63 protein-coding genes (1 of these 63 only partly in view) are annotated in these 55,425 nt (G+C 50.5%); 13 read left to right on the top strand and 50 right to left on the bottom strand.

What is annotated here, in order from left to right:
- The 5 genes in view from KO499_RS00335 to mobH are tightly spaced (at most 46 nt apart) and all read right to left on the bottom strand, a layout consistent with a single transcriptional unit that may run on beyond the window.
- Window positions 1–126 carry the start of a hypothetical protein gene (locus KO499_RS00335; RefSeq protein WP_215981777.1) on the bottom strand. Its footprint begins 480 nt before the window's first position, so the window shows 126 of its 606 coding nt (coding positions 1–126); the start codon lies at window positions 124–126; its stop codon lies off the left edge, out of view.
- Between the two features lie 46 nt (window positions 127–172).
- Entirely contained in the window at window positions 173–793 is a 621-nt protein-coding gene (locus KO499_RS00330) for a DUF4400 domain-containing protein (RefSeq protein WP_215981776.1), read from the bottom strand.
- Window positions 750–1,286 (bottom strand): hypothetical protein, encoded by a 537-nt coding sequence (locus KO499_RS00325; RefSeq protein ID WP_215981775.1) that lies wholly within the window; start codon window positions 1,284–1,286, stop codon window positions 750–752. The genes KO499_RS00330 and KO499_RS00325 overlap by 44 nt, the downstream gene beginning before the upstream one ends.
- On the bottom strand, window positions 1,283–3,127 hold the full coding sequence (gene traD, locus KO499_RS00320; RefSeq protein ID WP_215981774.1) for a conjugative transfer system coupling protein TraD: 1,845 nt from the start codon (window positions 3,125–3,127) through the stop codon (window positions 1,283–1,285). The genes KO499_RS00325 and traD overlap by 4 nt, the downstream gene beginning before the upstream one ends.
- Window positions 3,124–6,216: a MobH family relaxase gene (gene mobH, locus KO499_RS00315; RefSeq protein WP_215981773.1), complete on the bottom strand. Its 3,093-nt coding sequence runs from the start codon at window positions 6,214–6,216 to the stop codon at window positions 3,124–3,126. Before mobH ends, traD begins: the two co-directional genes overlap by 4 nt.
- Before the next feature lie 123 nt (window positions 6,217–6,339).
- Between mobH and KO499_RS00310 the strand changes: the two genes are divergently transcribed.
- The gene (locus tag KO499_RS00310) at window positions 6,340–7,023 is read left to right on the top strand and encodes a hypothetical protein (RefSeq protein ID WP_215981772.1); all 684 of its coding nucleotides are present in this window, start codon (window positions 6,340–6,342) and stop codon (window positions 7,021–7,023) included.
- A 111-nt stretch (window positions 7,024–7,134) separates the two neighbouring features.
- On the opposite strand, the gene KO499_RS00305 is transcribed toward KO499_RS00310, so the two are convergent.
- The 4 genes from KO499_RS00305 to KO499_RS00290 all read right to left on the bottom strand — a co-directional run bounded on the left by KO499_RS00305 (window position 7,135) and on the right by KO499_RS00290 (window position 11,777).
- Window positions 7,135–8,091: a S49 family peptidase gene (locus tag KO499_RS00305; protein WP_215981771.1), complete on the bottom strand. Its 957-nt coding sequence runs from the start codon at window positions 8,089–8,091 to the stop codon at window positions 7,135–7,137.
- Between the two features lie 92 nt (window positions 8,092–8,183).
- Window positions 8,184–9,164, bottom strand: coding sequence for a replication initiation protein (locus KO499_RS00300; RefSeq protein ID WP_215981770.1), 981 nt, complete (start codon window positions 9,162–9,164; stop codon window positions 8,184–8,186).
- Between the two features lie 581 nt (window positions 9,165–9,745).
- A complete protein-coding gene (locus tag KO499_RS00295; protein ID WP_215981769.1) occupies window positions 9,746–10,894 on the bottom strand; it encodes a ParB/RepB/Spo0J family partition protein in 1,149 nt (382 codons plus the stop codon).
- 4 nt (window positions 10,895–10,898) lie between these two features.
- On the bottom strand, window positions 10,899–11,777 hold the full coding sequence (locus KO499_RS00290) for a ParA family protein (protein ID WP_215981768.1): 879 nt from the start codon (window positions 11,775–11,777) through the stop codon (window positions 10,899–10,901).
- A 369-nt stretch (window positions 11,778–12,146) separates the two neighbouring features.
- Here KO499_RS00290 and KO499_RS00285 point away from each other — a divergent pair, with 369 nt between their 5' ends.
- Both KO499_RS00285 and KO499_RS00280 read left to right on the top strand, forming a co-directional pair.
- Window positions 12,147–12,395, top strand: coding sequence for a hypothetical protein (locus tag KO499_RS00285; RefSeq protein WP_215981767.1), 249 nt, complete (start codon window positions 12,147–12,149; stop codon window positions 12,393–12,395).
- A gap of 168 nt (window positions 12,396–12,563) precedes the next feature.
- Window positions 12,564–13,034, top strand: a complete 471-nt coding sequence (locus KO499_RS00280; RefSeq protein WP_215981766.1) for a hypothetical protein — start codon at window positions 12,564–12,566, stop codon at window positions 13,032–13,034.
- 50 nt (window positions 13,035–13,084) lie between these two features.
- Here KO499_RS00280 and KO499_RS00275 read toward each other — a convergent pair whose 3' ends face one another.
- From KO499_RS00275 to KO499_RS00225, 11 genes are all read right to left on the bottom strand, one after another.
- Window positions 13,085–15,175 (bottom strand): DNA topoisomerase III, encoded by a 2,091-nt coding sequence (locus tag KO499_RS00275; protein WP_215981765.1) that lies wholly within the window; start codon window positions 15,173–15,175, stop codon window positions 13,085–13,087.
- A 10-nt stretch (window positions 15,176–15,185) separates the two neighbouring features.
- Entirely contained in the window at window positions 15,186–15,683 is a 498-nt protein-coding gene (locus KO499_RS00270; protein ID WP_215981764.1) for a PilZ domain-containing protein, read from the bottom strand.
- A 378-nt stretch (window positions 15,684–16,061) separates the two neighbouring features.
- A complete protein-coding gene (locus tag KO499_RS00265) occupies window positions 16,062–16,436 on the bottom strand; it encodes a hypothetical protein (RefSeq protein WP_215981763.1) in 375 nt (124 codons plus the stop codon).
- Between the two features lie 5 nt (window positions 16,437–16,441).
- The gene (locus KO499_RS00260) at window positions 16,442–17,008 is read right to left on the bottom strand and encodes a hypothetical protein (protein WP_215981762.1); all 567 of its coding nucleotides are present in this window, start codon (window positions 17,006–17,008) and stop codon (window positions 16,442–16,444) included.
- A 3-nt stretch (window positions 17,009–17,011) separates the two neighbouring features.
- Entirely contained in the window at window positions 17,012–17,293 is a 282-nt protein-coding gene (locus KO499_RS00255) for a hypothetical protein (RefSeq protein WP_215981761.1), read from the bottom strand.
- Window positions 17,294–17,433: 140 nt separating this feature from the next.
- Window positions 17,434–17,739 (bottom strand): hypothetical protein, encoded by a 306-nt coding sequence (locus KO499_RS00250; RefSeq protein WP_215981760.1) that lies wholly within the window; start codon window positions 17,737–17,739, stop codon window positions 17,434–17,436.
- A 49-nt stretch (window positions 17,740–17,788) separates the two neighbouring features.
- The gene (locus KO499_RS00245; protein WP_215981759.1) at window positions 17,789–18,688 is read right to left on the bottom strand and encodes a hypothetical protein; all 900 of its coding nucleotides are present in this window, start codon (window positions 18,686–18,688) and stop codon (window positions 17,789–17,791) included.
- An 88-nt stretch (window positions 18,689–18,776) separates the two neighbouring features.
- Window positions 18,777–19,289, bottom strand: a complete 513-nt coding sequence (locus KO499_RS00240; protein WP_215981758.1) for a hypothetical protein — start codon at window positions 19,287–19,289, stop codon at window positions 18,777–18,779.
- A gap of 13 nt (window positions 19,290–19,302) precedes the next feature.
- Window positions 19,303–19,692 carry a hypothetical protein gene (locus KO499_RS00235; RefSeq protein WP_215981757.1) on the bottom strand — a complete coding sequence of 130 codons (390 nt, stop codon included), beginning with the start codon at window positions 19,690–19,692 and terminating at the stop codon, window positions 19,303–19,305.
- Window positions 19,693–19,885: 193 nt separating this feature from the next.
- Window positions 19,886–20,461: a uracil-DNA glycosylase gene (locus KO499_RS00230; protein WP_215981756.1), complete on the bottom strand. Its 576-nt coding sequence runs from the start codon at window positions 20,459–20,461 to the stop codon at window positions 19,886–19,888.
- 172 nt (window positions 20,462–20,633) lie between these two features.
- Window positions 20,634–21,440: a hypothetical protein gene (locus KO499_RS00225; RefSeq protein WP_215981755.1), complete on the bottom strand. Its 807-nt coding sequence runs from the start codon at window positions 21,438–21,440 to the stop codon at window positions 20,634–20,636.
- 192 nt (window positions 21,441–21,632) lie between these two features.
- On the opposite strand from KO499_RS00225, the gene KO499_RS00220 reads away from it, so the two are divergent.
- Window positions 21,633–22,109 (top strand): hypothetical protein, encoded by a 477-nt coding sequence (locus KO499_RS00220; RefSeq protein WP_215981754.1) that lies wholly within the window; start codon window positions 21,633–21,635, stop codon window positions 22,107–22,109.
- Between the two features lie 48 nt (window positions 22,110–22,157).
- On the opposite strand, the gene KO499_RS00215 is transcribed toward KO499_RS00220, so the two are convergent.
- The 8 genes from KO499_RS00215 to KO499_RS00180 form a co-directional block, all read right to left on the bottom strand.
- The gene (locus tag KO499_RS00215; protein WP_215981753.1) at window positions 22,158–23,003 is read right to left on the bottom strand and encodes a hypothetical protein; all 846 of its coding nucleotides are present in this window, start codon (window positions 23,001–23,003) and stop codon (window positions 22,158–22,160) included.
- Window positions 23,000–24,583: a hypothetical protein gene (locus KO499_RS00210; protein WP_215981752.1), complete on the bottom strand. Its 1,584-nt coding sequence runs from the start codon at window positions 24,581–24,583 to the stop codon at window positions 23,000–23,002. Before KO499_RS00210 ends, KO499_RS00215 begins: the two co-directional genes overlap by 4 nt.
- Window positions 24,584–24,620: 37 nt before the next feature.
- Window positions 24,621–26,057 carry an OmpA family protein gene (locus tag KO499_RS00205; protein WP_215981751.1) on the bottom strand — a complete coding sequence of 479 codons (1,437 nt, stop codon included), beginning with the start codon at window positions 26,055–26,057 and terminating at the stop codon, window positions 24,621–24,623.
- A 132-nt stretch (window positions 26,058–26,189) separates the two neighbouring features.
- Window positions 26,190–26,624 carry a DUF2384 domain-containing protein gene (locus KO499_RS00200; RefSeq protein ID WP_215981750.1) on the bottom strand — a complete coding sequence of 145 codons (435 nt, stop codon included), beginning with the start codon at window positions 26,622–26,624 and terminating at the stop codon, window positions 26,190–26,192.
- 67 nt (window positions 26,625–26,691) lie between these two features.
- Window positions 26,692–27,102 (bottom strand): hypothetical protein, encoded by a 411-nt coding sequence (locus KO499_RS00195; RefSeq protein WP_215981749.1) that lies wholly within the window; start codon window positions 27,100–27,102, stop codon window positions 26,692–26,694.
- A gap of 130 nt (window positions 27,103–27,232) precedes the next feature.
- Window positions 27,233–27,703, bottom strand: a complete 471-nt coding sequence (locus KO499_RS19935; RefSeq protein ID WP_215981748.1) for a metal-dependent hydrolase — start codon at window positions 27,701–27,703, stop codon at window positions 27,233–27,235.
- A gap of 99 nt (window positions 27,704–27,802) precedes the next feature.
- Complete coding sequence (locus KO499_RS00185; protein ID WP_215981747.1) at window positions 27,803–28,063, bottom strand: hypothetical protein; 261 nt, start codon at window positions 28,061–28,063, stop codon at window positions 27,803–27,805.
- Between the two features lie 614 nt (window positions 28,064–28,677).
- Window positions 28,678–30,138 carry a PH domain-containing protein gene (locus KO499_RS00180; RefSeq protein ID WP_215981746.1) on the bottom strand — a complete coding sequence of 487 codons (1,461 nt, stop codon included), beginning with the start codon at window positions 30,136–30,138 and terminating at the stop codon, window positions 28,678–28,680.
- 850 nt (window positions 30,139–30,988) lie between these two features.
- On the opposite strand from KO499_RS00180, the gene KO499_RS00175 reads away from it, so the two are divergent.
- The 3 genes from KO499_RS00175 (at window position 30,989) to KO499_RS00165 (ending at window position 33,872) form a co-directional block, all read left to right on the top strand.
- Window positions 30,989–31,249 carry a MazF family transcriptional regulator gene (locus KO499_RS00175; RefSeq protein ID WP_215981745.1) on the top strand — a complete coding sequence of 87 codons (261 nt, stop codon included), beginning with the start codon at window positions 30,989–30,991 and terminating at the stop codon, window positions 31,247–31,249.
- Window positions 31,249–31,611 (top strand): type II toxin-antitoxin system PemK/MazF family toxin, encoded by a 363-nt coding sequence (locus tag KO499_RS00170; RefSeq protein ID WP_215981744.1) that lies wholly within the window; start codon window positions 31,249–31,251, stop codon window positions 31,609–31,611. Before KO499_RS00175 ends, KO499_RS00170 begins: the two co-directional genes overlap by 1 nt.
- Before the next feature lie 1,061 nt (window positions 31,612–32,672).
- Window positions 32,673–33,872, top strand: a complete 1,200-nt coding sequence (locus KO499_RS00165) for a replication initiation protein (protein ID WP_228339702.1) — start codon at window positions 32,673–32,675, stop codon at window positions 33,870–33,872.
- A gap of 7 nt (window positions 33,873–33,879) precedes the next feature.
- Here KO499_RS00165 and KO499_RS00160 read toward each other — a convergent pair whose 3' ends face one another.
- The 8 genes from KO499_RS00160 to KO499_RS00125 form a co-directional block, all read right to left on the bottom strand.
- On the bottom strand, window positions 33,880–34,371 hold the full coding sequence (locus KO499_RS00160; RefSeq protein ID WP_215981742.1) for a PH domain-containing protein: 492 nt from the start codon (window positions 34,369–34,371) through the stop codon (window positions 33,880–33,882).
- A gap of 117 nt (window positions 34,372–34,488) precedes the next feature.
- Complete coding sequence (locus KO499_RS00155) at window positions 34,489–34,812, bottom strand: peptide chain release factor family protein (protein ID WP_215981741.1); 324 nt, start codon at window positions 34,810–34,812, stop codon at window positions 34,489–34,491.
- Window positions 34,809–36,524, bottom strand: coding sequence for a class I SAM-dependent methyltransferase (locus KO499_RS00150; protein ID WP_215981740.1), 1,716 nt, complete (start codon window positions 36,522–36,524; stop codon window positions 34,809–34,811). The genes KO499_RS00155 and KO499_RS00150 overlap by 4 nt, the downstream gene beginning before the upstream one ends.
- A 495-nt stretch (window positions 36,525–37,019) precedes the next feature.
- On the bottom strand, window positions 37,020–37,220 hold the full coding sequence (locus KO499_RS00145; protein ID WP_215981739.1) for a hypothetical protein: 201 nt from the start codon (window positions 37,218–37,220) through the stop codon (window positions 37,020–37,022).
- Between the two features lie 583 nt (window positions 37,221–37,803).
- Entirely contained in the window at window positions 37,804–37,980 is a 177-nt protein-coding gene (locus KO499_RS00140; protein ID WP_215981738.1) for a hypothetical protein, read from the bottom strand.
- Window positions 37,981–37,990: 10 nt separating this feature from the next.
- Window positions 37,991–38,659 (bottom strand): hypothetical protein, encoded by a 669-nt coding sequence (locus tag KO499_RS00135; protein ID WP_215981737.1) that lies wholly within the window; start codon window positions 38,657–38,659, stop codon window positions 37,991–37,993.
- Between the two features lie 181 nt (window positions 38,660–38,840).
- Entirely contained in the window at window positions 38,841–39,164 is a 324-nt protein-coding gene (locus KO499_RS00130) for a MarR family transcriptional regulator (RefSeq protein WP_215981736.1), read from the bottom strand.
- A gap of 123 nt (window positions 39,165–39,287) precedes the next feature.
- Window positions 39,288–40,721 (bottom strand): DNA cytosine methyltransferase, encoded by a 1,434-nt coding sequence (locus tag KO499_RS00125; protein ID WP_215981735.1) that lies wholly within the window; start codon window positions 40,719–40,721, stop codon window positions 39,288–39,290.
- On the opposite strand from KO499_RS00125, the gene KO499_RS00120 reads away from it, so the two are divergent.
- Complete coding sequence (locus KO499_RS00120) at window positions 40,705–41,103, top strand: hypothetical protein (protein WP_215981734.1); 399 nt, start codon at window positions 40,705–40,707, stop codon at window positions 41,101–41,103. The two genes, KO499_RS00125 and KO499_RS00120, sit on opposite strands and share 17 nt — an antisense overlap.
- A 189-nt stretch (window positions 41,104–41,292) precedes the next feature.
- Here KO499_RS00120 and KO499_RS00115 read toward each other — a convergent pair whose 3' ends face one another.
- The 9 genes from KO499_RS00115 to KO499_RS00075 form a co-directional block, all read right to left on the bottom strand.
- The gene (locus tag KO499_RS00115) at window positions 41,293–41,619 is read right to left on the bottom strand and encodes a hypothetical protein (protein ID WP_215981733.1); all 327 of its coding nucleotides are present in this window, start codon (window positions 41,617–41,619) and stop codon (window positions 41,293–41,295) included.
- 310 nt (window positions 41,620–41,929) lie between these two features.
- Entirely contained in the window at window positions 41,930–42,646 is a 717-nt protein-coding gene (locus KO499_RS00110) for a hypothetical protein (protein WP_215981732.1), read from the bottom strand.
- A gap of 79 nt (window positions 42,647–42,725) precedes the next feature.
- Window positions 42,726–43,025, bottom strand: a complete 300-nt coding sequence (locus tag KO499_RS00105) for a hypothetical protein (protein ID WP_215981731.1) — start codon at window positions 43,023–43,025, stop codon at window positions 42,726–42,728.
- 100 nt (window positions 43,026–43,125) lie between these two features.
- On the bottom strand, window positions 43,126–43,527 hold the full coding sequence (locus KO499_RS00100) for a hypothetical protein (RefSeq protein WP_215981730.1): 402 nt from the start codon (window positions 43,525–43,527) through the stop codon (window positions 43,126–43,128).
- Window positions 43,528–43,637: 110 nt separating this feature from the next.
- Window positions 43,638–44,393: a GmrSD restriction endonuclease domain-containing protein gene (locus tag KO499_RS00095; protein WP_215981729.1), complete on the bottom strand. Its 756-nt coding sequence runs from the start codon at window positions 44,391–44,393 to the stop codon at window positions 43,638–43,640.
- 200 nt (window positions 44,394–44,593) lie between these two features.
- A complete protein-coding gene (locus KO499_RS00090; RefSeq protein WP_215981728.1) occupies window positions 44,594–44,896 on the bottom strand; it encodes a hypothetical protein in 303 nt (100 codons plus the stop codon).
- Window positions 44,897–44,906: 10 nt separating this feature from the next.
- The gene (locus KO499_RS00085; protein ID WP_215981727.1) at window positions 44,907–45,530 is read right to left on the bottom strand and encodes a hypothetical protein; all 624 of its coding nucleotides are present in this window, start codon (window positions 45,528–45,530) and stop codon (window positions 44,907–44,909) included.
- Between the two features lie 144 nt (window positions 45,531–45,674).
- Window positions 45,675–46,784 carry an ATP-binding protein gene (locus tag KO499_RS00080; protein WP_215981726.1) on the bottom strand — a complete coding sequence of 370 codons (1,110 nt, stop codon included), beginning with the start codon at window positions 46,782–46,784 and terminating at the stop codon, window positions 45,675–45,677.
- 284 nt (window positions 46,785–47,068) lie between these two features.
- Window positions 47,069–47,542, bottom strand: coding sequence for a hypothetical protein (locus tag KO499_RS00075; protein ID WP_215981725.1), 474 nt, complete (start codon window positions 47,540–47,542; stop codon window positions 47,069–47,071).
- A gap of 209 nt (window positions 47,543–47,751) precedes the next feature.
- On the opposite strand from KO499_RS00075, the gene KO499_RS00070 reads away from it, so the two are divergent.
- Complete coding sequence (locus tag KO499_RS00070; RefSeq protein ID WP_215981724.1) at window positions 47,752–48,597, top strand: DNA-binding protein; 846 nt, start codon at window positions 47,752–47,754, stop codon at window positions 48,595–48,597.
- Window positions 48,598–48,660: 63 nt separating this feature from the next.
- Here KO499_RS00070 and KO499_RS00065 read toward each other — a convergent pair whose 3' ends face one another.
- Window positions 48,661–48,984, bottom strand: a complete 324-nt coding sequence (locus KO499_RS00065) for a hypothetical protein (RefSeq protein ID WP_215981723.1) — start codon at window positions 48,982–48,984, stop codon at window positions 48,661–48,663.
- Window positions 48,985–49,220: 236 nt separating this feature from the next.
- Here KO499_RS00065 and KO499_RS00060 point away from each other — a divergent pair, with 236 nt between their 5' ends.
- Window positions 49,221–49,709 (top strand): hypothetical protein, encoded by a 489-nt coding sequence (locus KO499_RS00060; protein ID WP_215981722.1) that lies wholly within the window; start codon window positions 49,221–49,223, stop codon window positions 49,707–49,709.
- Between the two features lie 15 nt (window positions 49,710–49,724).
- Here the strand turns inward: KO499_RS00060 and KO499_RS00055 are convergent, their stop codons facing one another.
- From KO499_RS00055 to mobI, 4 genes are all read right to left on the bottom strand, one after another.
- The gene (locus KO499_RS00055) at window positions 49,725–50,426 is read right to left on the bottom strand and encodes a hypothetical protein (protein WP_215981721.1); all 702 of its coding nucleotides are present in this window, start codon (window positions 50,424–50,426) and stop codon (window positions 49,725–49,727) included.
- A gap of 112 nt (window positions 50,427–50,538) precedes the next feature.
- Window positions 50,539–50,850 (bottom strand): hypothetical protein, encoded by a 312-nt coding sequence (locus KO499_RS00050; RefSeq protein WP_215981720.1) that lies wholly within the window; start codon window positions 50,848–50,850, stop codon window positions 50,539–50,541.
- Between the two features lie 87 nt (window positions 50,851–50,937).
- Window positions 50,938–51,405, bottom strand: a complete 468-nt coding sequence (locus tag KO499_RS00045; protein ID WP_215981719.1) for a metal-dependent hydrolase — start codon at window positions 51,403–51,405, stop codon at window positions 50,938–50,940.
- A gap of 424 nt (window positions 51,406–51,829) precedes the next feature.
- Window positions 51,830–52,318: a conjugative transfer protein MobI(A/C) gene (gene mobI, locus KO499_RS00040; RefSeq protein ID WP_215981718.1), complete on the bottom strand. Its 489-nt coding sequence runs from the start codon at window positions 52,316–52,318 to the stop codon at window positions 51,830–51,832.
- A 742-nt stretch (window positions 52,319–53,060) separates the two neighbouring features.
- On the opposite strand from mobI, the gene KO499_RS00035 reads away from it, so the two are divergent.
- The 3 genes from KO499_RS00035 to KO499_RS00025 are packed head-to-tail and all read left to right on the top strand — an operon-like array spanning window position 53,061 to window position 55,252.
- The gene (locus tag KO499_RS00035) at window positions 53,061–54,098 is read left to right on the top strand and encodes a ParM/StbA family protein (protein ID WP_215981717.1); all 1,038 of its coding nucleotides are present in this window, start codon (window positions 53,061–53,063) and stop codon (window positions 54,096–54,098) included.
- 12 nt (window positions 54,099–54,110) lie between these two features.
- Entirely contained in the window at window positions 54,111–54,575 is a 465-nt protein-coding gene (locus tag KO499_RS00030; RefSeq protein WP_215981716.1) for a hypothetical protein, read from the top strand.
- A 17-nt stretch (window positions 54,576–54,592) separates the two neighbouring features.
- A complete protein-coding gene (locus KO499_RS00025) occupies window positions 54,593–55,252 on the top strand; it encodes a hypothetical protein (RefSeq protein ID WP_215981715.1) in 660 nt (219 codons plus the stop codon).
- Window positions 55,253–55,425 lie beyond the last annotated feature (173 nt).

Genomic DNA, 55,425 nt, shown 5'->3' with positions numbered 1-55,425 from the left:
GTCAGACCAATCGTATTGCTGTGTAATTACATCTCTCGCCAGCACTTTGAGATCCTCTGAGCTCTCAGAGCAACCACAAAGCACCAATGCCAGAATGAACAATCGCAGTATTCGAATATTGTTCATGTTGCCCACCCTATCCCTAGCACCTCCCTGTGCTTCAAAGCATGGCTTAAATTCGTTTCTGGAGGTTCCCTGCGGCAATACCGACTGCAACGACTGTGAACATCAGTGCAATGGGAATATATATGGGGGCCACCGGCAACGGCATCATGAACATCACCATTGTGACAACAGCGATAGCAGCCGCCCCTCGAATTGCATACCGGTGCAATATTGGCGATGAATAGTCGAAGTTCGTCTTTTTAATATTCCACGTCATCAACCCGTCCCAGAGAGCCGGCAAAAGAAGTAGAGGCACATAGGGAAGCCATGTGAATAACAGAGATACCCGAACAAATATCAAATACACCGACTGTTGAACTGCAGTCAGGCGATCATCCACAACATTGAACCAACCGTCAGCCTTGATGACTGACTTCTCACGTAGTTTGTCTTCGGGAATCAACATGTTGAACATGGCTTGCCAAACGCCGGTATCTACCAGTGATTTCGTGTACCAGCTGGTTGCATTGCTCAATACCTGGTCACGATGCTCTCGCCCCGAAATCGACTCAATCATCTGGGCTTCTTTCTGCATAGCGGTCTCTGACCACTTGCCGGGCAGCAATGCCGCTATAAAGAGCACCTCAAGCGCAATCAGCAGCAGCGTCAGCAATAATGGTTTGTTCATTTCCAGTCTCTCTCATGTAGTCCTGCAGGCTTTCCGAGCAAATCAGCATGTAAATTTCGCTGCGCACCGCAGCAATCTTTGCGATCTCAGGCTTTGCTTTTTTCCGGGCTCTCAATTCAATTGAATCTGCTGTGGTGACACACTCGAACCGTGTTGCAATTTCATCGACAAGACCACTTAAATACATTGCGTAACGTGTAGCGTCGGGAATCTCATACGGCATCACTCCACTGCGCTCACAGATCTTTTCAGCTCTCGTGCGATATTCGTTGAGGGCCGACGCCAGCATGTTCGTAAGATCTTTCGTATGTTCCTCCAGCTCAGCTCTATTTCTCAGCCCCAGGGCTTCGATGACTCTCGATACTGGAAGCAAATAGGTTGGCCATTGGGATTCCATAATCTTCGTAATCCAGCTGGACCGTCTGTTGAGCTTTTTAGTCTCTCTGGATATGTGCTGTGTGAGTTGCTCTGCAACACTTGCTTCCTGTCTCATGCTCCTTGGCTCTCTCTTCGTTCAACAAGGATCGGCAGTCGGCCTTTTACAACACGACCACCGCTTATTTTTGCAATGTATTCTAGGTTTGGGAGGTACCCGAGAAGTTGCGGTTGCAGAAGCGGTGCTTCTTCCTCCATGAGGCGCTCACCATGGTTACCGCCAAACATAGCTGGGTCACTGGAATCTGAGCTCATGCCCTGCGTCCGCATCACGTACTTGATGCGGGTTAACGGCAAATTGTCAGTGATGTAGGTTTGCGTGTCGGGATCGATCACCCGAAGGCTGATATTGTTGTTGATGTTGCCAAGTACCTGTGTGGCTTTGGCCTTATCTCCCAACCGAGCCTCGAAATCTGCAATCGTCTGAGTTGCCACAAATAGTCGAAGCTTTGCGCCTCTCCCTTTGTTAAGGAGCTGTATGAGGGGATCGTTGATTACTTCAGCGCACTCATCAACAAAGATGTTGATTGGCCTAAGGTTTTCGCCGTAGTTATAGCGGTCGCCGGCAACTGCAGCCAGATCTGAAAGCACCATACTCCCGATCGCTGACCCGACCATTCCATCAGTCAAACTATCCAGACCTATGTACGCGACTTTGTTGCGTTCAGTTATTTTGCGCGTGTCGTAGATCGGGCGTTCATCATCCTGGTCCGTTCGTTCTGGAGAGAGCATTGCTCCGAGATCACCAGATGTCAGCATGTTCATGATAGGCAGGAGTGACGCTATCATCTTGCTGAAATGTGCCTTGTCGTGACTAAATTGCGTCAACAATCCTTCAAGATCGCTATTCGGCTGCTCCGCCTGTACAAACTCTCTGTAGAATTGAACGGCAGCCGTGGCCTTCTTATGTAAAGGCGCTTTCTCAAACTTAGTAAGAGCCGCGTGAAAATCCTGCGCGAAGTCAGGCGCTTGTCTTTCGATGTAGTTAGTCACTGCCTGCAAAACGAGCGACTCCACACCACCCTCCAGATAGCGACGCAAACGAGTGAGAGATGGTCGAGCGTCAATCAGCAACAAGCCCTGAATAACGTTATTCATCGCCATCTGTCCGAAGTCTTTAAAGACCTCACCACCGGACGAGGTAGCGATCAACGCGGCAATCCGAGATGCAAGCTCTGTTGGCCTGGAAAAGTTAGCCAGAGGATCAAGTCGTACTGAATCTTGCGGAAACCCTGGATGAAACGAAATGAACTTGCCCGGATCGCCCATGTGATTGCAGGCACGGCGCATATTTTCACGGGTCTCGGCGTCTCCTTTGGGGTCCAAGACTATACAGCTTTCTCCCGCTAGAATTCTCTGAGTGATGAGCAAGTCAAATAGGCGCGTTTTACCGCTACCAGTGGTGCCAGTGATTAGGGTGTGACCTTCAACATGCTTCATAGGCTGGAAGATCGGGCCCTCTTCCAGTTCGATACCATGCAGCCACCGTACTCCCATGTCCGGATTCTTCTCATCAGCACGCAGCTCTGACCAATCTCGCTTACTTAGCTCGAAAGCTCGTTGCGCGTGTTGTGGCCCCCAGTCAAACCCATATCCCAGCCAAAGCTCATCTGAATGGCCTTCAATCTGTTCAACAACTTCGTCAAGTTCGACGATCTTTAGTGATTTGCCTTTGAGATTCTTATGGACCTTGTAAAGCCTGGCAGCATCACCAGAGCGGGACAGTGCCATGAGCAGACAGATTCCAATCATGATATACAGAGGTTCTGCAGGCATGCCCGCAGCGAACTTCACAGCAATTGCCGCAATAATTGCTACCAGCCAACCTATGACAGCCCGGAACTCATAGTTCGGACGCCAAGCCATTTCATAGCCATGGGCGTCATAATTCATGCTCATGATTGTTTCGCTCTCAATGTATAAGTGCCTTTGTTGATATCCCAACCGAATCCGTGTTTTTGAGCTGCTTTCCAAAAGTTCTGACGGGCCAGGGATTGGCTCAGGCTTGGGTATCGGATTTTTAAGGTGTTCACAACGGCATGAGGCACGCTTGTGTCATTGCCATCTATAGAGATCTCATCTATCAGATCACCTTCACCTGCTATCATTTGTTCCACCAGTTCGCTCATCGCTTCAATCGCCATCTGGTGTCGCCCACTAACGCCCTCTTCTTTCGGCAGAGAGGTATTCGGGCGGCTTTCCTTTGCGGCATTGTGCTTTACCGTAGTGTTACCTTTTCCTCGTTTTTTTCGTGCGGAGTTGCTGCTGTTTTCTGACTGTCTCTCTGTCTTTACTGCAGTCTTATTCTTGGAACGCCCCTGTTTGGCAGCCTTTTGGTCTGGCCCAGCGACAATGGCCCTTTTCACAACTTTCAGATCAGGATGAGGAGGCACGTACAGAGGGTCTATCGTCTTCTCCAGTGCCTTCAGGTAGGCTCCAACAATTGACGAGGTGCGATCATCCAGGACCAAGGCCATAACATCGTGAACTTCCATCACCTTGGACATGGGTTGTTTGGGGTTGGCTTTAAGGATCTTGGCTTTGTCCAATCGACTCAACGCATCGGCTGAGCTGTCGGTGATTCCCTCGAATGCGGAAGGATAAGCAATGGCGACACTTCCGTTTTCAATGAACCAACGTCGTCCAAGTTGTTCACCTTGAGTAACGACTGTTTCGACGAGAGTCTCGATAATCTGTCCAGTACCCGTCGCAGAGTTGTCCATCACGAACTGCTTAAAGGTCTCTACAGGGTCACCATCCACTGCTTTATAGATTGGCGCTGTTTCCGAGGATTTTTTCCGGATGTTCTTGTATTTGCCCATCTTCTTTACTGGGATAGGCTTACTGCTCGGCTCTTTTTTCGATGGGCCCTGCTTCTTGCTAAGCAGAGGATTCAGTGCAGCTTGTGAAGCACTGGTCTTTTTCGGTACCCGCTTGCTTTGCCGCTTGTTCGTGGATACGACATCACGGTCACCCTGTTGCTCATTATCTGTGTTAGTTGCCGATATGTCTGAGGGCTTAGATTCCTCAACTTCAGCCGATTCCACTGCTTTTCCTGGTTCTTTAACCTCGGGAATCGTTTCATTGTCCGGAACATTGGCTTTCGTTTGACTGTTAGCGCCTGGTACATCTGATTCATTCTCTGCACCCGCCTTCTCGCCTTGTTCAGCTGACAAGCCAAAAGGTAAATCCAGGTCTTCATCAATACTGGAAAGCACAGAACTCACGTCATTGGGAGTGGACTCTGCCTTTTCATTCTTCTGTTCCGGCACCTTATCCGCGATTTGCTTCTTGGGTTGCGGCTTTTGGCCTCCGAAACCGGTTTTTGCCCGATGCAGAAGTGACTGTTTTGGATTGTTCTCTGGAGCTTTCTCTGGATCTTCAGTTGTTGCCGAGGACAGGGCCTGCTCAGGATCACTAAAGGGCATGTCGACCGCATCAATCGGAGCCGCTTTGTTTTGCTGATCCACGTCTGGCGAAGCATCGGACAGACTTGCAGGTTGCTCAGATTCAATAGCTCCAGATGCTTCTGGTTGCCCTGCTGCAACTACCTCCCCAGTCTCGGTATTTACATCATCTCCGCGAACTGTTTCGATGCTGCGGCTTGAGCCAAACTCCGGCTGAAATCCCCCACCAAGCTCGACCGTCGACCAAACCCTAATATCTGCAGTCGCCGGAGGCTCACTGCGAAAGAGCCGGTCAGCACTATCAATTTTTATCGCTGTCAATTTAATGGGGTCGCCACCACCAGCCGACTCAAGAATCTTCGGTGTGATTACCCAGTAAAGGTAATACTCACCCAACTCATCTTCACTCTGCGGTTCACCACCAGGAACATATCGAGGACAAACCAGCCCTCGTTGAATAAATTCATCGACCAAACCGTCAGAATCGTTGCGGATAGTGACGCCGACTTCCTTCTTGATATCGCTGATTATCTCGGTCAGACCATGCTTAAAGACGACGAATGTTCCCTCATCTCCGTGCCAAACTTTCGCGCCCGGCTGATTTACTGTCCATTTACCGTTCTGGAGAAGCCGACGCATTGAATTGAACACATGCCTGTGGATTGGAAGACCATAATCAAAGTCCCCACCAGTACGGCGCTCAACATCTTCCATCGCGTCCCTACGGACGGATTCCTGGTCTGCCCAGTTAACGATCTTGGAGATGTGATTAGAATCATCGAGCGTGTAGAACGCGTCATTGATGGCAAACATGATGTTGGGGTCATGGGCCATCAGGTGCGAAACAAAAGACGATGGGACAATCTTGTCGAAGGCTCTCTGGGTGAACGCTTCATGGCGTTTATAGCGACCGCCGCGCCACGAAATATAATATCCACTGCGCCGTTTGGACCTTAGATATTCATAGAGCGGCTGCTGAAGTGGGTGCCAAATTTCACCACTTTCATCAGCGACCGTCACATCAGCGATCGGCTTCCCAGCATCGTGAAGCAAACCAGCCACACATGTCGCTACTCGCCATAGTGGCTCAATTTTCCGGCGCTCGACTGGATCTGAGTTTCGACAAAATAGGATGTCTTCAGCCGCACGAGCGGACCAGAATGCCACTTCCAATGAATGACGCAACGCTCCGCCAGCACCTCGGTGGTGATGGCTCTCCGAACTGGGTAACAAATGCACGAAACTGGCGAAGTTTCTGATAATCGGCATGAGCAAGGTATCGAAGTCACTGTCACTCAGGCCTAGCGCCTCATTGATATCAAGAATCCGCTGTCGGTTCCGGTACAGTATTCCGTCCAACGGCTCAGCAGGTATCGCCTTGGCAACGGGGGGATAGACATCGATATTTTTCCAGGTCTTGGGAACCTGTTCATCAGAACGCTTTAACAACTCAAGCGAACAGGTCTCGACTGGAGGAAGATCCAGAGTGCCGTCTTCCTTGGTGGCGTGGACACCATCTTTCAACTTACTCAGAATTTTCGTCAGCATCGCTTCCAAATCACTATTTGTTGAACTGAACATAGTTTTTCAAAGAAGCGACTACTTTCGGTGCAAGTAAGCGTCGTTTTTTAGCCTCCTTTCACGACTTTTCCCCAAAACAACTCCTTAGACTGGTCCTATCATTTGATCAACGGAGTTACACCCATGAATAAGAAGCTTCTGAGTGCCCTCGTTGGAGCTGTGGTTCTGACCGGCTGTTCCAGCAACGACAAGGTACCAACGCTTGTTACTGAGCGAACTCTCGTTTTTGAGCAGGACAACCGAAGATACATCCATAGCATTGCCACTACGGAATATGGGAACGAAGGCCTGGGGGGAGCTGCCGTCCTTCAGCCGGCCACGATTCATGTAATGTCTGATGAGCGCAGAACGGCAGAATTTGAAGAATTGAAAGGCTATGTAAAAGCGTTAGCCAATTCGAATAGTGTTAGTAAAGCAGACCAAAAGAAGCTATACGACGCTCTGAAACAGCTAGAGCGGACTACGAGTGAAAGTGATCAAGGGGTGATTGCCAACAACGTCAATCGAGCAATGCTGGTTCTAGCTAGCATCCAGTCAACTGACACCAAAACCCACTTGAGCCACTATGACCTGGATCTTTGGGACAAATTTTGCTCTGACGGCGATGCCATGACTGAGGATGATTGGGGCCAGATGCTCTCCTCTTCAATCGCGCAGATTCCTGATCCAGTGCAGGCTGATTGCAACATACCTGATCTATCGCTGACCGAGGACATTACGGATCGGCATTGTGAAGGGGTAGAACTGTCCAATCGTGAACAGTTCATCATTCAAGAGCATGGGAATCCGATTGCTTGCCCCCACTAAGTTGATTGCAGCACGTTCCATTTAAACAAAAAGCCTGCTAAGCAGGCTTTTTTATCGCAGTGTAGGATCGTAATGATCAATTTGGTTGCTATATCCTGATTTACCATTGTCTTAGAACTCCAGTTGCGGCTGCTTGGCATCGGACGCTAAGGTTGAAACAACCTCGACAGCGCGGCCAGTGATCCAGTCCAGCAGTCGTACCGGTCGATTCGTATAATTCACCGCCTCCAAGTCATCACCCAAGTCCCGGATGACTGTTTGAACACTACCAAGACTGTCCGCCAGCCCCTTTTCAATAGCCTTCTCTCCAAGCCAGACGAGCCCCGTAAACACGTTTTCATCTGCAACCAATCGATCCCCCCTCCCCTTCTTCACGGCCTCAATGAAGACTTTATGAGTTTCGGCAAGGACGTTTTGTTCCAGATGAGCTTTGACCTCTGGGTCCATGTCCAGGAAGGGATCTGTCAGCACTTTGTTTTTACCAGCTGATAAAATCCTGCGTTGAACGCCAACTTTTTCCATTAGCCCGGTGAAGTCAAAGCCATCCATCCTGACACCAATTGACCCTATCATTGATGTCCGATTTACAACGATTTCATCCGCCGCACTTGCGATGTAATAGCAACCACTTGCGCACACGTCTCCTACAACCGCGTATACGGGCTTTTCCGGGTGATCTTGGCGTAACCTTAGCAGTTCGCGGTAAACGAGATCTGATTGAGCTGCTGAGCCCCCAGGGCTATCCATATCGAGGATGATCGCTTCGGCAGTTTCACTCTCAAACGCCTTTGCCAATGCTTCAATGGTTGGATACGCAGCCACACCCCCTTTGCGCTTGATTTGGCCGATCACATCTATTTTTGCAATGTGGGCCGTTTCCTCGTTTGCAGGAGATTCCTTTCCCGTAGTGAGAAAGATCACGAAAGCGATCGTTGAACCAATCAAATAGGTCCACATGAGAAGACGAAGAATAAAGGATTTTCGTTTGTCTGAGCGGTGTTCACGCATGAACGCCTTCAGCATGGACTCAAGGCGTTCGTCTGTTGTTTTCGGAGTAGTATCGGCCACAGGCTATTTCCTGGCTAAAGTTAGTTTCAGGAAATCTTACAAAGCGCGAGGCCTCAAAATTTCGAAGAGGATGTGTTTTTTTGCACGCCTCTTTAGAAAAGAGTTTTCTGACCGCCTGTTTTCTTTTTCTTTGTAGCGCCCCGTTTCTCTTTCTCCTTCGCCATCTGATACTCCTCATAACTCGTCACGTCGAAATCAATCTCCTTACTCAAACGAAGTGCATCCGCCCACTCTCCAGGGAGGAGGTATCCATACTTCTCCCATGCATGCGGCTGTTGCGGCTGGGATGGTGCTGGCTGCGGGTTTTTTGATTTGGACTTACGGCTTGCCTGTTTCTCAGACTCAATCTTCTTACGTTCTTCAACCACGGTTTTCTTGGGTTTGTAGTGAACGTTTATTCCGATGACCTTGTTTCCCCCGTAAACGGGTTCCCAACTGACATCGAACTCGCTTCTTGGAGTATTCAAATCTGTCATAGCATATTCGATGACAAAGCGCTTGAAGTCCCGCCAGTTCGGGTACTTGTCTTGCAACATGAATTTCTCTCGAAGGGCTTCCAGCGGAAAATACTGCATGGTTTTGTTCCGCCAGCGCGAAAGCAATTCGTAAAACGGAATGCCCCAGGCACTTCGCATCTGGCCGATATGCCTTAACTCATACTGCGTGAATCTGCCGTGCAGATCCGATATGTATGGGATCATATCGCTATTGAACTTAACGCCAACACGACCTGAACGTTTCAGATAGCGTTTTGCACCGATCCACCGGACCTCGGTTCTCTGTCCCTCAGTATCTTCCAGCAAAGCCCACTGTTCGGCCAGGTCATGTACGGCCTTGCCAACGGATTTGTAGGCACCATTGATATCGAGATCGAATACCTGAGCGTACAGTTCTACGTCAACGTAAAACCAGTCCTCCGCAGTAATAGCTTTCTTAGGCTCGATCTGGGATATCAGTAGCAGCAACAATCTCTGCTGAACCAATGGCAATCGGTACTGAGCCGTAATCAGTTCGTTGGCCTTTTTGACAACCAGCCGCGCCCTGGTCTGTGTTTTTTTTGAATCGTTTTTCAAGAGAACCGTTCCCTTTTAACTTTTACCTTTTACTTCTTTTCTCTTTTAGGCCCTTTTCGAGGCACTTCTACCACTATATTAATCAGGAGGTTATATGCGTATCGGTGGAGAGATTGCCTGATAAATGTGGAGAGATTGCCTGAAAGCCGTGGAGAAATTGCCTGAACACTGTGGAGAAAATGCCTGAAAGCCGTGGAGAGATTGCCTGAAAACGGTGGAGAAAAGGCCTGTTAGTGTGGAGAAATTGCCTGTTCCGTACATCATTGATTTCACTAGCCTTTCAAATATCTGTGGAGAGATTGCCTGCTGGCCAGTAGGACTCTTACCGCCGTGGAGAAATTGCCTGTTTTGCGAACTTCCATTAGACCAATCCAATCGACTGGAACTGCTGAATTCTGGCCATCCACGAGATATCACCCTGTAAGCAATTGATTTTTTTATATATACAAATCACGCCTGCCTGGGTAGATGCCAATAACAGGCAATTTCTCCACAGTAAGAGCTTTTAAAGACTCCCTGACAGGACAGTAACAGAGCTCAAACGTCCAATTACGTTCTGTAACAGGGAATCTCTCCACACCTTACTGCTTGTAGCCAATGAGCTTTACACTATCCGCTTTACAAGCCACCAGCTCATCTTCTCCATTTTCTCCAGAGATCCTGAGCACGACCTCATCGTCCTCATCTGCAAGAAGGTGGAGTTGCAAAACGCCTTTGCGCTTTGTGCCGTTGTGTTCAATCTCACAAAGCAAAATAGCGTCTTCAGGTCGACGTTCATAGAATCCGTCCTTGTTCAGCAGAGCCGTCTCTTGCTTGGCGTGCGGATCTTGCGGGGATCGTGCAGTAGCCGGTGTTTTGACTGGTTCAGGATCTGGTTCAGGCGGCAGCTCCAGCCCGGACTCATTGAGCCCTGCTTCATTCAGTTCACGCTCGTGCTCCGCTTCAGCCAGCGAACCAGGATCATCAAGCTTCGGACTGCCGGTCTTCGGATTCGCGTCGGCCCGGTCTTTGTCACTCTTTTCCTGCTTGATAGCACGCAGAATTCCCGTCGCCATGCCACGCGACATACCTTCATCCATAACGGTAGCGCACATCTGCTCGCAACGCTTTGGATCAAGTTCGTGGACCTTCCTGAGAATTCCAACCAGTTCGAGATCCGACGTATACTCGGCCTCCAACAGCTCCTGAACACATTCTGGTGCCTTCAAAAGTGCCAGATACTTTGAGACCTTGGATTCGGACATGCCAATTTCTTTGGCTAAACCTCCTTGAGTCCGGCCATATTCCAGCAACAACTCAGCAAGGCCTTCGGCTGTCTCCATGGGAGTCAGATCTTCCCGCTGAACGTTTTCAATAAGCTGCATCGCTTTTTCATGGCCAACATCGTCTAGTTCTTTATCATCAATGATGATGTCGATGTTGGAGTCATTATACTTGCAGGCCCTCCAACGCCTTTCTCCACGTCGGATGCAGTAACCCTTATCATCTTTCGGCCTAACCCGAATAGGAGACTCTTGCCCCATAGTCGCGATGGTATAAGCCAACTCGGGAATGTTCTTAAAGGTCTTTCGTACCTGGGGATTCGGGTAGACTTCAGACCAATGAACACTGAGAACCGTTTTGCCGTTCTTAATAAGTTGCTCAACCTCTTGGCGATCTGCTTCTTCCTGCCGCCGTTGATCTGCGCGTTTTTGAAAGTTGCTAAGATTGGTTAATGAGCTGTTTTCCATCGTTTCAATCTCTCTTCACTGATGCTGGGCTTCTCTTAGGCTTCTTGCCCTTTAGAATTTCAATACCGCAGCGTTGTGCAATTTCATTGCAAATTATTTCAACTTCCTTGGCTGCAGCTCGACCAGCGCCACTGGTGATTTTGCTCACAGGAATACCCTCAGCGTTAGCCTCATCGACCGGTGCTCGATTTACCAACGGCTGGTCGAAAACTTTATCACCCAGGACGCGAATCAGGGTCTCTCGCTCCTGTTTATGGCGCTTAGACCTGGAGTTGAACTTGTTAATAACAACACCAGTAAGCTGCACCACTGGGTTCACCTCAGCAGCAATCTCAATACTTTCCATGATGCCGCTCAGAGCATCTGTTGCAAAACCGCTCACCTCTACCGGTACGATGACATCTGTGGCGCAACTAAGGGCCGCTGTGAACTTGCGTGAGCGACTGGGTGGGCAGTCAAGAATGATAGCGGCATAGCGTCCCGATCGTGCCAAATCAGCAATGTGCTTGATCGGATTAAGAAACACTTCCATTGGCCGGAGTTCGATATCATCAAGACTTCCGTCATTCTGAAGTGAAAAGATCAAGTCAGCCCCACAAGGTGTACTAACTGGCTTGATTGTCTCCAGATCCTCATTGAAGAGTTCGTGCGTTCGAGTCCCTTCCAACTGCGACAGATCTGTTCTTCGCATCAACCTGGTGCTGCTGTTGCCCTGCGGGTCCATGTCGACGACGAGAATCTTTTTGTCGTCTGGGAAGCGGTACTTATCTGAGGAATAAGCGAATGTCGCCTGGATAACGATCGTGCTCTTCCCTACTCCGCCTTTCATATTTGCAATCGAAATGACTGGGCATTTCGTTTTACGAGTCACTATATCTGACATTGGTGATCCTTTTATCCGCTCGTGGCACCGTAACAGGACAATAGCTGACATTGACGCCAACGTCCATTACCGGCGGCCAGTCAAGGTATGTTTTTTTTCGCATGCGAAAGCATCCTATGACTTTGTTAGTTAAAGTTAATTTGCTTCCGGTTTGTGCTATCGGGTCAAATCTCACCGGTAATATAAGTAACCTATTGAAAGTAGGTGTTTCACAGCATTCACTTGCGTATCGATATACGACATACTGGCGCTACTTTGCGGTCTGCTTTATTGTGACAAAGCGGGAAGAGGCGAAGGACTACACTATTATGCGATTAATGATCTGCCGTGAGTTCTGATCAGGATTGCAGTAACCCATAAGGTTCATAGATGCGTGACAAACTGCTCAGTGATCTGGTCAGCATTGCCGACAAAATGGCGATCGAGCTCTCTGGTGATCCCAGCAAACAACTGACCAGAGCAGAAAAAGATAAGCTACTCAAAACCTGGAACATCATGCGCCAGTCTATTGGCGCAGAATCGAGCCCTGGCGATCGACCATTAGGGGAGCCGTACAATTCGCGCCCCGAAGATGAGCGCAAAGCCAAGGTCGTTCATCTTTACACCGGCTCGCGGTGATTCTTTACTCTGAGCAACGCTCACGTACAGCTTTATCAGATCTCATGTCATGAAACCTCCCGAACGGAGGTTTTTGCGTTTCAGGCAAGAAAACCGCTTCCTCTACCCCAACCGCCCTGCCCTTCTTATCAGATAATCCGATCATACAAGCTGGTATGTGAGGGAAAGATGATTCGTTTAGTAATCCTGTTCGTTGCGGTTTCAATGTTGGCCCCGGTGGCATTAAATTCTATTCTGCCAGAACGTCAGAAGAACGCGCTTAAACATTGGCTTGTCTCTAACGATTTGAGCTTTATTGCCGGCACTTTACTCGGAAATGGCGAGCCAACGGCAGAGCAGCCATCAGACGCGCTTAGCGCAGCCAAACAGATGGACTACTCTGCTAGCTTTAATGAACTGAAAAGCACGGTTCAGAGCGCCACAGAGGGCTTTTCTCAGGGGATCTCCAGTGATGCCGGCCAACATTACTTTGAGAGCTATGTGGGTCCAGGCCAAGCCCATTTAGATAGTAGAGGGCCTTCTGCTGAATGGTTTCCTGATTACCAATTCTCAGATCAAACGAAGGTGCATAGCGTTCAAGAAACAGGTTGTGTGCAAGACAAACAGATTTCAATGAATTCAGGGAACTGTAGCTACTAATTAGCCTACACGACCATAAAAAAACCCGGCTCTTGCCGGGTTTTCTCTATCTATGCCGCTTTTTTCTTTCTAACCGTCCCCTTCTTCTTGGTCGTCGCCCTCTTCTTTTTTCCGTCAAAGTCCGGCTTGTTACGGTAATTATCGAACGTCTTGTTGCAGCTGCGAGATGTACAACCCCAGAAGTCTCCGTACTGACCTTTCCGCTTACGCATTTCAGATCCGCAGGATGGACAATCATAAGCAGGCCCTTTCTCTGCTGCCAGTGCCGCTTTGACCTCAGGGTTATCAGCTATGCCGCTAGCCTTAACCTTCTCAATCATCTTGCTCAACCAGCGCTCAAGTTCTGACAAGAAATTGGTCATGGTTTGCTCCCCGGAAGCAATCTTCTCCAGTTCTTGCTCCCAGGCAGCTGTCATCCCAGGACTGGATACAACCTTCGGAACGAAGCTGATCAGAGCGGCTGCTTTTGGTGTTGAACGCAGTGTCCGCTTTTCGCGCTTTAGATACCCCTTCTGGATCGCCCCTTCGATAATACCTGCTCGGGTTGCCACCGTGCCGATCCCAGATGTTTCTTTCAACACCCTTTTAAACTGAGGCTCCGGAACAAAGCGGGCGATGTTTTCCATAGCGGCAAGCAGAGCTGCCTCCGTGAAGTGCGGAGCCGGGCGAGTCATCTTCTCATAGAAGTTCGCTGTTCTTGCCTGAGCACCCTCACCTTCTGACATTGCTGGTAACGTGCTGTTCTCGGCATCGTCTTCAGCATCATCCTTTGGGTCGTGCTCACTTTGCTCTTGAAACAAAACTCTCCAGCCCATTGCTTTGGGAACTTTCCCATTCGCGACGAACTGTTGGGGTTCCTGCTGAGAATTTCCACCAATATGCGCAACAACATCTGTCGACTCGAATTGATACGGTTCGTAGAACTGGGCCACATAGAACCTGCGTACAGCGTCGTAAAGCTGCCTTTCCCTCTCATTCAGTTTCGAGAGATCCCCAACCTTGTGAGTTGGGATGATCCCATTGTGAGCTGAGACCTTTGAATCATTAAAAGCTCGCCCCTTCACTGTTGCATCGGCACCTGCGCAAATTCCCGCAAAGTCAGGATCGCTCCGACTAAGGCTTTGTAGAATGCCTGATACCTCTTGATGCTGGGAATCCGGAAGATATCTTGAATCTGTACGTGGATAGGATATGAGCTTATGTGTCTCATAGAGGGACTGGGCAATGTCCAATACTTCCTGAGCCGTATATCCCCAACGTTTCGATCCATATTGCTGAAGGCTAGTCATATCAAATGGAAGCGGAGCGTTCTCTTTGCGTTGTTTCTGGGTAACCTTGGCAATTCTCCCCTGAGCTCCCTGAATTGCCTGTGCAACTTGCTGTGCATACCCCTTGTTAATGCAACGGCCTTCAGAATCAGCCATGTCCTCAGGACAAACCCATTTCGCATTAAAGTGACCGCGCTGTACCAGGATGTTCGCCGACACTTCATAAAATGGTGACGGGACAAATTCTTCAATTGCTTTGTCACGTTGATACACCAAGGCAACAGTGGGTGTGACTACCCGTCCAACATGAAGTGTGATCTCACCACCCGCTGCCCGGCCTAATAAAGTGTATAGCCTCGAAAGATTCATTCCGACCAGCCAGTCGGCTCGGGCTCGCGACAAGCCAGCGTAGTACAAAGGTTCTGTTTCACGTCCTTGAAGTGGATCGGCTAGCGCTTTGCGAATCGACGTGTCATCAAGAGCGGTTAGCTTCAGTCTTGTGACTGGCCCATTGAACTTGCACAGGTACATCAATTCTCGTGCAATGAGCTCGCCCTCACGCTCATAGTCAGTTGAGATACAAATGCTGTCTGCTTTTGCTATCAACCCTTTGATGACTTTGAACTGCTTTGCGCCTGACTTCTTGATCTTCATCTTCCAGGGCTTGGGGATAATCGGTAAAGGGTCCAGCTCCCAGCGCTTAAGCGACTCATCATAGTCGTCAGGCATGAACTGTTCAGCCAAATGACCAAACGCCCAGGTCACAGCCTGATTATTACTGCACTCTATATACCCATCCGAACGTTTAACTATGCCAAGAACGGTGGCCAAGTCTTTTGCTTGTGAAGGTTTCTCACATAGATACAGTTTCATGAGTCTATCCTCAGCACGCAGATTTCTGGCGATCGTTTACATTTTCAATTGCGGCCAGAAAATCTTCGAAATCTATCAATGCCGTTTCCGTTTGCAGTCGGCGAAGGTCTCGGATCAGATCGGGGCGGAACTGAATACCAGTTCGGAATTTGTTCCCGTACTTCGTCACACGTCGAACTTCACCGGGAACTAGAAATGCGTCCAGGTGAGTTAAGGATCTATCTGGCTGTATTTTTATCCAAAGCTTAGAACCGGTAAGGAACTTCTCGACGGAATCAAACAGGGTGCCGCTCCGAGAAAAGTTAGCGGCAGATACCTGGGTCCAAGTGGCCTGAACATCGGTGCTTCGCCGTACAAGCATTATTGAACCCATGAACAATCGTCGCCTGTGAAGCCTACGTTCACCTTCGTAAAGTTCCTCGGTAGCTTTCACAAGCGCCTCAGACACGTCTTCACGGACATAGGTCTTTGTCTTGGGCATTCCATTGTTATGCGCGATCAGTGACATCATTACCTCCTTAAATCTCTGATTAAGAGCGTACTGATGTTCCATATCCCAATGGCGGAGGTAGCTGCCTATTTTTTTACCAAATCTTATGTAACAGGCGTAATGCTGACACTCCAGAAACGGATCGCATCTTTCGCATGCGAAAGATGAATAGGGGATTAAGGTCGTCTTTCTGGAGGAGCCGAATCAGACGGTGATCTTTCGCATGCGAAAAATGAGTAGGGGATTAAGGTCGTCTTTCTGGAGGAGTCCAATCAGACCGAGATCTTTCGCATGCGAAAAACGAGTAGGGTATTGAGAACGGATTTCTGCAGGGGGCCAGTCAGGCTGAGATCTTTCGCATGCGAAAGATGAAATCACCTACGTAGCCAGACATGTTCATGACGCAATTTCTTTAATCAGTTCTTCAGGAATCCTTTCATTGAATGCCGCTGCACCGGTGTACCTATACGCCTCGGTTTCCCAAAACATTCCGTGAGGAACATCATCAGCGTAAGGGAAATACTTCTGCAAACGGACATCGAGAATCCCGCCATTGGGAAGCTCAATCCAACAATGTGGAAATACAGTTTCGCCAGATCTAGCCTGAACGACTGATCCACACATTCTGGTATGACCAACACCTTCACGCTCCAGTTCGTAAGAAAGGAGATCTGCAGCTGCGTTACAATCTAAATGAGATAGCTCAGCAATCTGATCGAGCAATAGGTCAAGATCATCCAGAAGATCACTGGTTAGTGTGGTCTGGTTCATTCCAGCTAATCCCAAAAATCTGATGGGAGATCCGGCTCTCCCGGTTCGTACAGTCTTTTAGTTTTCCATAGTTGGAAGCGGGCGGGGTCGAACCCATCACCATCACGCTCCCACTCCTTTCTGAAGGCAATGGCTGTCCGCAGAGCATGGAAATGATGGTCCCCTGACGAACCCTCACAGAGATGAAAACCGCGTGTTTTTGGTGTTCCACGGTCATTCCATGCCGCCATGTAGCGGATATAGGTGACACCTCGGCGCTTATCCAGATAAGCGTTCTTGGAGACTCCAAGCACACCAGTATTTGAGTTGGCCTTAGCGAACTCGCGAATTCTGCGCCGGCCTGCTTTGGTCCTTCCGAACTGAGCCCGCAATTGAAGGTTTCGAGATTTTGCAGCTTGCACTGCAGGCCGAATTCCGCCCCATTGTCGATAAGAATAAAACCCTCCGAGATTTTTTCCATTCTCGACAAATCTCATCTGGCATCCTGATGTACAAGGAAAAGAGATCCCGAAACGGGATTCGACCAGAAGATCTCTAACCTCTTTGGGAATATTGCGTTGTGAGCCGTCCATAAATCAGGTCTCCGAGCACAGTGTTACGGACTCTTTAAGCGCAACATCCAACCTATCTAGTGAGATAGTTAGGTGATCTGGAAAGCAGCCAACGGTGCTTTCAACCATTTCAGGAAGTTGTTCTGAACGCGAGGCCAACGCCATCTCCAGAGATATCCCATAGCTAAAATAGAGTAGGGCGGGGCCAATTTTGACCATGAGAAAATTCAGGACCAGACCAACAAGAACTGCCGTGATTTTGATGACAACAAATGTAGCCGGCGAGTCGATCACACTGTGATTCATTGGGCGATCCAACTCTCAACAATGTCCGCAACGTGTTGGGCAACCGGTAACAGGTCGGGGTTCTGACCTATTACTGCAAAACCCAGAGTTGCCCCGACGATCAACGTAGCAATAGTTTTCATCATCATTCTCCACACTGCTTATTGCATACACACTCGAACTTCGTCCTCTGTCTGAGAAACTATTACTTCCCCGGCTTCAGAGAATCCATAAGCTCGCCGTGTTATTTCTTCGGACAATCGGCCTTGCTCAAGCACAGTAAGCCCCTGAAGAACTGAACGATCTTGGGTGTGCTCCGCAAGCAATTCCAAAGTTGCTGTCTTGATCTGAATCTCGCTGGTGCCAGGTGGAAGAACCAGGCAATGCTCTTCAGCCCACAAAGCACCAACCATTGCTGAAAGAGCTGCCGAAAGGTAGATAACCACCAACGCATATCGCTTGTTCATAGATGACATCTCCTTTCAGCGGGATCTGAGGTAATGCCTCCAACTGGCTCTATTTAAGCTTGGACTTCGGTTTGACGAAGTGCAGCTCTTGCCCCTGGTTTAGAAAGTACGGGTAGCCCTTGGCCTCCCCTTTAACGTTCAAAACTGGGTAGGCTTCAGCATCAGGGATGAACATATATGCCCAGCCTGGAAGCTCCTCAGAAAACCGTTTGTGCATTTCCATGGTGGGCAGAAAGCCGCCATTGTTCAGGGTGAACTTGATCTCATGCCTCATACGGCTAGGCAGCTCCCAAGACTCTTCACCATTCAGTTCATGGCCAACTGGTGCGTATCCAGTCTCCAAACCGCCAGCTCGAACCATAAGGGCGCAGTTGCTGTCGTTCTTACCTTCGTCCGTAATCATGAACTCACAGTTGAATTCCGGGGCGTTGATGATGAAAACCTCAAATTCATAGGTATCATCAAGGTCGATCTCAGGGCCGCGATGAACCTTCTTGTCATACTCAAATGCTTCATATTCAAGACCGGATTCGTCGAGAACCTTCTTTGCGGCGGCTAAGTAGGTATCAAATATCTCACCGTGGAGATCTCGACCACTTTGCTCTTCGTTCATCGGCAGTCGGCCAACAATCCATGTGTTTTCATAGCTCTTTGGAGACGCAATATCGAGCAGGGCGATAATGAGAGAATTCGCCAGTCCTTCATATTCAAAGCCGCTCAAACCCAGGCCAGCAGTGCTTTCGTAGTTTGCGCCCGCAATGAGAATTCCGTGCTTTAACAGCGGGGAAGAACGCTGATGATCTTCATTGGTTGGTTCATCCTGGATGCGGTGTCCGCCCAGTGATTCATTAAGCATGTACGCTTGCGATTTCGGCTGGCTGGCACAGCCAACCATTAAAACCGATAGAACAAGGGCTGCTAACATAGATGTTGTGCGGCGTAGGGACATTGGTCGCTCCTATAAGTTCGTTTTTACTGTTTTAGTTTCCCATGGGAATTGGAAATGCAAGCCCAGCTACCAAGAGGGGCTCACGTTCTCAATGAATTCGGTATACCACTGCACGAGTTGAATCTGAGCTGTTCGGTCGATCCAGCGCCTGGTCAATGAAATGGTGAACTCTCCCCCAATCCGGGTCCAGGTCACTACCGAGATGGTGGTATTCATTTGTACTAGATTCTGCAAGGGCTTCAACCATCTGAGCATTGAGATGATCAATCACGGGGCCGACAGTTGGCCATTGGTCCGTAACCCACGCATCATCCCTCAAGGTACCGCAATCTATGCGATCATCTGCGGAGTATACCTTTGAGCCAATCAGGCCAAGGGCATGGGAATATAGGCCAAAGCAACCTTCTAGCGTTGCCATATCATAGCGAACCCCATCTTCCGCCCAGCCCAAAACCTGAGCCGTCTCGAAACACTCCTCAATCACGCTTGCGCTAACGCAGTCGCATCCATCACTTCGTAGTGATGATTCCAAATCGGCGGCAAACAGCTGCAGATCGAAAAACTGGTGACGAATATATTTGCGGAATCTGATTCCCTGCATGTAGACCCTTAAGTTAGGCGCATTTAGTGAGTCGATTTGAGGTGACTATGAGTCGAGGACGAAAGCCATCGAGCAACTGGACCAGTTCGGGCCCAAGTAGATCGGTTGCCTCTGTCACGACCAAGTAGTCCTTGTCCCCTTTGATAGAGTTCAGAAAACGCTTCAACGTGACCTTTGCTTCTGCATCACAAAACGGAATGTCGATGATGCCGCAATCGGCGTTCAAGAGATCTGAGAGGTCTGCGCTTAGCCCCTTCCCAATACGGGCATATCGAATGCGTATACCTGAAAGATCCTCGGGAATCGCATTGATCCCGTTGCCATAGGTAAGGGCGATGAGTTTTTGCGGCGTATTACCAGCATATTGCTCAAGCAACCTTGCAACCGTTTCCTGCTTATCCATTGTTAACCTTTCCAGAATTGATAGGCGTGATCGGCGATATCAGCTGACGTGAAAGGTAGCGCTGTCATCACGAGAGCTGCCAATACAGCTGAAATGAGCCCGAGGATCACCTTTTCAGTGTTTGATAGTGTGACTTCATTATTTTGTTCGCGGGTAGGCATGACTGGCGCTCTCTCGAATGAATGTATACCGACTATGCCACGGCGTTCGAAAATGCAAGTGACACCAGAATTGCATCCAATGATTCCCTAAATTCGTCGAACCCAACGATGTCAGGGTCTTTAATTCCGTTGTAATGAACGCCCAGATCATGCATTGCTTTCTCCGCAACCATACCGACTGCAGCGATAGGCACATCAGGATGCATATCAATCAACGACTGGAGATAGATTCTCCCCAGGTGAATTTCACGATGTGTAGGTAGTCGATCCGATCCTGCACCTCGCTCTCCCTCCGGATGCCAGGGCACGGTGTTGCAAAGAATGGTGCTTGTCGCGAATCCGTGCTCGTACAACGCTTTCCAGACAATCTCAGCTGTTTTGTCGCGCATAGGCTTTCCGCGCTTGGACAGACGGTTAACACCCTCAGGGAGCTGTACTCGTGGAACCAGCCCATCAAGAATCTGTTGCTCGGAGGTGAAAGGAATCCCCGTGAACCTGGATTCCTGGTACCGAGCGGAGTTACCAACCAGAATTAACTTGGGTGTGCAATCGAGGTGAGCAATCAGGCGCTCCTTCCGATCCTCAGCACCGTTAATGCTCGTTTCCATTACACACGTCTGAGACCACGGATTGTGAACTCGTGGGAGCATCGGTACCGAGATAGCTTCTACGTAATGCTCAGGTGTCATCATGGCGATTTGTCCTCTCGTGCTGCATTGCCTTGAATTGGGAGAATTATCACCGCTGAGGGCAAACTACTTCGCAAGAGTGGGTGCTTTTTTATCGTCCGAACACGTTTTTTCTGGCAACAACTGAACGAATTTTGGCGAGACCCAGAGCCGTCATGGACAAGAAAATGGAAGCGAGGGCCCCGAAAGTAGCCATCTGGATCACGAGAGCGGCAAGAGACAAAGCCCCAGCATCGAGATTCACGTAGGGATATATGTATTGGGACGAGATGACGGGAAACAGGGAAGTTAGAAACCGATACGCAATGTAGACCAAAGCCACACTTATTAGACCCGACGCAGATCCGGCCATGTCAGCTTTACTTGGTGTGGCGTGCGTGCTGATCATAATGCATAGCAGGATAACGAGCACGTCAGTCGGTCGGTTAACTGCATGTAGCAAATGGTCAATCCACGCCGAAAATGCTGAGAAGACGCCTCCGTCGATGAATTGAACATAATCGTTAAGGACCGGCAAACCAGATGACAATAGTAGCGCGTAAACCGCTAGCCCACCGCCAATAAGGGGCGCAATCCCTACAAAGAATCGCCCTATGCCATGTCGCAACGATCCGCTTCGGTAAGAGTAGCTCACATAGCCAAGTGATTTTGACTGGGGATCTGGCTTATACAAAGCCATTTCAACTACTGTCATACCAAATAACTTCACCATAATCGCATGAGATATCTCGTGGACAGGCGTTCCTACTATTCCCGTAGCTAGTTCGATGCGCTGAGAATATCGGCCTACAGTCCAGTACCACGCCTCATTCGCTACGTAGAGGATAAACCCTGGTATGACGATGAATAGTGATAGCCATGCCAGCTGTGTAACCCAAGTGATTAGATGTTCAATCATATATGCACCGTGCGATTCTAGTTCTGGCTTATTGTCCCAGACACTGGAGCGCTAGCAGGCTGGGTTGCGGTCGTTTTTTCGCTCATACCTTTGCCAAATCAGCGAGCCGATGCATTAACCTATTCATGTTGACGCCGGTTGGTGTCACACCATTTTCTGGTCAATACGTTAACTCCAATTGGTGTCCAAAGAATGAAACGACAGCCCGCCAGTGCAGATGGTCAGTTCGGAGAAGCGCTAAAGTATTTCCGTCCCCAGGTGGCATGCACCATCCAGAAGGTCACGACTAAACGCAACCGCGAGAGCTCTCTAAACCTGGAGCTTGCCCCAGCAGCTGAAGGGGAGGTCCGCTGGGATGAGAAGCTGACCATTCAGGTGAGCTCGACTGAACTGCCACGGTTCTGCGCTTGTGTGCTACGGATCACACCAAGTATCGAGTTTAAGTACCACGGCGAAGCTCGAAACAAGAGTTATTCACTTCAATGGCAATCTGAAGCGGTTCTCCGAATTGATCTCTCAACCCAGGGGAAACGATTATTCATTCCACTGACCGGTGACGAGGTGTTTTGGTTGGCCGAGATGGCCTTGGACCAGCTCCACGAAAACACTCGGTCCATGACGAAGACCGATCTTATGAACTTGCTGGCTCGCAGCTTCAAAGGGACTTAAGCCGATCACAAAAGCAGCCCGGCTGGAGAAACCGGGCAGGGAAGGTTGTTATTGGATGGGGCCAAAAAGCTGAGGCTGTCCCCACCCGGCCAACGTGGCGTCAGAATGCTCGAAGTAAGTCTTCCAGAAAGCATGCATGTTTTGCATTGCAGTTTGGCTCAGGTATCCATCATTACCAGAAATTCCAGCCCCAATAACGTTCACTGAAGCTCCATCGAGTTGGCTCAATAGGCCCACTTCCTTTGTGCGACTCAATGTCTTCTGAACATCCAGATTAGTGATTCCACCGTTTCCATAGAACGAAACCGAGTCAGAGTTCTCCATCATGTCAGAGACGAGCAAGACCACCTTCTCAGGAGTCTCACTGGTACTGATCGCGCCCTGTCCGAAATTGACCAATGACCCCATCAGTTCAGTCTTAGGAAGGTCAGTGCTGGCCTCTGCAAACGCGGTTTTCAAGGTTTCGTCAATAGCGCCACGCACAAACGCCTTTTGCCGCTCCATGCAACGATCGAACTTTCGTAGATCTGTCTTCCCTGTCTTAAACCGGACATCCTCATCCAATTCGTGATCAAGAGCTCCCGTGAGTGGCATTTGTGCATAACGCCCTTCAGCGTATGCACTGAAGGTTAGAACGGTGATGCGGTCACCTGGTTGCAAATATTCATGAACCTTACTGTGGACATGCCGTTTCAAATGAACGTTAAACTCCAGGGTTTGATCGATCACAACAAACAATTCGCGCTGCGCTGGCAATGGATCAATGGCACCTCCAAGCAGCCCGTAGCAGGAGGGGAAGTCATCCCGGCCCACGCTGTGGGCGACCGAAGCCGCCCCCGCGATCAGACAGGCCGTCAGTGCTTTCGCAATTCCGGATCTGATGCTCATGATCATTGGTTGGCTTCCTCCATCATTCGAAGCGCTTCTTCTTCGGATACCTCAGGCTTTCGCTCGGCTTCTTTCTTCGCACGCTGTTTCAAGAGGAGGTCAATGGTTCTCTCACGATCCCATCCCAGCTTATCCATCCAGGTCAGGATCACGTCCTCGGGAATTCCATGCCCAGACGCAGAGTCGCTCTGCAGGGCCTCAGGCTCCTCTGACGAGATCTTCGTCGGAGCCGGCCCATGTTCTGGGTTTTCACTTTCAGCCAGCTTAGCGGCTCGCTGACGGCGCTCAATAGACGATTCGACTGCATAGGAATTCTGTTCCTGACTGAACTTGCGGGCATAAGTGAGGAACGTGCGACTGTTACCTTCCTCAAGCGTCTTCACCATTGCTTTGTCGGTAGCAGTCGCGTTCAGCTTGTCGGACATTTTCGACTGGAGTTTAGTCAGGTTTCTCTGAGCGATTTGAGACACAAGATTCCGCTTCCGCTCATGGTAAGCCTCAAACTCATCATGGTTTCTGAACTTGTGACTGAAATCGTATGCCGTTCTGGACTCTTTCCCACCGAACCCTGTTTTAAAACCAATGAGCACACCAAGTATTTGCAGGAAGATAAAGATCACGGCCAGAACGATAAACGTTGCCCAACCGCCTTTGAGATTGGCGTCCATGATCTGGGAGTCAACGACTTCATCAGTTTTGGTTTGACTATCCAGAAGTTCAGCTGGAATGTCGGAGGCATAAGGGTCAGCAGAGTACGCTGATTCAGCCATCTCACCGATCGCTCCTACATCTGCTCGATGGATCTCCATTTGTTCGGTTTGGAGCACCTGGCCACGAACGTAGGTTGCGCCTACGGCCACACAGAGGACAAAGATCGCGGTACTGACCGTTATTTTGTACGAAGGCTTAACCGCAGCGTTTGTGTTTATACGGCTGAGAATCTGCCGCCACGCTGGGTCTTTATCATCTTCATGGTCATACTCAAGGGAAACGCTGGTATTGGGGTGCATTGCACTATTAGTGTCACTCTGATGCCACCAAGTACGTGCCTTTTTGACGAGGCCATTGTTATGCAGCTCGTGACCGGTTTTATGTGTCAGGGCGACAAGAAGGCCGGAAATCAGAAGAGCAATACCAACCGCACCTTGCTGCTGTAGAGATTCACTAGCACCGGGAATCGTGAAACCCGCCAGCACGTATGAGAAACCCATTGCTTCAATGAACACCATGATGCAAATAGCCATCCAGCCAAAGAAACCAAGCTTTTCCCGGCCCAGTTCATCGACCTTCCGCAGATAACTCTTGCAGTTATGATAAAACTTGGGGCCTTTATCAACCTCTGCAAAATAGGGGCGGAACTCCCCGCAGAGATCCTTCTCAGCATGGAACCACCCGGATTCATCACGCCCCGGCTGCTTAGACAGCCGGCTTATCTTCCCGATGACCGGCATGTTCATTTTGACCCGCAGCCAAAAGAATGAAACTTCATCCCAGAACTTTTTCACCAGAAGCGTTGCGATGATAGTGAGAACGATGGCTCCCAGGATAATACGGTATTCGTTGATCGCACTTAGAATGCTATCCATCTGTTTTTCCTCATACTGCGGAGTTGTTCAACGTTATTTAGTGGAGTCGCTTTAGTGCGATTTCCTGTTCGTAGAGGCCTTCACCTTCGCCGTAATAGAACATTCCGACTTTGACGGTCTTCCCACCGTTGTTGGGCATGACAACATCCATGCATTCAACTGGCTGGCCTTCAGCAAAGTACGTTCGCATCAAAAGGCCTTTCTCCCCTGGATAAGCCTCAATGTGTGGTTCAGCTACGTAATCAGCTGTCTTGTCCTGCTTTACGTTCTCGTAGATTCGAACAATCGGGCGACCTTCCGGCTTGCCACTTTCACGCTTGATCCGAAGCTCATCGAACGCGATCATGTGTCCGTTGACTGTATCCAGCCATACGTTCCCGTTGAGGCCGGGCCAGTAATCCGCCATATCAAGTTCTGATACTTCGAGTTTTTCCCCGCTACCCAGATTTTTGATGTCTCCAGTAACCCGAGGCGAGTCCAAATAACAGGGAGACAAGTCATTTCCGGGTGATGCGACAGCTTCAGAGAACACAGAAAAGCTAATACCATTCGAACTTGAATCAGTGTTGCCAGCGGCCTTTTGAATTTGAGTGAAATCTGCCGATGCGGGCTGACCACCAAAATCGACCATGGCTTGAAACGATGGTGTAGCCATTGGTTCATCGACAGGCTCGACATCCACGACTTCCGGCACTTGGACTGGCGCTGGCGATTTCTGGACCCTCTCACGAATCGTTTTCTTCTCGCTTGCGGTCTTATTGGAGTGCGCCAGAAAGCGTTTGTCTTTTTGGCGTTGGAGGTTGTAGGCGGCTAACGATTCCTCGGAGTCGATTTCAATGATTTCTACTCGACGGTTTGTAGAGCGACCGCCAGAGGTATCGTTAGTTGCTACCGGTTGGGATTCGCCGGCCCCTTGGAAATAGATCTGATCAGACGGCACCCCAATTTCATGGAACAGCTCTGCGACTGTGCGTGCACGTTGTTCAGAGAGCGTCTGGTTGTATGCGTCAGACCCCGAAGCATCGGTGTGCCCAATAACAAGAATCTTTTGCGGCTTATCGCGGTAGATCGTTGCGACAGACATCAGGTCCATACGGGCACTTGTCTTCAGAAGGGCAGAGTCTGACTCGAACATACCGCCTTCGTTGATCGAGAGTTCAAATCCATTGTCCTTACTGGAATTGAAGGTCTTGACCGACTTCGTTTCCAGGGCAATCCCTTTCTCTTGCGCTACTTTCCGGAGTTCCTCCTGACGCTTGTCGTAAAGGTTTCCCAACACCATGCCGCCAACCAGGCCGACTGCAATGCAACCGGGATCTCCGTCGCATGCCAGAGCCCCGGCTGCCGCGCCCACGATACCTCCAATGATTACACCTCCGCGTTCGCTCATGGTGTTGTTGAAGCTAGCGCAACCGGAGGACAGGACGATCGCCGACCCCATCGATACTGCAACGGCAAGCTTTGCGCGATTCATACTGTTTCTACTCCCTTTCATTATGTTCGAGCTGGGGATATCAAATTGAAGTTATCACTGGTTATGAATATGCAAGGGAGCGAGCAGACGCTCCCCACGTCAGCGCCTGGCGCTCTGTTTATGGCAGGTAGATCAGGATGCCTTCTTAAAACCCTCAACCTCTGGGACTTCACCACTGATGGCTTTGCAGGCAGTTGCGATGCCGATCAAATGGCCGTTGAGCATCAGGTGGAGTGGTGATTTACCAAAAAAGGGCTGGCCAGACTTCGGGGCTCGAACCTCTCGATTTGCTCTTGGAATACTGCTGTATTTTCCAACAAGAGATTTATAAACCAGGACGAAGCATCGAATTCGAACCAGCTGCTCACGTTTCAATGGAGTAGCTGGTGTCTTGCGGAGATCCTCCAGCTCGATCAATCCCACGTTGAGCAACTTCATTTGCTCATCGATAGTTGTGTTCCAGTCACTACAGATCCGGAAAAAGGCCTTAAGAGCTACGAATCCGAGCTTCGAATGGAAATCAAACTTTGCTATCTCGGGAGGCAGAACCACTTTGCTGCTTGCCATTTGGTACCCTCTGTTTCCTACTGTTAACCCTCTTATCCACAGAAATCCTGAACAAAGCTGTTGATAACTATGCTTTGTCTGTCAGGAGCGCCCTGTTTTGTGTGGCTATCACGGAGTTGGTCATTTGATGATCGGAAGATATGAGCTCACCCCATGTGGAGTGGTACCTGCTTTGACGAGTGTTGGTTGCCATTGAGAGGTATCGTTCTCGATAACTCATTGTCTGGATGAGCATTTCATCCGCACGCCTTGAATACTCCTGGTATGAGAGCCAGTTGTTCTTCCCGGCAGCATCTGGCGCTTTGGACAGATCGGTTATGCCAAAGAGGGCATCGATCATGCGAGCGGTCATTCGCTCCAACTCAGCCTTCGCCATAAGTGCGCTGAATGTAATTCGTTGATCACGGCTCAAACGCATGTAGAGTTCAATTCCAACATCGCCATAGCGGCTGTGAACCATCCAAAATGAGCTTTTCATCTTCTCGGCTCCTGACTCCGTAGACGTGCTGATAGCTGGGGATAAGAGTAGTGATATAGGACGGATAATTGGCAAAGGTTTGCGCTATTTCTTTTACCAAAACGCTTTGTTTTGTCGTGACAAAGCATGATCAGATCTGAGAGTAGGAGATTGAGCTAATCGCCGTAGCCCAAATTACTATCAGAACGGTGTCAGCTCTACCCGATTTCCAAAGCTTCAAAGAGTGGCGCTTCCACGGGTGTAACCAGGGAATGCCGGTTGGGTTTGGCCAATCAAAAACCAGATGCGTGATACCACCAACTGAAAACCCGACTAATGCAGGATAGGTAATACCGGGGTAGGGGAGGGCGCTGGCCTCTGGGTTGCAGAATAACCATACCGCTAAAGCAATCCATGCCGGGACCCAGTGTGTCACGGTACGGTGGGCGACCCAATAACGTCCTCGGACATGCTCTACAGAATCTGGGAACACACCTCCATGCCATCCAGCTATGATGCATACACCAGCGGAAATTGCGGTGCTTGGTTGAAGCAACCCGAGGTAAGACGCGGCTCCAATGCCTGAAATAGCGCCTGTTGCGTGGTGACCGATACGATTCATGATAAAGCTCCGTGGTTCTAGCTAAATCGTATCGGTGATTTCGAAAATGCAACGTGTGGAAGGTAAGCGACCTTTAGGCTTTTTGTAGCTGGCCGACGATTACAGAGCAAAAATGGCGAAACCGGTGACCAGCATGTATATCGGAAGAACACGCCACCCGTTTTGAACCAAGGAAATACCGACGGAGCCAAGCATCATCGACGAAGAAACAACGAAAAAGGCTTTGCGGAGAGCTATGGACGAGACATCCAATGAAAAGTGCAAGCCAGTGAAAATCAGCGCTACTGCAGTCAGAAACACACCGATGCCAACAAGCTCCTTCGTACTTGGCGTGCGTAGCGTTAATGCCAGAAGGTTCACGCTATTATGTCCTTACAGAATTTAAGTGCAGCACAAACGCCCATTGAAGCAATGAACGCGATTGCGGCTGAAACATAAACCACCCCCGTTCCTTGAAAACCAACGATCTCGGCCTTAAAACCCGCCATTGCAGCGCATACTGTTGCTACCAGAAAAATCTTCACGTACCAGCTTGTAGATGAATTTATCTGGCCACACGTCATTGAGGCTGATCTTGCAGGAAGCTGAGCATTCCGTGGTGGATCGATAGAATTTGGCCGACACAGTAGTCCTGCTTCCCGAAGTATTGCCGGATAGCGTCGTAGTTTGTGCGACCGCTTGCGTGCTTCATCAGTGGACATGGCATTAGGTGTACATCATTGTCGAGTTCGATCTCTACGGCTATCAATAAGCCATCGTGATTTTTAGGTTCCCAACTCACAACTTAGTCGCCTGTATTTCAGAATCAAAAATCATGTGCCCTCCAGCGCTCAATGAGTCATCAGAGGGCATGATCCCACTGTTTTGCGAGCGCAAATCCAGAGAGGATGCGATTTTGTTGCCAGAACTAAGTCAAATAGCTCAAAACGTTCCACGGGGTCAGAAAGCGCAATAGTCCGTAGTTGCTGTCAGATCTATCTTGCTCTGCAGGTAGAGATGCAGCTTTCTGGGCTCCATGGCGATACGGCGGTTATGTGCTGGTCAACCGCAGGAAGGCCAGGGCGAATCGCAAGCAGTCGATCTTTGGCCAGCGGAAGTGAGTAGCACTCCATGCCATGCAGGTCATCTATATGAGCTGTAGTGTGGTTATTCGTCCATCGCCGCTGGCCAACTGTAACGTGAGTTTCAGTTGCCGCTATCCCGGAGTTCCAGTGCTGCCGCCAGCGCCAGAGCATCAGAGCAAGAAATAGTCCTGCGGCTTCGGCGGCATAAAGGCTCAATGCTGGACTTGTCCAGAATGTCACGGGTAGAAAGAGAGCCACAGCAATCAGATACGGGCTTGCACCTAACAGAACGCGCCCTGCATCAACCAGAAAGTTGAAAAGTTCTAGTTTTCTTCTGGGCAATTCAACCGGCTTCAGATCGGTGATCTCAAATAGTTCCGCGATTTTTTCATGAGGTAAAAAGGGCAGATAATTTCCCTTGATGCCAGGTTGTAGTTCCGCGCCTCTGGTTTGCAACAAGACAGCAGAGCCACCAAACAATCGAGGCCAGAAGCCGTTTCTGACCTCAACAGTAGCGATATCAACGAGTGGTAAGCGCCATTGCCGCAGGCTAAATATGCCAGATCGAACAAAGATCTGGTTGTCCCGTAGTTTTATCTCTGTACCTAAAAATGAGGGAAAGGCGATAAAGAGGCGGGCCAAGATTGAAAGACCGACAACCAAGACTATGAGCATGACGATGATAAAACTGATGGCACCTGGGGAAATGGCTGTGGTGAATAGGCTCGCTGCCTGATCAACTGCTCCATCTTTCAGGATCGCCTCATCAGGGCGGTCGATTGAAGAGTTCAGAACGGGCATTACTATCGCAAAGGTAATCAATGCCGGCATTATTAGCTGCTTAGAAGGAACAAGGCATGCCCCCCGAAGCGCATCTAACCATGATGAATGGTAGAACACGCTGTCCTTCAATTCTGTTTTGTCTTTAGGGAGCAGATCTCCGGCCAGTTGCCGGGCCATTTCTTTGGATATGTATTGAATACTTGCGGAGCTCTCGTTGTTTCCTTCGGTGTAAACGCTGACATTGACCAGGCCTAATAGTAGGCACCATTGGTTTCGTTCCAGGACGACTCTGCTGATTTGAGACGTGTGCAGGTGAACGCGAAGCTTTTCAGCCAGCCCCGATCGAATGTGAAAATTATTCCCGGATCTTTCATACCGGTAGCTCTTCCAGAGGGCGACTGTATAGATGCTGATCGCTATCCCTGTGATGGTTAACACGAGGACGGTATTGGAACGAATAACGGGAGTAGCACCAAAAACTGCTGCCAGTAAAAGGAGCTTCAACCACCAGCCATCGCGAAAACTCCTCAGGTTTTCAATGAGAACGGGGATGAGCCCCCTCATTGGCAATCCTGTGCTGTATTCCATTATCGAACCACTGGGTTCTTGAAGCTCTTGGCACTGATTGCATCAGTTGCGTTGAGGGCTGTAGGCATGATCAGTTTTGTTGTCATATTTTTGTTTAGAGTGGGCTTCCAGCAGTGATGGACTTTGAACTAATATAGGGTCTCACGCCCGTCTGAGATGCAACCACTAACGCTTTTCAAATCCCCTTCAAAAGAGACGCCTGTTTTCCTATTTCTAGGTTAACTCATTAACCTATTTAGGCTCTTTTTTCTCTTTCTATTTCAATGCCTTGAGTTGGTTTCAGGCTACCTTATTGATGGTTCGCACTACATTCTTAATCTTCTGGGCCATATTTTTCAGCACTTTAAACTACCAAATTGATTCTTTGTGCTCAGAAACAGAGTTCGTGCTGCTTTTGAAATTTCCCATGCTACATTTTTAATGGTTCTGACTACGTTTTTAATGAGTTGGGAGGCAATTCTAATTGAAAATGTAGCATGAGCCTCTTCTCATTAGGCTTAATCCGCGAGCTTGGCTCCCCATTTCATTGAAAATGTAGCACCAGGCTGACAATGATGGCCTCAGTCCAGATGAAGTTTGTGGACGATATCAAAGCCCCACAGGCGCTGGTACACCATCTCACCCTAATTGAAAATGTAGCATTGGCCTTTTCTCATTAGGATTAACCCGCGAGCTTGCCTTCTCTTTCCATCAAAAATGTAGCATCAGGCCGACAATGATGGCCTCCAGGCTTGATCGCAACTTGGAGCGGTGTAAAACCTACAGGCATGTAGATACAGATGTTGACACATAATGCTGTCGAAATTAAGGTAGACACATACGTAGCTACAAGCATCAACGCGAGGTTGCCATGCAAAGCGAAATCAAACGCTGGGGAAATAGCGCTGCTGTGCGTCTTTCCAGCAAGATCCTGGCACAAGCCAAACTGGATGTTTCCAGCCCGATCAGCATTGACGTAAAGGCCGGAAAGATTGTGATTGAGGCTGTCCAGAAGGCTCCGCGTAGGGTGAACCTTCCCTTCTCCGAAGCCGACTTGCTGAAAGGCTTAGATGCCCATGGGGCTCATGCGGATGAGCTTGCGGACCCTTCAGCTTCTGAAATGGGGGCTTAATGGCTCAGTACGTCCCTGACCGCAACGACATTATCTGGCTGGACTTCGAGCCCACCAAGGGTAAGGAAATCGGTAAATACCGACCGACACTTGTGCTGTCTTCCAAGCAGTACAACAAACAGACCGGGTTGCTGATCTGTTGCCCGATCAGCACAAGCGTTCGCGGTACCGCGACTGAGGTTGCCGTGGACAATCTGGAGAAACCTTCGGTTGTCGCTTCGAGTCTCATTCAAACGCTGTCCTGGAAAGACCGAAAGGCGGACTTCATCACCAAAGCTGAGAACGGTGTGATGGATCAGGTTCTGGTTCGTATTATCCCGCTGATTGGGGCAGATAGTGTGATCGAGAAGTTCATTGAGTAAGTGGGACATCGGCAATGGAATGTAAGGGCTAGATGCTACATTTTAAATTCCCGTGCGTTCGGAATTCATCAAAAATGTAGCATTGAGCGATGCTGCCCCTGCGAGTGCCTGCGTGTCAGCTAGTGGAGCGTCGTTAATGCTACATTTCCAATGATTGAGTGGAAACATTTAATCAAAAATGTAGCAGTCAGCCCCAGTCTTCGGCACGAATCACGGTGAGTAATACATCCTCTGTGCTCCTGGTGCTACATTTCCAATGGATTGGAGAGTGTATAATTCGAAATGTAGCGCTAGAACAGTCTGCTACTCGATATGAGGTTGCTGGTTACCTGCTCTCGAATTCTTGATGCTACATTTTTGATGCTTTGCGGGGAGCGAGTAATTCAAAATGTAGCATAAGCCCCGCCTCAGATCCCCTGTTGCTCCGTTTTGGCTACTTATAAACCTACCCCGGCGTAACCTCATCGAGCTTGGTGCTACATTTCTAATGGTTCTCGGTAGCATTAATTCAAAATGTAGCATTGCCCTGGGTGAATACGATTGGTGCTCCAGTGATGAGGCCGGCTCCAGATCCTCAAATGCTACATTTTTGATGCTTATGAAGAGAGCATTCCTTATTGAGGGATTCCAGCGCGCTTGAAACGCCCGGAATCAGGGGGCCTATACGGGATTTTCCTCTACCGTCTGAGGGGAGATTGGTACTCGTGCTACATTTCCGATGTTTTCAAGCGCTTCATGATTAAAAATGTAGCACTTAATGCCATTTGAGACTGGCGATGGGCCTCACGCCATTAGATCTGCTTCATGCCCGAACCCATTCTCAGCGATCAGGCGGCAAAATAATCAAAAATGTAGCATGAAGAATCAATAAAGTAGTTTCCGCGATTAATAAAGTAGTATTTGGTACCCAAGCGTTGATCGTTTGTTGACCGCATGGTATCGATAGCGGTCAGTGATTGGCCACCTCACTTTCCGTGAGATCCAGGCTTACTAAACCGAGATTCCTGACCAAAGACCGATTGAGGCTTAAAGAGATTATGACCGGTGAGGTAGCTCTTGACATGGACGACCAGCGACAGCTTTCCCTTATTGATGAGGAAACGCCTAACCTAAAGGTTGTCAAAGCAAACGCTTTGGTAGAAGCGCAGTACGAACTGACTGGGAAAGCCCACAAGCTAGTTCTGGTCGCGATGGCTCAGATTCGCAAGGATCAGACCCAGCTATTTGAGCAGGTGTTTGCGGTACCAGACCTTGTTCGGCTTATTGGGGCCTCTGAAACAAGCTCTTACACGGATTTGAACCGTATTGCCAAAGATCTAATGAAACGGCAGGTTGAGATCCGTAACGATGAGACCGGCGAATTTGAGCTATATCAGTGGGTCACCAAAGCTTGGTGTAAGAAGGGCCACTTTGGCATTCGTTTTAGTGAAGATCTGAAACCTTTTCTGATCGGTCTAGTCGGCAAGTACACACTGTATGAGCTGGGGGCCATTCTCAGGATGACCAGCAACTATGCGATTCGTCTGTTTGAGCTGCTGAAACAGTATGAGGGACTCAAATCACGAACGTTCAGTCTCGATCCTGAGATGACAAAGAGTCACCCGGCCTGGGAAAACTTTCCGAAACTCATGGGTTATGACAATCGTACTGGCAGCTATACCCGGTTTAATAATGTTAAGCAGCGCGTGTTGACGCCAGCGATCAAACAAGTCCAGGATTTCACCGAGTTCAAACAGGTTGATTTCAAGGTGATACGCTTCCAGCGAAAGGCTGTAGCGATACAATTTACTTGGGAGACCCGATCAACGCTTGAGCATGTTCCGAACCACCCCCTTTATCCTGAGCTTCTGGGGCTGGGTGTCTCGCAAGATACCATTCGCAAGATCTTCACAGACTATGATGAAGATCGTATTGCCCGAAACTTGTCGTATGTAAAAAAGAAGCACAAGGACGGTTCAATAAAGAACCCACCCGCATATTTGATGGATGCTTTGGCGGCCGATTATGTTGAGCCTGAACTGAATTTCAGCAGTGCTACAAGAACGATAAAGGATGTCACTCCAGCACCAGTGGCTCCTAAAGGCTCACAGACTGGCAACCCCAAGCCCGACATTGCTCACAGCCACCCTTTGTTTAAGAGCTGTGGAGATTTGAACGAGTTTAAACTTCTTGTGGAAGCAGAGCGGGAACGAGGCGAACCGTTTGACTGCTACAATGACTTCCATCAGTACCAGTTGGACAAGAAGTTCCGGAGAACGTAGCGCGAGCTCATGCAGCTTGGATCAGATCTTCGTCGTCGTTTCCACGGGGCGAAAGCCGTTGCCGTAGTTCCTCAGCATCCTCAGCGTTCAGTTGAGGGAGCGTCATATCAACACCACCAGTTCCGACGGTCTCAAGCTTCAGCGTTGCGGCACTCAGCTTCTGTTCAATGAGATTGGCATGGGATTTAATGTTCCGGATATCTGCCAGCTTGATCCGCTGACGCTTGCGAACAAGGGTGCCGACCTCAAAATCAATCACCAGGTCGCTAATATTCACTCGGAGAGTTTTCGACCGGTAATAGGCTGCTAGAAGGGTTGCCAGGACAACGGTCGTTAGAAGAGCGGATGCGCCTGCAGGGTTTTGTTTCATCCACGCAAAACCAACCCGGACTAGGCTTTCGGGCGGGGCCAGAAGGGCGACTCCAAGCACCAGAAGGCTGGCTTTCAAAAGCCAACCAATGGCTGTGTTGGTTGTGAACGCTGCTCGGTTAAAGGTCATATAGTCAGCTTTGTGTCATACAATCATCTGGTCTTAACCAGTCTCGTTGGCCTTGCGGTGCGGGCTCTTCTGTCAAATCGCCCAATGCGAAGATACCAGCCCAGATCCAGAACAACATTATCTTTCTCCTGCCTCGGTTTGCTGCAGCTGCGCCAGTCGTTCCCGAAGGATCGTTAAGGCCCTATCACGATTTCGGAATTGGGCCCGATCCTTTGTCTGCTCGACAATCAATCCGGTGGGTATATGGCGTATGCGAACCCCGGTTTTTGGTCCCAGGCTTTCGTTCTCCTTGTTGGGTCTGATCATATCGATCTGCAGGGTTCGTGCTGAGACTTCATAGCGCAAGCTATCAATGTCGTCGTTCGTGCCAGTGGCGGGCGTCGTAGTGACCGCCACGCCTTCGGGAGTTTGTATCTGCATATTGCCTGTAACTTTGCTCATGCCGCCTCCCGAAGCTCCTCGTTGGTCTCCGGGCCGGCGAGCAATGCGACATGCTTGGCTGTCAGCTGCAGATTTGAGCCAAAGGCTTCATTGGCTACGTCTAACGGAATATCCATTTCCTTGTTTGCGTGCTCAGCGTTGCGCAGCCAGCCCATCAGGCGGCCAAACTCGGTATTGAGCTTGCAGGCGAATCTTTGGTTCATTTTCAGGTGTACGGTGCCTTTTTTGAATGCCTTGGCTTCAAACAATACCGCTTCTTGTCCTGTTCGATGGTCCAGGAACATGAAGTTCACCTTTTTGCCGGTAGTCCACTCAAAATCATGGGCCTTCTTTTGCCCGGTTGTATCAAAACCAATATTGTTCGCTACAGTGGCGATATCATCGAGCAGGCTCGCCGCATAATCCCCCAGCCCGCTCTTTGTGTGCTCGAATGAAAACTCAGAAACACAAATCGCTTGGTAGAGCTCCAGCACAATACGGTAATCAAGACCGTAGCGTTCGATCTCAGGCTTGCGCCCGTAGCGCCAGTCTTCGGCAGAAAACACCCTTTCATTTGATTTGTACTTGATGACATTCGCTTGGTGAGTCATTTGCTTTACCAGTGCGATGAGCTGAGCATCGAAGTAGTTATTGCAGTTTTTGATCACCCAGGACAGCAAGGCATGTGCATTGGCCGCTGAAAAGTCGATATGAGTAGAGTCGTTCAACTTGTCGAGCATTGTTTTACGAGTGTTCCGGGTCAGTCGACTGGTCACGGTTCCCAGATGCGAAAACAGCTCTTGCCAGTAAGCGTCCTTCAGTCCGGTGATCTTGAGCTTCAGGGCTTTGGCCAGTGACTCAGTGTTTACGCCCATCTCATAGAGCATGACCGAATCCAGAGCACAGATCCGCTGATAATCGCCAAGGAGCTGCTCCAGGTCTTCATGGTAGAACTGCTCTAACGCCTGAACGAGGCCATTTGAGGTCACCAGCTCTTGCCCATGCTTCACACGCTCTTTGACCTGGTTTTTGATGGCATCAGCAGGATTCAGGTTGTCAAAGGAGGTCCTATTTGCGTTCGGTGCGAAGTTGTCATTGAACCACTGGTCAAAGGGGTCTGTTTTTAGGCCATGCGATCTGGAATTGTGATACATGGACCCTTCATGGGCCAGTTGAATAGAGAGAATGTTTACCCGTGCACGCGCCCGGCGTTCAGCGTCTGGGCTTCCGAAATCGAACGAGCCAATTACCTTTGCGTTAGCTTTGCGAGATTTGAGGATCTCAGCGAATCCAGCATCCTTGACCCACCGATCGGGAATCACCAGGTACACAAGTTTGGCGTTTGCCTCGCTAACGATTTTGCGGGTCCAGGCTGAGAATTCAGAATAGGGAGGGTTGCTGAAAATGACATCTACACGCTTATCAATGAGAGCCTGCTGCATCAGATCTGTACCGACGGTGATAACGGAGGCATCTTGAGCCTCAACGAGCAATTGGCTCTTCTCTATCGCAAAGCGGTCACCGTTGGTTAGCGCCTGAAGTACGCGCCCGTCGCCCGCTCCACAGTCCAGCACTGAAATAGTGTTGACCGGATCGTCGCGAAACAGCTTCAACTTGGCGCGGATATCCGTTTTGACGCACTCGATCATCGCATCGGTCGTTGGATACCACTCGAAGTCTTGGTCTTGGTTTTTCAGGTTGCGGACCATTTGATTTGCGCTCATCGGCTGCATGGGTATCTCCCGTGTCTGTTTATGTGCTTCCAGCATTACACGGGTTTGAAAAATGCAACGTTTGTCTTTGCGGCGGTAATTAACGAAAAGCCCACCCAAAAAAAAGCCCCACAATGAGGTGGGGCGAAGAGCGCAATGTGATCTGCCGAAGAAGGGAAACAGGGAGGGAGAAGGCCCCCTTCCGTTGCAGAGTCATTTGTACAATGACACGACTTTTCAAAACACAACCCCAAACAATTCGGGTTCCATGAAAATCGTCGTGGGAGGTGAGCTGATTTTTCGCATGCGAAAAGTAGCACTTAAAAGACCCGAGCCAGGGGACTCGGGTTTTGGGAGCTGTTCCAAGAATACAAACCAACCTGCAAGGGGAATCCTTGCACGGCAACAATGATACAGGTTTTGCGTCCGCACCGAAGCGAACCGGTCTGTCACGCCAACACTTAGAATGCAATGCTGTCAGATCATTTCCTGAAGGGGAGCCCTCCCTCAGCCAGATCATCGGTTAGACTCTTTACGGGCATTCGCCCTTTCAAATACTGCTGCGGTGATATGCAGCGTCAGGGCACAGGCGTAGATCGTGCTTGAAGCACCGCATCCTATGTCAAAAAGGGCCAGAATCCAGCTGACCATCTTCATGCCATTTGCAATCGCTCTCAGAGTTGAAGGTAGTGTTTCGATAAATTTGTCGTCGTTCATATTTTTACCTCTTATGTTTTGTGAATTTTGTTATGCCAGCCCGAAAAATTTCTTGGATCGCGCTAGCACATCTCTATTTATAAAAAGGGGAATTCAAACGAAGGGCGTTCTGGAATTTGGTTGCAGATCTACTCGGTTTTGTGAATCCCTACTATTAAGACAACAAATAGAAAAAACGGGCTAAGTTTCAGAGGTTGGACGGGAGGCGTCTGGCGGGCTGTCGGGGGGAGGGCTTTGCTCTACGCTGCACTGATGACGGGAAACGTATTGCAGAGCAGTTCCTCGCCCAGCAAGAAAACGATCGCAAAACAGTTGAGTCTCAGCTGATCGATAGATTGCGGGAGGGCGATTTCGAGAATGCTTCTGTATTGGTAAATAGCTTTGAAGCGAACCAGGTATTTAGCCGAGCTATGGGAATTGATTGGGCAAGCAGAACCACACACAGCGATGTACGAATGCTGGAGCTCATGTTCCGAAATGTACCGGGCAATCAATGCAGGTTCTGGGGGTGAATGATGGCAAACAGTGTGAGGTGTGTAGGGCGCTCACCAGTGTGAGCGGCCCATCTGGCTAAGCTGTGCGTTCATGTGTCTGCGTGCAAGTGGCGAAGGTCGTCAATCGCCTCATTTCCTTCCCGGTGTATTGCAGTCTCGATTGCGCGAGGGTCGACGCCCTGCAGCTCTTCCTCGCTATAGAGGGCGATCGCGTACCCGGCGTCTCGGAGCTTTCCTACCGCCTTTAGCAGCTCAATCTCTTCCATGGCGTTCTCCTTATCGTTCCAGAGCAATATCGATGAGTTTCTCAGTGAGGCCCGCCAGATTGGGGCATTGAGTAATGTTGATCTCACCCGCATCGGGGCCTTTTCGGAAATAGGGTGAGACCATAAACGTCACATCCTGGGGGGCGAGCATGGTTCCGTTGGGCAACCGGCCATTTAGCAGAGGCGTGAAGGCATTTATCGTCACGCGGCCCTTGTAGGTCACATCCTCACCGTGAGCAATGAAAAACTGGGTTTCGGGGTAGGCTTCAACCAAGGTTTGCAGTTTGTCGGTGTAGTAGGACACCAGCTCATCGAACTCGGCTCGGGTAATTTCATCCTCGAATTCTGAGGAGTCGTCCAGATCGTTGAACTCAACATCGAGCTCTACTTCAGCGTGTATGCCGATCCGCCCCTCATGAAAAGCGACAAACGTCGCTTCTTCGTGCTGGAATGCTCTTGGATCGCCAATGGATAGGTGCATTGGGTCGCCTTGGCTGTCCATCTCCCCGCTGTTGTAACGACCGCGAAGATGTTCGTAGGCTTCGTAGGCGTCTGAGCCTTCGATGATGTTCCAGTGCTGGAGGAGAGTTGAGCGAGAGGTATAGTCGCCCCAACGGTCTGTCAGTGGAATGGGATAGTTTGGAATGGTATTGATCACTGCGATCGATGCTTCTTTCATTTGCGCTCACCTATAGCGTCTGGTCTTTGCGGCGGATGCCGTCGGTGTCTTCCCGACTCATTGATAGGCTATCGCTGTTTTTCAGGATGCAAGGGCAGGAGAGGGGGAGGCTGGACACCACATTTCAATATGGCGTCCAGAATGGGATGGACGTTTTATTTGCGTGCTGGGTTGGCCTTAATCAGTCCGAAAGGATCTGTCGTATCCGCTTTTCCAGTTCCACTCCACGTTCGTTCAGGAAGTGTTGGGATACCCTGTAATCTTCGGGAAGCGGTTCAGCTCGAACAACATCGATCCCGTCTTTGCCAGGCCGCGCTCTATGAGTGAGATTCTTTAAGGCCCGGCTGGCGGACTGCTTGCTGAGATCCAGCCCGTTGACTGCTTGTGAAACGGTGAGTCCCGGTGACTCCAGTATTTCCATAAAACACAGCATGGAGCTGATTGGGAGATCATTTTCGTACTTACGGAATTCCTGCAGAATTTTATTGAAAGACTTAGGTGACATAATTCTCCTGTTTCATTGTTTCTGAACCCTCAGTTTCTCATGTAGCTGTCTGGTTAGAATATAGCGGTCGCCGCAATCCATCTTACACTTTAAAGGCACCGGCAAGTCTCAAAATGCAAGGGCTCAGAGCAACTGAGCCTGATGTTTATGACGAAGAACCGGGCCTTGTCCGAGATTGCTCTGGATGTGCTTGCGAACGGACTCAACAACCGCGTGATGAAGCTTGTAGTCGATGCTCTGGCCTAAAGTCTCCGAACACTGCTCCCGAGCCATCCAGCTGGCATCGAAGTCATCAGGGATGCTCATGAGTTCCTGCAGAAGGCTTTCTGAGGGTGCGTAAACCCGTCCTTCGTCCTCGATGTAGCAGCCATCCTTCACCAGTCGAGACTGGCTCTTCAGGATTGTCGGGCAGAAGGTGCTCTCTCTGGTGATGCCAATGCTGCCCCGGTGTGAAGTGGCCCGTGCTTTGATGGAGCTTGCCTCTGTAACGTCGCGGCAATCCCCGAGGTGCTTTTCAACGATCGGCCATATTGAGCTGGTATTGCGCTGCTGGGGCTTGGGAGCCTCGAAACCAGGGAAGATGGAGGCCACGAGGTAATACCGGGTGCGGTTTTGGATGCCGCCGTAGTCCCGAGCACAAAACGTCATTTCCGTGGTCTCGTAGCCCATGCGTCGAAGCATGGATTTCAGGATGATTCCCGCGTCATGGTTTGCGAAGGCCCGGACGTTCTCAATCATTACCACCGGATAATTCATGGTTTCGATCATCCTCAAGACGGGGTAGATCATGTCGACCTGAGTGGTTCCGTTATCAACGGATTGAGTGCGTAGAGATTTTGATTTTGCGGAGGAGAAGTCATCGCAGCTGACCGAGAAGTGTCCCAGGGCAATGGGATCGCCCTCATCGCACAGGCTTTTGAGACGCTCCGGAGAGACTTGATAAATGTCCTCATTGATCAGCAGGCGGGGCTTGCCATTCCGGAGGGTGTTGAGTGCGTGAACCTCCTCAAGGGAGCGTCCTGCGGCATTATCGCGAGCCTCCCGAGGCCTGTATTCAAGCACCACGTCCGACTTGAAGCCGGCACTATCGAGACAGTGGAGATCCACGCCGCCAGTCATTCCTACCATGGCGCGGAAAGGATCGTGGCCTTTGAAACGCCGAGCAATGCTGAATACACGGTTCGCGATGGGGCGTACTTTTATTTCGCCCTGGCGCATGGTCACATGAAAGCGTTCCGTAGCTGGGGGGAAGGTACTGTTGAGCAGGGAAGAGGAGCCGAACTCAATCAGGCTTTCCAGTGGGTTGTTGCTCCGGGTACGGTTGTATTTCCGTTGATGTACTTTAGTGGAGCCGGCCTGGCTGAGACGGATATCGAAACCGCCCGATATTGATGGCACGGCTTCAATGCGAGCTCCGGCTTTAAACCCCATGAGGTCAATGAAGTTGCTGGAGATCCGCACGCGACGACGACCGTCACTGATCGTGTTCATCTTCAGCTGTTTGGTGACGACGCTGGGTACGTGAAAGCTATTCTTCACAATGCTGGTGACGTTCATTCAATCCCTCCCCGGATCGCTTGTTAACGCATTTCTAACCTATCATTCAGTCGTGAAAAGCAAGGGCGAGTCCCGGTTAAAAAACGCAATCCCGAGCGCGTTTTGTATCGACGTTGCATTCCAAGCGGTGAGAGACTTTCTGGTTTTATCTATGGGCTTCACTGTTGCTGCGGGCTTGCAGGCGAGTCCGAACCTCGCAGAACTGAAATCTAAACCGGGCCGGCAGTGGAATGAGAGGGCGAGGCAATCAAGATATTTTGCTGCCGTCACGCTGTTCAGCGTGGTACCTAAGATCATCAGCGCAGATCGAACAGGGTGGCGCATCAGACCAGAATTCGGACGGGATATTCGTGTGCTTTCTCAAGACGGCTTCCTCGGTTGATGCACCGGTCGTTAGAAGGTGCTGGTGGTAGGCCGACATCGCTGCCGCATGGCGTAGCCCTTCCAGGATTTGTTCGTCCGTTACAGAGCTAACAGAGCAAAAAGGATGCGCGGAGGGGATCAATGCATGGGGGGACTGAGGGTGATCATCGATTTCCCAGTCAGAGCGGACGAGTGCCTCTGGTCGAGATTATCGATGGGCAGCATGGTGGTAGCCTTCAACGATCTTCTCTGCCAATTTTTTTCTGACGCTTTCCGATCCATCGCACTCATTCTCCAGGACTTTCTGCATCTCTACCCCGACTCTCTCAGAGGGTGTGAGTTTCTCCGCTAGGGCGGTGCGACGCGCTTCGAGGAAGCCTGGTTGTGAAGTAACCTCGTATATGGCTCCTAGCATTGCATTGGTGAAAGGATCAGGGGAACGTAGAGATCCTTTTACGCGACGAATTAAAGCAGTCTGATCCAGCTTTCCATCAACGACAAAATCTTCAACCGGAAAGCCTGAGTCAAACATCATTCCTCTACCGAAAGCAAGCGGGGCGCAAGCTCCAGCGTAGCTTCGATACATCAGATAAACGTATAGATTCGCTGTGCGAAGCTCGAATGACGGTGCCTCCGAAGAGTGGCTATAAGCACCTGGCCTGGACGGATCACCAGTTGGTTTTGCAAAGCTGGTAGCGCTGACCAAGCCAATGACAAGAATCAGTAGGGATCGGGTAAGCATAGTATTCCTTTTCAAATCGGAGATTATGTATTGGGTTTTCAGTTCGCTTGTAGGTAAACCTGTTTTTCTACGTGTCTTCCGAAGACGTGCCGGAGGAGAGAAACTATTTTCCGAACGGCTCATTCGCGCCAGATATGTCGTGATTTAATACCTGTACGGCAGGCTTTGCAAGAGCGTGACAGTGAAGCACCTCGTATTCAGCACTGGAATCGCTCCCGAACTCGATGTCCCCTGCAGTTTCTAGCGCCCAGAGGTGGGCGCTAGCCGGACCAGCCGCGTTGTCGACCGTTAGAGTCGCGTGTTTTGTAGCGTTTCGGCACACCTCAACTACATACGGGCCCCGCTCACCGGGATTCGGGAATTTTTGCTCCTGGTCCGCCAGCGAGTGAAGCGTATCTTCCACGGTTGCACTCGGGTCGCCTGAGTAGAAGGGCTCTACAAGCCCATGATCACAGGTTTCGCAAAGCATGGACTCGTTGGTGGTATCGCAGACCCCCCATTGTTCAAAGCAGGAGGGGCAGCGATAAAAGCCTTTCATCAGGTCTGTACTGCCTTCTGGCGGCATCAGGTGACCGTTGTTGATCATGTCCACATGGATCTCATTCCAGCACCATTCGTCACCATACTCTTTGATCGGAGCGATGAGCGTTGTCAGCGTAACCCCGAGCGCCTGTGCGATGTCTTCGGCAACATGGCGGGTTGGCATTACATCGTGGCCAGAGGAACGCCCGGTGACCATCACCTGATGGCCATTCACGAACAGTCCAAGCGCGGTTATGTTCTCCTGGATCGGAACTTCAATGAGTGCGACTTGATTCATGGATTTATTCCTTTTGCTGGCGGACATTTGGCCGTGGGGTACGGATAGATGGCAGTTTTCTGATCTCCGCTAGGCCCAGTCAGACTTCTGCCGGGTTTGTGCTGATGGTTTGGACGGTGAAAAAACAGATGTCATGTCTGCCAACGGTCCACTGATTTCCTTCGTCGCAAAGAGTGATGTCGTTGAGGTCGCCATGCTCAATAATGATTTCGAACTCCCGACCCTCTACGTCGATAGTCAGCTCAATCGCCGTTTCCGAGGGGTCGCCGGAGCCTGAGTGAACTGTGTTGTCATAATGACGAATGAAAAAACCATCGATTTCGATGGCATCGGCATTTGCGAATACTTCAAGAAATTTCTTTGCTGCTTGGTTGCTCATGGTTTCTCCCCCGTTTGGGTCTTAATTTACTAACGCCTGTTTTTTGCGGCGCTTTCAAACCTAATCTATCGCGGGTTTTCGAAATGCAACCGGCTAAATCTCAGGCGGTTTCAATACCCATGAGGTCCGTTGCAACCGAAAGAGTGAAGTTGGCTTCGAACCAGTGCCAGACATCCTCGCGATGTGTTCCCTTGGGGAACCGAAGGAAGGAGGCTTCCAGTTGCTCGTTCTGGTCTACTGGAACATTGCTGAAATCCGTCCAAAGCTCTTTTGCGACACTGTGCAGATCGACGCGGAGGTAAGACGGTGGTACATGCCGGCACACGAGCCGGTTGTTGCGGCAGATGATCAGATCTTGACGATCGCACTCATCGTCAGGGTGAGGCAGCTTCTCGACGACCAGAATCTCTTTCTTGCTTGGATCTGTTGGGTGGTCGCAGAAATAGCGCTTCTGGGTTTGGATAGGCGCACCTTCCTTTGTCCGCAGAGTGTTTGTCGACATCGTGTTCTCCCCGTTGGTCCGATTTCCCGTTTTCGGGCCCTTTGGCCCAACCAATGAAATCGTAAACCGGGTTGCTGGAATGCAACTCTCACGGGGAGAGGTGTTGGTTGTCAGCCGCCGCAGGCGTTCTTCATGCGGTTGATCACGCGCTTTTCACGAGCCTGATATTCAAGCTGGTACTTCTCCATGATGGCATCGAACTTCGCCAGGAAAGTACATCGGTACTGCTGATTCGGGGGCAACCAGGCGGAAGGTCCGTGCGCGGATTTACTCATGTTGGCTCCGGCCTCCGTTACGATCAAATTTTGCCTGTCATTGGCAAAGCGCTCTTTGAGCTGTGGCGGCCACGAATGAGCTCCGCGTTCGTGAGCAAATTTGAGACTCACGATGTGATCTATGTGCAAATCCGAGGACTTGGAGTATTTTCGGTCTGTATATGGGTCGTACCAGAGTCCGGTATCTACGTAACACTGGTTCCGATCCCGAAAGGTCACACTGGTCAATGAACTATCGATCAGCAGCTCGTGTCGTTCGTCCTGACAGTCCGAATCCCGATCCAGCCAGTGGTTGTAGTCCTCTCGGTTATAGATACGGGAAAACGCCCGGCCTTCGCGCTGGGCTTCTCCCATGGCGGCTTGTGCGGAGGTTCCAGAGCGAACACCGGGGCCGGCGTAATCCCTTGGTAACCGTCCACCAGTTTCAAGGCACGCCGCCAGCGAGCCGAACTCAGTGTAGTTCTTGGTGCGTTCAAACCAACTGCTATGGCGGTCGTGGCAGATACCACTGCTGGACTTCTTGACCAGATCGGCTGTCGCAGGGGTTGCTGCAAGCGATGTTACTAACAAAAGAATGATGGATGCTTTCATAGTCTTCTTATCAATCTACCGGTTTGTTCCATGAGGTCGAGGTTGATGCTACAGATCCAGAGGGCTTGTTCGTGCTGAGTAGCGGCTAAATTTGTGCGCCCCTGGTCTGATAAGGGCGCACTTTTCGCAGCCACCTGCTGGCGGTTACCAGGATCGGAGAGGTTTCAAAATCGCATTGGTGGTGACGTACTTGTGAGCGGTTAACTCAGACAGTCCTTAGATTTAAGATGCTTGGCCACAAATTTTGACGGAGATAATGCCAGATCCTCTGGGGCGATGCGCTTGGTGTTCTCGCGACAATCCCCGTCTATCCAAAAGATCATCCAGTAACCGTCGGTATAGGGGCTGACCATTACGGCACAAGCCTTTGGCCCGAGTCGCTCCGCCAGCGCGTCCGTCAGAGGCGTAAGTTTCGGCCAGATCTTCCGGTTGGAACGAACACCAAGGGCGTTCCGGGCGTCCCGCAGCAAAACTCTAAGCTCGTGTTGCGTCGTTCGACTCATGCCGCTCCCCTTATACGAAATCGAGAGAAACCACGGACAGGTTTACGATCAGCCTACGGCCATCTCGGGTATCCTCACAGGTCAATTCAACACGATTCCGAGCTGAACCGACCAGACCGATGTCACGAATAATCAATTCCGAGCTCGCCGGGCTGCTGTCGGTGTTTTCAAGCAGCTCGTCGTTGGCGTCTGTGGCCTTATGTCCTTTGGCCTTCGTCGGGCGCTTACCCTTGTCGAGGGCGTAGTGGAACAGGCAGTCATACCCGCCGATATGCCAGTCGATCTGAAACAGTTGGGCAACGTTGTGTTCGATGGCCTCAATCTGGCTGTCGGACAGGTTGTGATGGCGCAGGCAATCAGCAGCGCTATCTTCGAAGTGATAGCACAAACCGGCATCCACTAAGGCATCGATATAGTGCGCACCTTCAGCAAAGCCGGTGATCGTGTGCTTAGTGGTCGGGTCCATGCACGCCTGACACCCACCCCCGGTGCCCACGATTTTGTCGGCTCCCAGCTCCTGGGGGTGAGCGTTAGTGATTTGATCAGCAATCGCCTCGTGGCGTTCAGCTCGCAAGGCTTGATGCAGGCGATCGCAGATATTGAAGGGGACTTTGAACGTTGAGACTTCTTTCATGGCTTGCTCCCGGATAGAGTTCTTTGAAACATCGTGTCTTGATGTTCCCAGCCTATATCGGGATCTCGGAATGCAAGTCTCGTGATTCAGTTCTGCATCAGGCAGGCAAACCATTCCATGACAGGCGAACGATCTAGTTCGCGGTTATTCCTCACAGTGCATAACTACCCAGTCTCGGAATCGAGCATCCTCGAACTCATAGGTGCCATGTGAAACCAGAGAAAGGTATTCGCCTCTAAGTCGGTTTATGGCGTTCTGGATAGTGTGAGTCTCAACGGAGTCCACGCCCAACCGGTCTGCCAGAAACTCTTTGCAGGGATCTTGGTACAGAGCCGCATTCCCGGAAGCAATCCATATCAACAAGCCTTGATCGATCGCTTTGAGCGATTTCCACAAAATGGGGTAGCCGCTATCTTCAAGCTGATCATCGTTCGCAACAGCCGCCTCATTCAAGATGTCATCCGCTCCGGTCAGGATCATCTTTTCGATCACCGACCTGAACTCCCGTGGAACGTAGTGAAGCAATGCGAAGGCTCGCTGGCCCTCGGAGTAGGAGAACTCCCGACCAGTGGCCTGTTTAAAGCAGTTTCGCATGTGCTCTACGAATCCAGCGCCAAGGTCGGGCAGTTCGATCTGCGAGGAGCTTTGGAACAACGCGGCTTTTCGCCGACTGAAGAGCTTGCGAAGGCCATCCCGACTGGAGCCGGTATACATGACGTAGATTTTGTTGAAATTCCGGTCCAGGAGCGTGCGCAAGAAGAACACGAGGTTCTCAAAAGCCTGGCTGGTTGCAAGGTGCTGTGCTTCATCGAGACAAAGCAGAATTCGATCATGTCTTTGCAGAAGTTCTGCGAACTGATCGCGCAACTCATCCAGAGAGGATGGGGTTGGAGCGACTGGCTGTGAAGCAGTCACACTCATGCCGGCTTCAACGCCATCTGCGCCGGCTTTGACCTTGAGCTGTGCACCAGCAATGCGATTGGTTGCCCGCTTCCACCAGCTTCTCTGGGCCAGTGCCGCGTTTATCGCGTGTAACAACGAGGACGTTGGATCGTCCCGGTTATCCCAAAAACTGGCGTAGACCGGTACAAACCCGCGCTTTTCCGCCGCTGGTATGAGGTCGTGTAGCACAAACTCTGTCTTCCCCATGCGCCGTGGGGCGAATAGCGTCAGAGTGTTGGAGACCCTTTTATCAAACGCTTCAATGACACGCTCAGTGAGGTCGTGGCGGGGGTAGTGCCAATCAATGCTCATGCTTTAGTACCGTTTAGTAATGCCAATTACTAATTAGTATGTCACGGTACTAATCTTTAATAAAGGCGGTGTGGTCTGTTCGTCACAGGAGGGCGCGCCACCCCGGAAATCACAATCCCCGCGAGCCGATCAGCGGTGCCCGCTGGATAAACGAAAAGGGTAAAAGGCTCCTTCGGAGCAGGGGGGGTGAGCCCTGGCGGGCTAGGGCACGCGGGGAACTGTGAAAACGAATGCGCCATCTCCAATCGAACGCTCAGACCTTTGCCAGGTATTGATTGCCGCACTCACTTCTCAACGACAACAATCATGCGCTGGTCGATCCCAGGGCCCGAGTCATACGTGTATTGGAGAAGGTGGGTATCCCCATCAATTGTGGTATCCGATTCACCAAAGAAGGCGTCGATCACCTGGTCAACTTTGTGGGGGGCGTACAGTGTCCCAAGAATGGATACCCACGTTTGGGCCAGCGCTTTATCTGAGTGGGTTCCAAAGCCACCGTCCTGTGTCCAATCGTTCCAAAGGAACTTCACGTTCTTCACATGGCCATTGCTCGGATCTTCGTTGATGAAGAGCTTTACGGTCTGTGATCGACCGCCGACGCATCCGTAAAGTGCTCCCCAGCTACCGCTCCCACTGGTGACTTTTGGGCTTGAGCATTTGATCTCGCTGGTGACCCGCTTTGTTTCGCTATTGAAACGCTCAAATGACGCCCCGCTCAGGGCATAGAGCGCTCCTACCAATAGAACGATGAGTCTCACGTTAACCTCCTTGTTCAGATCTGTGAGAGTTCGTTGCGTATGCTTCGACCGGAACAGCTTAGCCTACGGGCGAACTCCCTTCCACGGACTCCAGATGTTTGCATCAGTTATCGTATTCTGTATTTCATATCGTATTGTATGATGTATTGTATTCTGTAATGTATTTCTGATACAATACGGATACATCAACCAGGTGAGCAGGTGCAGGTATGGCGCGTACAGGTGTGACATTCGAGCAGGTCGTTGAGTGTGCAAAGGCCATCGAGAGCGAGGGAGAGAACCCCACGATTCAGCGCATCCGCCAGCGACTCGGTACCGGCAGTCCCAATACAATTCACAGGCACCTTCGCGCTTGGACTGCCCAGAGCCAGCCCGAAAAGGTTGTGACTCTGAAACTCCCCGAAAAAATCCAAGACGCACTGATCGCTGAGATCTCTCGTCAAGCCAGTGAGGCTCGGGCCGAAGCGGAATCCGAGGCACAGCAAGCCATGGCTACCGCCGATGAGCTGGCGGAAGAAGGTGAGCGCATGGAGGCCGAGATTGAGGCCCTCAAACAGCGTGTTGAAGAACTGGAGCAAGCTCAGATCGAAGATGGAGCTCGCCTCTCAGCCAAAGACGAGGAGGTGACTCATCTCCGCCAGGAACTTCGTGCAGAACGCGCAGAAGCCGAGAAGGCCCGTTCAAAGATCGGGGAGGATGAGCACAAATACCAAGCGGCTTGCGATCAGGTGGTTTCTCTGAAGAACCAGCTGACTGAGAAGATGGAAGAGATGTCTGATGTCAGGTCGGAACTCAAAGTGGCAGAGCGCGATGCGACCTACGCGCAAGCCAAGTACGATGCCCAGACCAGTAAAACGCTGCACTTGGAAGACAGAATAGAAGAGCTTCGCAACGAACTTTCGCAAACCCGGACTGATCTTCAGGGGGCGATCAAAGCCCGTGAGTCGCTAGCGGCTGAGAACACTAAATTGCAGGTTGCCCTGGCCAGCGTGAAGAAAACCCAGAAAACCAGACAGCGATCGACGCAAACCAGGAAGAAGCCGGCCAGCTCTTAACAACCGACTTGAACTGTTATCTTCCAGGTTCGCGCCCACCAGCAAGTCCCGGAACACGCGCAGCTAATCAAGCTTCGTCATGTCGGTACCCAGGGCGTCGCCGGACGCTTCCTTTTGAACGCTCCCACTGAGATCGTTGCTGGCGGACACATGCACCTTATGGCCACCGGTCAGCTTCAGCGCTAAACGCATCTTCTCAGCCAGCGCATGGTCATCTTCTGTGGTGTCAACGACCAACGCGACCACCTCTGTGGTCTTTGAGCTCCTTTGTGCGGTCACGCCAGCCAGAAATACCTTATCCCGACCCATGTCTTCCCATTCGTGGCTGTCGTGATCAAAACCGTTCGCCCACTCTTCGAATAGCTTGTAATCGCTCTGTTCTGTCATAGGAATACCTCTTTCTGGCTAGTGATCAACTCGACTCAATCGTCCCATGCAGTTTCATAATGCAACGCCTGCTGGCTCTGCTGCTGTCGTTTCCAGAGTTCAGGCCGATTAAACGTACCTCCTCGTCGTCAGCCCCTCCTGCAAGCAGGAGTACCCCACCAAATTTCGCAGCTACCTGCGGTATGCCTATCCCTCTCTTGGTAAAATCGCAGTTTCATTCATCACGAAGCATTCCCATGGGCAAGAACATTCCCTTCGGGCCGGGTCACCCGGACTATGACAATCAGCTCGATTTGTTCGAACAAGCCGAACCGGAGCTGGCGAACCTCGACCGGGCAGACTCCCGCCTGGAGGTTTCGGCGTGCAACGGTGAAATGTTCCCCTACGACATTACCTGCAAGATCCCGTGTCCGACATGCGTAGAGCAGGACCTGGATCTCGCTGTTCTGCAGAGGACTGTTTCGGCGACAAACGGGTACCAGGATCTCCCGCCTAGTCTTCGGGTAGATCAGGCGTGTCTATCTTGTCGTGGCAAATCTGAAGTGATGGTGAGGCTCAAGCGAATGGATGGATTCTGGTGGGATGGTGAAATGCGCTGTGTGATCAAAGCGGAGACGGTCGTTCAAGCCCGACGCAAGGCCAAGGGATTTGAACCAACACCGCTGTATGTCGAACACGGTGGCTATTGTGACTACAAATACCTTTCAGACGTGTCTCCGAGTTAGAAACAACCGCTGTCTTCAATTCTTTGGAGGCAGCATCGTGACGAGTGTCAGTTCACTTTTCCCCTGGCCGCTCTCACCGGCTCTTACGACGAATGTTCCGCCAGCAAATTCTATCCGGTGCTCCAGAAGCGTCTTATCCGCTAAGAACCGCTTCTGTGCCAACACGAACACGTTGGTCAGGTGGTTCAGAAGGTCGACGTAACTGAGCTCTCCGTTATCCGTCAATGCGGCCCCCCGCTGAATCATTCGCTGCAGAGCATGAAGTGTCACCGTTAGCATGGCACTGGTCTTCCCGGCTTTTATCCCTGATGTATATGCGCGTAGGATCTGATTTCGTTCAAATAAAATAGATGAGAGAAACAACTTCCCGCTCCCCTCACGAACGGACACCAGATCACTCGACACGAGCATAATGAGCAGAAGCGTGCGGGTCTTCTTCGGGTCCGGTCTTTCCATTGAGCGACCTTTTCCGTCTAACCAGACCCCCAAAAGATCACGCCTGCGAGCCGGCAGGGTGAGAAGGATCTTCCAGCGCCGGGTTCCGGAGCGGTCACTCGACATCCCCATATCCTCCAGACTCTTGTCCAGGTTATCTGGTGTCGCGTAATTTAAAACCTCATCCATCAGACGCCGAGCTTTAATCGCTGCCGTTTGATCGGAAATCTCGTATGCCGGCACAATCATTTTCATTGGCGGGTCAATAAACCACTTCCCCATCACCATCTTCCTTCGTCCGTCGCGCTTCCGTTCATCCCGCGTTATATACAGAGTTAAACATTTAACGTGGCCGAGCTATCGCTGTCTGTATTCGTCTTCAAACAGTATATCTTCACGCAATGCTCTGCGAGCCCATACTCAATAGTCGACCTACTGCATAACGACTGTTTTCTGCCACACGGTCATCTTCCCAAACGTCAGAAAGCATCAGATCCCACGCCTTTCGTTGGAGATCCTGCATTGCACTGACCGTACAGATCCTACGAATATCGATGCCCAGGCGACGAGACGCCTCCCCGTACAGAGACAACCCACGCCTGGTCAACCGAATTGAACCGTCACGGTATCTTGTGTAGTTCGCTGTCTCTTCTTCTACTGGCGTCGCGAGACTTACCCCGTTCAGCCCAATTACATTACTGGTCATTGCTAAGCCTTTGCGCTTTGTTTCACAAGTGCAGAGTTATCGTCCGCACAGGTATTTTGTGTAAGAACAAATCCGACAAGGATTCGCTCAGATTGCAGCCGTGTATCCAAACAGCGCTCCACCCCAGATCAGTACACACAGTAAGTCTGCCTCACCCGACCGCCACCAATTCAAACTATGACGACGCCAAGGATGTAGGAACGGAATACCCGTCGGATTCGGCCAATCAAATAGCAGGTGTGTCAGTCCTCCCAGCACAAATGCCAAAAGGCCACCGTATATCTCTTCTCCGAACGCATAGGGCAGGGGATAGCCCGACATCAAAATCCAGAACAGGGCACCAATCCACAGCGGAACCCAGTGCGTTACTGTTCGGTGTTTGATCCAGTAAACACCCCAAATCCGCTCTACGTTGTCGGGAAAAACTCCTCCGTACCAACCCCCGAGAAAGCTGATACCAAGTACCGCCAATCCCGCATCGTACTGGGAATACAAATGCAGCCCCGTAGCTGTGCCGGTTAGTGCTCCCGTTATGTGATGTCCGACCTGATGCATCGATGGTCCCCGATCATGGCTATCATGGGGGTTACACTACAGGCCAGCTCTCCTTTCTTTTTCAGGAAGGCTGCGTTTTTTAGGACGCCTCTTCGGTTTTTCTTCCAACGGGTCCCGAGCAACTCTATCCCCTCGGCCTGGTATCAACGGCGCTCATCACGCTGAACCCGCTATCGGCCCGGTCTGTGAAGCCAAAAAAAAACCGCGCCGGAGCGCGGTGAATGTCTGCGTGCAATCGGGCTTTTCAGCCTTCTTCGATGTTGCAAAGTGCCCACTTATGCAACACGTCTATGGTATTGAATCAATCGCACAAAACTTGGAACTTCGTGTGTTTTTTTCTACCAAACCCGCGTTAACTGCATTCCTCATCTGTTTCATCTCGCTCACACCAGTCGCACTAACCGCATTCGCACTCAACACGCCGCTACGCTTCCGTGAGCTCGCAGTCTTCGTCTTCAACGGCCTCGGGCTCGATATACCCCATGTCCTCGTATGCCTTCTTGGCTCGATCCATCGCTTTGCGCTGATCGGACACCGCTCCGCTAGCTACCCGAAGTCGTGCAAAGTCCTCTTCGAACATTTCTGCCAGCTCCTGCTCCCACTTCGTGAAGCCCGAGAATCGCTGCATTGGATACTTGTTCCGATTCCGCCCCTTTGGAATCGCTTTGCTGAAGAGCTTCTTGTCGTTCTTGGGTCCGACCCACCGCTTCCTGTACCAAACGATCTGGATCTTGTACCCCTCGCGATCAATGATTCGAACTCCCAGGCGGCCTTCGTTCTCTCCGCTGCGCTTTCGCTCCTTAATCTGCGCCCAGTAGTTGTCTACCATCGTCTGTGCTTCTTGTGTAATTAGATTCTCTTGCTCCGCAAGGATTTGCTCCATCTGTTCAAACCAGCACGCATTGAAGTCCATTGCCTTACACCCCTTTCCCACATAGATATCTCTTTGCTTTTACTGTGTATTGTTCACAGCCCGGCACTTTTATGGTGGGTACTCTATTACACCCCGTGAACACTCTACGGTGCAGAAGAGGTGTTATTTTTTACAAAATTGAGGGGATTGCCGGTCTCTTACACTATGTGAACAAAGTACGGTGCACACACACTGTATGGGGTGCACGTACCGCTCTTAGTGGTCTTCTTACTGGCCCTGAACACTCTTCTTTGTACACAGCGTGTATTCGGTGCGTTTGCGCTACCGCAGGAATGGAAGGGAAATCAGGGTCGGCTGCCGTGTACAGGCGGTGTTTGTTTTCTACTGGCGGGCTGGGTATTCCTGAGCCCACTGTACTGGATCGCTTATCTTGCGTGTGGCGTGAAGGATCTATCGGTGTTGAATTCTGGGGCCCAGGAATGCCGATGCATCTGCTCATACCCTCTCTTCTCGGACGCCATTTGGTGTTCTATACATCATCCATGCCGTCAGCCTCGCCGTCAGCCTCGCTCCTTGAACACCCTTTGGCGTCACCCAGAGTCCGCTTCAGTTCGATCTTACCGCTCTGGACGCCACATGGCGTCCGAAACTAGATCATTTGCTGCCAATGACGCTGTTTGGTGTCGTTTTTAGCAGCTACTTGGCACTTGCGTTTCTGAAAACCGTGGGAAGCTGTTGGTGTACTCAAAAGATCAACCAACAATCAGCTTTAGGAGCTTTTATGTCCTCGTATGTTATGGGCTTCGACATCGGTTACAGCAACGCAAAGGGTGTTGCAGGGTATGTCGCTAAAGATCTGGGATTCGCTCAGGCCAAAACATTTGTTCGACCCGTGGGTGCGGCACCCGTTGCAGACTGTATTGACGCAGACAACGACTTGATGGACCAGCGTGTGCCGGTGTCTGTAGACGGGGAACCCTGGTACGCATTTATTGAGCCCGCAATGATCATGCGCGATAAGCGGGAGCTTAACTATGACTATGTGACCACCAAGCAGTACCGGGCGGCATTTTTGGCAGGCTTGATGGAAGCCGAGTCCGACACGATCGACGTACTCGTAACGGGGTTGCCAGTCTCTCAGGCCATGGATGAATCGAAGATCAAAGAGCTCATCTCCATGATGGAGGGCGAACACCAGGTAGCCGCCAAGCGTAAGGTGACGGTAAAAAAAGTGGTCGTTCGCCCTCAGCCCTCAGCTGCATATATCCGTATGGCTTACGACTATGCGAAAGACGAAAAGATGAGCCGAATCATCCGTGAAGGCCAGACTGTAGTGCTCGACCCTGGGTTTTTCTCAGCAGATTGGGTGACTCTTAAGCAGGGCGGCATCATTAAGGAAAGCTCTGGCACCTCTATCCGTGCAATGGCCCGAGTTATTGATGCAGCCGCTGAAGCAATCAGTCGCGAATACGGTGCCGGCGGTTCTGTTCGAAGCGCTCTCGAACGTGCGATGAGGAATGGCGATCCTGAACTGTTGGCAAATGGTACGTTTGTCGAATACAAGCCCTACCTCAATGCAGCTGCGGAGAAAATCTCTCGCTACGCACTTGCCCAGATGAAATCTGATATGGCTCTCCAGGACAACGTGGCCGACTTGTTGGTCCTCGCTGGCGGAGGAGCAGAGTTCTATGAAGAGGCTGCAAGAGAACTGTTCCCTGAGTGTCGTCATGTTGTCACGTTCGATCAGTCTGTAACTGCAATTGCAGAAGGCTACTTCCTGCTGGGCCAGGGGCTGGTGTCACAGGCAAAGGCCGCCTAAAAGGGGACAGCTATGGCAAGCGGACGGATTAACTGTTTCGTCACAGCTAAATATCCAGATCTGCGTGACCATTTGCGGCAATACGATCGGGCAGCTGGTGAGCGGTTGAAGCTACTGGCAACCGTTGGGGCCATCATGTCGGCGATGAATCAGAATTTGTCGCCGGCAGATCCCCAGGCGAATGATCTGGATGACCAGGTGTTACGCGTTAACGTCCGGCTTTCACCCGCTTTTGAGGAGTTGTTAGGGGAGCTGGGCAATGCAACAAAGAAGGGCGGTAAGTTGATCAGGCTTGCTGCACTGGGACTGGAGATTACCAGAAACCCATTGGCTCATGACCTGCTCTACAGGGCGGCTGAAGCTACGGAATCCGTTGATGTTGGGGCGAAAGAGAAAGACTCGAAAGCAGCGACAAATGATACGGATTGGATGGGGCTGGCTGGTGGTTTACTCGATGATGACGCCATCTGGCGTTGATTTCACGGAGTTTCACAATGTCTTTACTGAACGTATCTAATCACCCAATTTGTTTACTTTTTTTTAACCGTTTTATTGTGCAGAATTCATCCCGAGCTGTACGGAAGTTCATCACAATTTTCGTATTTGCCTTCAGTCAGATGACATTCTCAGGAGTAACTCACGCTACTGGGGATGGAACAACACCAGTATTCCTACAAGGCACTGTTTATGACCGCGTAGGAGACTCAGAAGGCGTCGATCCGACGCTTCTTTATGCTGTTGCGCTTGCCGAGAGCGGAAGAGCCATAGGCGAACAGTATGATCAGGTCGCACCATGGCCATTCGTACTCCGCGCCCTCGATGCCAGGTACTACGCGGATAACGAACGCGACTATCGGGAAGCATACAAGCTCTTTAAAGCAAAATATGGCGATAAATTTGATGTTGGCCCTGCCCAGGTCAATGTTTATTGGCAGGTTACGCGAGCTAAGCGTGTTGGCGCTGGTTCGGATCTGCTTGATGTGGAGACCAATCTCACGGTTGGAGCGCAAGTTTTGCGCGAGGCAATGGCCTCTACGGAGGACAAAGCGTTAGGGATCGGACGCTATCACACATGGAGTGATGCTGAGCGTGCAAGGATCTTTGGAGAACGGGTTTTGGCTGTCTACCAGAACCTGTTGCAGTCACAAAACTAGGTAATAAGGTAGCTAGCAATGCGTGCAAACAATGCTGGAAGGAAACTGGATCTGACTAATGTTTTGGCCGACGTTGATGCGGAGGTACAAGAAGTTCACGCCTCCATTTCTGAGGCGTCAATTCGAGATCAACAGATCAATATGATGATGCTTTCACGGATGCACCAGGTGTG

It is taken from the genome of Marinobacter sp. F3R08, assembly GCF_018860425.1.
In the GTDB taxonomy this organism is placed as follows: Bacteria; Pseudomonadota; Gammaproteobacteria; order Pseudomonadales; family Oleiphilaceae; genus Marinobacter.
Note: the sequence above shows the minus strand (reverse complement) of the source record. Positions and strands in the feature narration are given on the sequence as shown.

Excerpts from the sequence above, each read along its gene's own strand:
- KO499_RS00215 (WP_215981753.1), bottom strand. The coding sequence starts at position 23,003 with ATGATCATGAGCATCAGATCCGGAATTGCGAAAGCACTGACGGCCTGT.
- KO499_RS00170 (WP_215981744.1), top strand. The coding sequence starts at position 31,249 with ATGGCTCAGTACGTCCCTGACCGCAACGACATTATCTGGCTGGACTTC.
- KO499_RS00200 (WP_215981750.1), bottom strand. The coding sequence starts at position 26,624 with ATGGCAAGCAGCAAAGTGGTTCTGCCTCCCGAGATAGCAAAGTTTGAT.
- KO499_RS00230 (WP_215981756.1), bottom strand. The coding sequence starts at position 20,461 with ATGGAAACGAGCATTAACGGTGCTGAGGATCGGAAGGAGCGCCTGATT.
- KO499_RS00105 (WP_215981731.1), bottom strand. The coding sequence starts at position 43,025 with ATGAGCAACCAAGCAGCAAAGAAATTTCTTGAAGTATTCGCAAATGCC.
- KO499_RS00080 (WP_215981726.1), bottom strand. The coding sequence starts at position 46,784 with ATGAGCATTGATTGGCACTACCCCCGCCACGACCTCACTGAGCGTGTC.
- KO499_RS00030 (WP_215981716.1), top strand. The coding sequence starts at position 54,111 with ATGGCAAGCGGACGGATTAACTGTTTCGTCACAGCTAAATATCCAGAT.
- KO499_RS00295 (WP_215981769.1), bottom strand. The coding sequence starts at position 10,894 with ATGGAAAACAGCTCATTAACCAATCTTAGCAACTTTCAAAAACGCGCA.
- KO499_RS00035 (WP_215981717.1), top strand. The coding sequence starts at position 53,061 with ATGTCCTCGTATGTTATGGGCTTCGACATCGGTTACAGCAACGCAAAG.
- KO499_RS00045 (WP_215981719.1), bottom strand. The coding sequence starts at position 51,405 with ATGCATCAGGTCGGACATCACATAACGGGAGCACTAACCGGCACAGCT.
- KO499_RS00260 (WP_215981762.1), bottom strand. The coding sequence starts at position 17,008 with ATGGACGGCTCACAACGCAATATTCCCAAAGAGGTTAGAGATCTTCTG.
- KO499_RS00135 (WP_215981737.1), bottom strand. The coding sequence starts at position 38,659 with ATGAAAGAAGCATCGATCGCAGTGATCAATACCATTCCAAACTATCCC.
- mobH (WP_215981773.1), bottom strand. The coding sequence starts at position 6,216 with ATGTTCAGTTCAACAAATAGTGATTTGGAAGCGATGCTGACGAAAATT.
- KO499_RS00330 (WP_215981776.1), bottom strand. The coding sequence starts at position 793 with ATGAACAAACCATTATTGCTGACGCTGCTGCTGATTGCGCTTGAGGTG.
- KO499_RS00120 (WP_215981734.1), top strand. The coding sequence starts at position 40,705 with ATGCTGGTGACGTTCATTCAATCCCTCCCCGGATCGCTTGTTAACGCA.
- KO499_RS00095 (WP_215981729.1), bottom strand. The coding sequence starts at position 44,393 with ATGAAAGCATCCATCATTCTTTTGTTAGTAACATCGCTTGCAGCAACC.
- KO499_RS00250 (WP_215981760.1), bottom strand. The coding sequence starts at position 17,739 with ATGAACAAGCGATATGCGTTGGTGGTTATCTACCTTTCGGCAGCTCTT.
- KO499_RS00065 (WP_215981723.1), bottom strand. The coding sequence starts at position 48,984 with ATGACAGAACAGAGCGATTACAAGCTATTCGAAGAGTGGGCGAACGGT.
- KO499_RS00155 (WP_215981741.1), bottom strand. The coding sequence starts at position 34,812 with ATGAGCAAAGTTACAGGCAATATGCAGATACAAACTCCCGAAGGCGTG.
- KO499_RS00285 (WP_215981767.1), top strand. The coding sequence starts at position 12,147 with ATGCGTGACAAACTGCTCAGTGATCTGGTCAGCATTGCCGACAAAATG.
- KO499_RS00255 (WP_215981761.1), bottom strand. The coding sequence starts at position 17,293 with ATGAATCACAGTGTGATCGACTCGCCGGCTACATTTGTTGTCATCAAA.
- KO499_RS00100 (WP_215981730.1), bottom strand. The coding sequence starts at position 43,527 with ATGTCGACAAACACTCTGCGGACAAAGGAAGGTGCGCCTATCCAAACC.
- KO499_RS00175 (WP_215981745.1), top strand. The coding sequence starts at position 30,989 with ATGCAAAGCGAAATCAAACGCTGGGGAAATAGCGCTGCTGTGCGTCTT.
- KO499_RS00140 (WP_215981738.1), bottom strand. The coding sequence starts at position 37,980 with ATGGAAGAGATTGAGCTGCTAAAGGCGGTAGGAAAGCTCCGAGACGCC.
- KO499_RS00325 (WP_215981775.1), bottom strand. The coding sequence starts at position 1,286 with ATGAGACAGGAAGCAAGTGTTGCAGAGCAACTCACACAGCACATATCC.
- KO499_RS00275 (WP_215981765.1), bottom strand. The coding sequence starts at position 15,175 with ATGAAACTGTATCTATGTGAGAAACCTTCACAAGCAAAAGACTTGGCC.
- KO499_RS00150 (WP_215981740.1), bottom strand. The coding sequence starts at position 36,524 with ATGCAGCCGATGAGCGCAAATCAAATGGTCCGCAACCTGAAAAACCAA.
- KO499_RS00180 (WP_215981746.1), bottom strand. The coding sequence starts at position 30,138 with ATGGAATACAGCACAGGATTGCCAATGAGGGGGCTCATCCCCGTTCTC.
- KO499_RS00235 (WP_215981757.1), bottom strand. The coding sequence starts at position 19,692 with ATGGATAAGCAGGAAACGGTTGCAAGGTTGCTTGAGCAATATGCTGGT.
- KO499_RS00125 (WP_215981735.1), bottom strand. The coding sequence starts at position 40,721 with ATGAACGTCACCAGCATTGTGAAGAATAGCTTTCACGTACCCAGCGTC.
- KO499_RS00090 (WP_215981728.1), bottom strand. The coding sequence starts at position 44,896 with ATGAGTCGAACGACGCAACACGAGCTTAGAGTTTTGCTGCGGGACGCC.
- KO499_RS00055 (WP_215981721.1), bottom strand. The coding sequence starts at position 50,426 with ATGGGGAAGTGGTTTATTGACCCGCCAATGAAAATGATTGTGCCGGCA.
- KO499_RS00110 (WP_215981732.1), bottom strand. The coding sequence starts at position 42,646 with ATGAATCAAGTCGCACTCATTGAAGTTCCGATCCAGGAGAACATAACC.
- KO499_RS00310 (WP_215981772.1), top strand. The coding sequence starts at position 6,340 with ATGAATAAGAAGCTTCTGAGTGCCCTCGTTGGAGCTGTGGTTCTGACC.
- KO499_RS00160 (WP_215981742.1), bottom strand. The coding sequence starts at position 34,371 with ATGACCTTTAACCGAGCAGCGTTCACAACCAACACAGCCATTGGTTGG.
- KO499_RS00050 (WP_215981720.1), bottom strand. The coding sequence starts at position 50,850 with ATGACCAGTAATGTAATTGGGCTGAACGGGGTAAGTCTCGCGACGCCA.
- KO499_RS00165 (WP_228339702.1), top strand. The coding sequence starts at position 32,673 with ATGGACGACCAGCGACAGCTTTCCCTTATTGATGAGGAAACGCCTAAC.
- KO499_RS19935 (WP_215981748.1), bottom strand. The coding sequence starts at position 27,703 with ATGAATCGTATCGGTCACCACGCAACAGGCGCTATTTCAGGCATTGGA.
- KO499_RS00270 (WP_215981764.1), bottom strand. The coding sequence starts at position 15,683 with ATGTCACTGATCGCGCATAACAATGGAATGCCCAAGACAAAGACCTAT.
- KO499_RS00060 (WP_215981722.1), top strand. The coding sequence starts at position 49,221 with ATGGGCAAGAACATTCCCTTCGGGCCGGGTCACCCGGACTATGACAAT.
- KO499_RS00210 (WP_215981752.1), bottom strand. The coding sequence starts at position 24,583 with ATGGATAGCATTCTAAGTGCGATCAACGAATACCGTATTATCCTGGGA.
- KO499_RS00070 (WP_215981724.1), top strand. The coding sequence starts at position 47,752 with ATGGCGCGTACAGGTGTGACATTCGAGCAGGTCGTTGAGTGTGCAAAG.
- KO499_RS00085 (WP_215981727.1), bottom strand. The coding sequence starts at position 45,530 with ATGAAAGAAGTCTCAACGTTCAAAGTCCCCTTCAATATCTGCGATCGC.
- KO499_RS00195 (WP_215981749.1), bottom strand. The coding sequence starts at position 27,102 with ATGAAAAGCTCATTTTGGATGGTTCACAGCCGCTATGGCGATGTTGGA.
- KO499_RS00145 (WP_215981739.1), bottom strand. The coding sequence starts at position 37,220 with ATGAACGACGACAAATTTATCGAAACACTACCTTCAACTCTGAGAGCG.
- KO499_RS00115 (WP_215981733.1), bottom strand. The coding sequence starts at position 41,619 with ATGATGTTTGACTCAGGCTTTCCGGTTGAAGATTTTGTCGTTGATGGA.
- KO499_RS00225 (WP_215981755.1), bottom strand. The coding sequence starts at position 21,440 with ATGATTGAACATCTAATCACTTGGGTTACACAGCTGGCATGGCTATCA.
- KO499_RS00280 (WP_215981766.1), top strand. The coding sequence starts at position 12,564 with ATGATTCGTTTAGTAATCCTGTTCGTTGCGGTTTCAATGTTGGCCCCG.
- mobI (WP_215981718.1), bottom strand. The coding sequence starts at position 52,318 with ATGGACTTCAATGCGTGCTGGTTTGAACAGATGGAGCAAATCCTTGCG.
- KO499_RS00240 (WP_215981758.1), bottom strand. The coding sequence starts at position 19,289 with ATGCAGGGAATCAGATTCCGCAAATATATTCGTCACCAGTTTTTCGAT.
- KO499_RS00025 (WP_215981715.1), top strand. The coding sequence starts at position 54,593 with ATGTCTTTACTGAACGTATCTAATCACCCAATTTGTTTACTTTTTTTT.
- KO499_RS00245 (WP_215981759.1), bottom strand. The coding sequence starts at position 18,688 with ATGTCCCTACGCCGCACAACATCTATGTTAGCAGCCCTTGTTCTATCG.
- KO499_RS00205 (WP_215981751.1), bottom strand. The coding sequence starts at position 26,057 with ATGAATCGCGCAAAGCTTGCCGTTGCAGTATCGATGGGGTCGGCGATC.
- KO499_RS00130 (WP_215981736.1), bottom strand. The coding sequence starts at position 39,164 with ATGTCACCTAAGTCTTTCAATAAAATTCTGCAGGAATTCCGTAAGTAC.
- KO499_RS00265 (WP_215981763.1), bottom strand. The coding sequence starts at position 16,436 with ATGAACCAGACCACACTAACCAGTGATCTTCTGGATGATCTTGACCTA.
- KO499_RS00290 (WP_215981768.1), bottom strand. The coding sequence starts at position 11,777 with ATGTCAGATATAGTGACTCGTAAAACGAAATGCCCAGTCATTTCGATT.
- traD (WP_215981774.1), bottom strand. The coding sequence starts at position 3,127 with ATGAGCATGAATTATGACGCCCATGGCTATGAAATGGCTTGGCGTCCG.
- KO499_RS00220 (WP_215981754.1), top strand. The coding sequence starts at position 21,633 with ATGAAACGACAGCCCGCCAGTGCAGATGGTCAGTTCGGAGAAGCGCTA.